This is a genomic window from uncultured Aquimarina sp., from assembly GCF_947495315.1.
Classification (GTDB): domain Bacteria; phylum Bacteroidota; class Bacteroidia; order Flavobacteriales; family Flavobacteriaceae; genus Aquimarina.
Genome location: NZ_CANLYD010000002.1, coordinates 1 through 57,671, shown reverse-complemented (window position 1 = coordinate 57,671; position 57,671 = coordinate 1). Strand labels below are relative to the sequence as shown.

The window sequence follows — 57,671 nt, the reverse complement described above, 5'->3', positions numbered from 1 at the left end:
GGTGTTTACGATGCCTGAGTTTTTAGAAAAAAGATTTGATAGTAGATCACGTTGGTTTTTATCTATTTTTTCTTTAGTAGGATATGTAATCACCAAGGTATCGGTAACTATATATGCAGGAGGAATAGTAGTTTCAGAATTACTAGGTATACCTTTCTGGTATGGAGCTATTGGGATTGTTGTTTTTACAGGAGCATATACAATAGTTGGAGGTATGAAAGCTGTAATTTATACAGAAACCTTGCAAACTGTAGTATTGATCGCCGGGTCGTTAATTATTACTTATCTTGGATTACAAGAAGTAGGTGGTTGGGAAAACCTAAGGACTACAGTAGGCTCTGATCATTTTAATATGTGGCGTCCTATGTCTGATCCAGATTTTCCTTGGACTGGTTTGCTGTTTGGAGGAACTATTGTAGGTATCTGGTATTGGTGTACAGATCAATATATTGTTCAAAGAACTTTAGCTGCAAATAATATAAAAATAGGTAGACGTGGAGCCATTTTTGGTGCATATCTTAAGATATTGCCAATTTTTATCTTTTTGATTCCTGGAATTATTGCTTTTGCTTTAGCAAAACAAGGTGTTTTAACATATGATAAAGCTGATGAGGTATTCCCTGTTTTGGTAAAAACCCTTTTGCCGACAGGATTAAAAGGCTTAGTTGCCGGAGGGTTGATGGCGGCGTTAATGAGTTCATTGGCGTCTGTATTTAATTCGTGCTCTACCATATTTACAATAGATATTTATAAAAAATTAAAGCCCGCAACTCCAGAGAAAAAGTTGTTAAATATCGGAAGAGTAGCGACATCATTAGTAGTTGTTCTAGGAATTATATGGATTCCTATTATGAACAAAATAGGAGGAGGTGTCTTATATCAATATCTGCAAAGCGTACAGTCTTATATAGCACCACCTATTACAGCAGTATTTATACTAGGAATAATTTGGAAAAGAGTAAATTCTAAAGCTGCGATTGTTACATTATTTTCGGGTCTTTTGATAGCTGCTTTAAGAATTACAGCAGAAATTTTAAAGGATGATTTATCAGGTTTTGCCCATGAGTTTGCAACTATCAATTTTGCACATATGGCAATATTTATGTTTGTGTTTTCCATGATTGTTTGTGTAACAACCAGTTTGGTTACTACAGCGCCGGATTATGCAACGATCAAAGGCCTTGCGTTCGGAACATTGTCATCAGAGCAAAAAGAAGAAACTAAAAATAGTTATACCCCGATTGATATTGTTTTATCCGTATTATTGGTGATTGTGGTAGTATCTATATTAACCTATTTCACCGGTTGATACCAAACTTGTATAAATCGTGTTTCTTAAACTTGAGGGATATTAAAAATCAACGAAATATGATAAAACATGCTATATTTATTCTTAAGTACTGGAATATCAATCTATGAATATTAAAAATACTATAGCATTTTTATTGTGTTTTTACTGTTGTCTGAATTTCATTTGGGCACAAGAAAAATCTAATGATTTTGATTTTGTAAATATAGAAGATGCTATTTCTAGAATAGCTGTGCCAGTAATAATCCAGGATCACGATGGTTTTATTTGGATCGGAACTAATGGAGCAGGTTTACACAGATACGATGGAATTGAGTATAAATCGTATAAACATACATTAAAGGATACTACTTCTTTAAGAAGTAGCTCTATTTACTGCTCATTTATTGATAAAAAGAACAGGCTTTGGGTTGGTACAGAAAATGGATTAGACCTTTATGATCGAGAACTGGATCAATTTAAGAGAATTGATATCATTTCTCAACTAAAAAATTTTTATCAATCAGATATTGCGGTTAATAGTATTATCGAGGATGGCACTGGCGATATTTTTATCGGCACATACGAAAGAGGCTTGCTTAAATTAGATTCAGAAACCTACACTATAGAGGAGGTTACCAATGTCGATACTGATGGTAAGCAAAGTTCGATAGATATCCATGATCTTAAAATAAATTCTGAAGGAAGAATATATGCAGCAACCAACTATGGATTGAAAATATACGATCACAAAACAAATACATTGGGTCTTGCGGTTTTTGCAACAGAAAAAGGTATGCAATCCGTGCGTACGCCAATTATATCTTTATTGATCGATAAAAATAATAGTTTGTGGTTAGGCAGTACATCCAATGGAATATATAAAATTGACAAAGAAGTCGATAACAGCTTCAGTATTCAAAACCTTCAATTTACTAATAAGAGAATATTTTCAATGATTTCTAATGCAGATGGATCTATACTCTGTGGCACTGAAAACGATGGATTGTTTCATATTAAAGCGAATGGCGAGCTAATAAAAAATTATCTTTTTGATAAAAACAATAAAAATAGTATTCGATCAAATTCCATATGGTCTCTGTTTATGGATAATAATGAAAGGATATGGATAGGGTATTATAATAAAGGTATTGCAGTTTATGATAAGTTGTATGATAAGTTTAAAAATATAGAAAGTCTGGCCAGTAACCCCAATTCTTTGGAAGCAGGTTCTGTTACTGGAATTGTCCAAGATAAGTCAGGTTTATTATGGATTAGTACCGACGGAGGAGGAATAGATATTTATGATCCAAACAGTCAGAAATTTATCCATGTTAACAAAAAGAATAATAAGGATTTTTCAAATCTTACGGCATACGATATTCAAACAATTTTTATAGACAGAAAGGAAAATATTTGGGCCGGAAGCTGGAATGGAGGTGTTTTTTTGCTAAAAAAAGGAACAAAAAGATTCATTAATTATACGATAGAAAATACCAGTGGTGCATTAGCTTCTAATAGCATATTAAGTTTTGCAGAAGACGCTGAAGGCACCATTTGGATAGGAACTTTTTTTAGTGGAATCATATCATATAATCCATCAAAAGAGAAGTTTACCCACCATAAGTCCGAAGAATTTTCTAAATATGGAATCCCCACCAGCGATGTCAGAAAGGTGTTAATAGATTCTGATAATAACCTGTGGATAGGTACTGCCAGTGGATTATATAAAATAAGCAAAAATGATGCTAATCATTTCTCTGTTATATTATTAAGAGAGAAAATGAACAGTAAATATCAGAACGAATCCGATACAAATCATATACTTTCGATCTATGAAGGGGCTGATAGATCTATCTGGATTGGTACAAGAGGCGCTGGTTTATGTAGGCATAATCCAGATACGTATAGCTTTGTTTGGTACAATGAACTATATGAATTGGAAGACGAAAATGTCTCTGCAATTATTGAAGATGAATATCATAATATTTGGACAAGTGGTAATGCTGGAATTCATAAATTGAATCTTGAAAAAGGAACAATCAAGGACTATAAGGTTAATGATGGTTTGTTATCCAATGATTTTAATTTTAATGCTGCATTTCGAGATAGAAAGGGAAATATTTATTTCGGAAACTACGAAGGGATAGATTATTTTAATCCAAAAAATATACAAACAAATAATAGTTCGACAAGTTTATACCTTACGGATTTTAAAATATTTAATAAAAAGGTATATCCGAACCAGGAAGGATCCCCTCTAAGTAAAGTAATCTCAGAGACTGATAGTATTTCCTTAAGTAATAAACAATCAGTTTTTACAATCGAATATACAGGTATTAATTATACACGTCCAGAGAAAAATCAATATGCTTATTATTTAGAGGGATTAGAAGATTCATGGAATTATGTTGGCAATACAAGAAGTGCAACATATACTAATCTGGATCCGGGAAATTATACTTTTAAATTAAAAGTTGCGAACAATGATGGTAAATGGAATGAAACTCCACTGCATTTAAGTATTAAGATTTTACCACCCTGGTGGAAAACAAACTGGGCATTATCAACATATGTTTTATTGTTTTTACTTGGTATATATCTTTTAAATAAAGTAACAAAAAATAGAATTAGAGAGAAGCAACTAATACGATATGAAAGAGAAAAAAGAATTAAAGAAGAAGAGCTTCATAATAAAAAACTACAATTTTTCACCAACATATCTCACGAGTTCCGAACTCCTTTAACGCTGATAATTAATCCTCTCGAAGATATACTCAAAAATGAAGAGTTAAACTTACCAAAGGAGGTGAATGAAAAACATCTAATCATTCATAAAAATACTGATCGACTATCTAGATTAATAAATGAGTTGATGGATTATAGAAAGCTTGAGCTTAATAAATTGAGTATTAAAGCAAGACAACTCGATATCATCACCTTTGTACGAGATGTAGTAAGTCATTTTGTTATGGAAGCGTCTCATAAAAAAATAGATCTGACCATAAGCCATGAAATTCCTGAACTAAAAGTATGGGTAGATATTGGTATGCTAGAGAAAATTATCTTCAATTTATTATCCAATGCATTTAAGGTTACGCCAGAAGGAGGACATATCACCGTTTCAATAAAAAAGACTGGACAAACGCTTACAGAAAAAACTAGTGAAGGTGTTTTATCTCACTCATTCGAAATTAGTGTGTCTGATACTGGACCCGGTCTTAAAAAAGAACAACTGGATAAGATATTTGAGCGATTTTATCAAGTAGATAACCTAAACAAATGGTATTATGGCGGTACCGGAATTGGTTTGGAGGTTGTTAGAAGTTTTGTAGAGTTACATAAAGGAAAGGTAGAAGTTGATAGTGTTGTTAATGAAGGAACAACATTTTCGGTAATATTACCTTTAGGCAAAAAACATTTCAGCGAAAGCGAAATTGTGTTAAGTGATGAAGACTCGGATGTTCTGCTTAAAACTAAATTTATAGGGAATGTCCATAATCAAAGCCTAGAAAATCAAATAGAAGAGGAACAAAAAACAAACAGGCTATTAATTGTTGAAGATAATACCGAGTTACGAAACTATTTGAAAAGAGAATTAAGTAATAGTTACAAAGTTTTTGATGCCAAAAATGGTAATGAAGGTCTTGAAATAGCCAAAAAAGAAGTACCAGATATAATTATTACTGATGTAATTATGCCGGAAATGGATGGTTTTGAATTCTGTTCAATGATTAAAAAAGATATAAAGACAAGTCATATCCCTATTTTAATGCTTACCGCAAAAACAATGGCCGATGATCGATTAAAAGGAATTGAATCTGGTGCAGATGTGTATTTAAATAAACCCTTTGATATGAGGGTGTTGAAGTCCTATTTAACACAAATGCTAACGATAAGACAAATACTTTTTAATAAATATTTTAGTGATATTAGTGATGCCGATATCAATCAGAACAACACATCACTGGATAAAGAATTTATTCAAAAAGTATTGAATCATATCTATGAGAATTTAAGTGATCCGGATTTAAGCGTAGAATCTTTATCTTCAGAGCTTCATCTGAGTAGAAGTCAATTTTACAGGAAGATAAAAACGCTTACAGGACAAACGGCCAATCAATTTTTAAGGAACATCAGATTGCAAAAGGCGAAACAAATTTTAGAAAGCGGTTCTACTAATATTAGTGAAGTCTGCTATAAGGTAGGGTTTTCTTCTCCCTCCTATTTTACAAAGTGTTTCAAAACACAGTTTGGAATATTACCCACAGAGGTGACTATTAATGAATCTTAATAGTATTCATAAACGAATCGTCAAAATAAGTATTTATTATAGTAGCATTATTGACTTTTTACGCCTGAATTCAATTGTCTAATTACGAGCTTATTAATAATTCATGCTTCTACCCTATCCGAATGCTATTTTAAGTGTAATTGAAGGATTGTTTATGGCATAATGTATTTTCTCAATTCCCTGTAATTTAAGAGATATTCAATTTTATACAATATTCATTGTAGAAGTATTAGTAAAAAGGATGATAAAATATATTCTTCATAATTAGATCGCATACTAGTCAAATTTAGCTATAAATATTGTTGCCTCGACTGTCTAAAATGTTGTAAAACCCTCGTAAAAGGGGCGAATGCAACAAATGTTTTATCATATGCTCTATCTGTGGCATTGTTTTTTTAATCCTGTATATAAATTGTTAAAAAATTGTGAATTAGTCAAAGGACATGAATAAGAAGTACTCTAAAATTAAAATTTTGGGAGAGATATTTTTAATAGTATTGGTGCTCGGATTATTTGTTTTCATCCTTGATCTAATATCATGAAAAGAACCAGCTTTAACTAACAATAATGATAAGGAAAGAATCTAAAAAAACATTAAAAAAACTTTTCAGGGTTAACAGTTTAATTGTCGTTTCAATTATTCTTCAATTGAATATTGGATGTGTAACAAAAAAAGAGACAGAATACAAGTTTAAGAATCCCGAACTACCTATTAGTGAAAGAGTAAGTGATCTAATAGGTCATATGACTCTTTCTGAGAAGGTTTCGCAGATGCGGTATGATGCACCGGCAATAGAACGTTTAGGAGTGCCTGAGTATAACTGGTGGAATGAATGCCTACATGGTGTTGCAAGAGCTGGAGAGGCTACAGTATTTCCGCAGGCAATTGGAATGGGTGCTACTTGGAACGCACCATTATTATTTGATGTTGGTACAGTAATTTCTGATGAAGCAAGAGCAAAGCATCATCGTTTTGTCAAAGAAAATAAAAGAGGAATATACCAAGGACTTACTTTTTGGACTCCTAACATCAATATCTTCAGAGATCCAAGATGGGGAAGAGGTCAAGAAACCTACGGAGAAGACCCATACCTCACCGGAAGAATGGGTGTTAATTTTATAAAAGGATTACAAGGTGATGATCCAAAATACCTTAAAGTGGTTGCTACAGCTAAGCATTTTGCAGTGCATAGCGGACCGGAAAAATCAAGACACGAAGACAATTATCATACATCGGATAGAGATTTAAAAGAAACATATCTACCTGCTTTTGAGGCCGCAATTAAAGAAGCTAATGTGCAATCTGTAATGTGTGCATATAATAGATATAGAGATGAAGCTTGTTGTGGGAGTAATTTATTATTAAATAATATACTTCGAAAAGAGTGGGGGTTTGATGGTTATGTGGTTTCGGATTGTTGGGCAATTAACGATTTCTGGGAACCAAATAAGCATGAATTAGTCGAGACCCCTGCTGAGGCTTCAGCTTTGGCAGTAAGTAGAGGTACGGATTTAAATTGTGGAGATGTTTTTGATCCAAACCTAAGTGATGCTGTTCTTAAAGGATTAGTTGATGAAGATAAAGTAGATCAGGCACTGTCAAGACTTATGGAAGCTCGATTTAAACTTGGTATGTTTGACCCGGAAGAGATAGTATCCTGGTCTAAAATATCGTATGATGTCGTATGTAGCGATAAGCATTATAAGTTGTCTGAGAAAACAGCCAGAGAATCGATGGTGTTGTTAAAGAATGAGGATAAATTACTGCCTTTAAAAAAAGACATCAAATCTATTGCGGTAATAGGTCCTAACGCAAATGCTAAACAAGCGCTATTGGGGAATTATCATGGAACTCCTCTAAATAATATCACACCTCTAAAAGCGATCAAAGAAAAATTACCAAATACAAAAGTACATTATGCTAGAGGAAGTCATATTGCAAAAGGGTGGCCCTTATTACAACCAATACCTGCTTCTGCATTGCGAAATGGAGATAATGTTGGATTAAAAGGAGAATATTTCGACAATAAAGAGTGGAAAGGTAAACCAAAAGTAACCAGAAATGATAGTATAATAGATTTTATATGGGTTTCTAAAATACCATTTGAGAATGCAGCTTCAGATAGTTTTTCTGTTAGATGGACAGGAGAAATTGTTCCAGAAGAAAGTGGAGAGTATCGTATTGGATTAAGAGCTAGTAGTGCTGGTAAACTTTATATAAATGATTCTCTAAGAGTAGATTTTAAGGATGATCATGAGCCAAAAATGAAGTATCTGGACATGAGGTTAGAAGCCGGTAAATCATATGATATTAAGATAAAATATTATAATTATCATACAGATCCACAAGCTCAATTACTGTGGTCTAAATTAGATGAAGATCTTTTATCTCCTGCAATAGAAGCTGCTAAAAATTCTGAAGTTGTGGTGCTTTGTTTGGGATTATCTCCTGATATAGAAGGAGAAGAAATGCCAGTTGTTTTAGATGGTTTCGATAAAGGCGATAGATCAAAAATCTCTTTACCACAATCTCAGGTTACTTTATTAAAAGAAATACAAGCTCTAGGCAAGCCAACAGTGTTAGTATTGATGAATGGAAGTGCACTTGCCATTAATTGGGCAGATGATAATGTTTCTGCTATTCTTGAAGCGTGGTACCCTGGAGAATTTGGAGGAAGAGCTATTGCTGACGTCCTTTTTGGAGATTATAATCCAGCAGGTAGATTACCCGTTACCTTTTACAAATCTGTTGAAGACCTTCCGGATTTCAAATCTTATGATATGACGAATCGAACGTATAAATATTTTAAGGGAGATCCTCTATATGAATTTGGACATGGATTGTCATACACCACTTTTTCATATTCAAAATTAGAAACACCGGATGCCATAAAAGCTGATGAAAATATTCCTGTAACAGTTCAAATTACTAACACTGGAGATAGTAAAGGAGATGAGGTTGTTCAGCTTTACCTATCCCACGATAAAAAACAATATACAGATGGACCTAAACACTCTTTAATAGGGTTTAAAAGAATCAACTTAGAAGTCGGAGAAACAAAAAAAGTAAGTTTTACAGTTACTCCAAAACAATATGATGTCATTAATTCAGCAGGAGAGAAGGAAAAGATATCAGGAGCAGTTCAAATTTATGTGGGTGGAAAACAACCCAATCAAAATGATACTGCAACTACAAAGAATTTAACCAAAAAAATCACACTTAACTAAAAATGAAACTAAAAAATGAAGCTTTAATTAATTGGCATCTAAATAGTTGTAAGGGACAAGGAATACTAATTAAAGGAAAACAAAAGTGGCTATCAAGCACTTTTTAACTAAACTACATAAAAACAATGTCATATGATAAAACTTAAACTCGCAATTATTGCATTTATTTTAATTGGGACACAGCATGTTTTTTCGCAAGAAGATAGTATAAGCGGAACAGTTACAGATCAGGATAAGTTGCCTCTGCCAGGCGTAACGGTATTGGTAAAAGGCACTACCAATGGAGCTTTAACCGATTTTGATGGGAACTATGAACTAACAGGGTTATCCAAAGGGGATATTTTGGTATTTTCTTACGTCGGAATGCAAACTATAGAAAAAATTGTTATTGAATCCGGAAAAATTGATGTCGTAATGATTCCAGAGCCAACAGATTTAGAACAAGTTGTGGTTATTGGATACGGACAAAGTAGAAAAAAAGATCTTACATCCGCTATATCAACAATTAGTGCAGATGTTTTAGAAAAACAAGTCGTTACTAATATTGATCAGGGAATTCAGGGTTTAGTATCTGGTGTTACCGTGACACGAAGCTCCGGACGACCAGGAGGAGCAGTATCCGTAAGAATACGTGGTACTACCTCTGTTACAGGATCTAATGAACCTTTATATATTATTGATGGAGTAAACGTTCAGAATTCAGAAAGTGATTCCTTTAATTTTTCACGTTTCGGAGGAACTGGTGGGCAAACCGCAATAAGTCCTCTTTCTGCATTGAATCCAAATGATATCGAATCGATAACAGTTTTAAAAGATGCTTCTGCGGCAGCGATATATGGAGCACAATCCTCTAATGGTGTAGTTCTCATTACTACAAAAAGAGGAAAAGCTGGTAAAGCTAAGATAAGTTATGAGACATATGGAGGGATTCAAACTGTACCAAAATTATTGGACATGATGAATCTTAGGGAATTTGCAGCGTATTCAAATGAGGTTAGACAAAGCCCATCAACTAATTTACCTCCAGCTCCACAGTTTGAAAACCCAGGTATTTTGGGAGAAGGAACGGATTGGCAAAAAGCAATTTTTAGAGCTGCTCCGATAACCAATCATCAATTATCAATTTCTGGAGGAAAAGAAAGAACAAAATTCTACGCCTCGGCAAATTATTTTGATCAAGATGGTATTATAATTAATTCTGGTTTAAGGAGGTTTGGTTTACGATTAAATCTAGATTATCAATATAACGATAGGATTAAATTTGGACATAACATTAACTTGAGTAGTTCATTAGAACAAATAGGATTAAACGATTCTCGAAATGGAACTATTACATCAGCTTTAAGACAAACACCCGATGTACCTGTTAGAAATCCAGATGGGACGTTTGGTTCTCCAGAAAATGGTTTAGGTAATACAGGAGCACTCAATCCAGTAGCTGCTTCAGAAATAAGAAATAGTACGCTGGAACGTTTTAAAGTAAATGGAAATATCTATTTAGATTTAAAATTAGCAAATAATCTTAAGTTTAGATCTGATTTAGGATATGATTATAATACTGCCAAAACAGAAAGTTTTTTCCCAACTTTTGATTTTGGATCACTTTCGAATGGCTTGAATTCAGCTTTTAAAAGCGCGAATGAGGGGTTGTATTATCTGTTTAAAAATTATTTAACCTATACTCCTCAGATAGGAAATCACGGGTTGGATATTTTATTAGGAACGGAAGCCCAAAAAGTACAATTTCAGGGATTATCGGGACAGCGATCTGATTTTCCAAGTAATGATATTCCTGGTTTAAATACCGGTGATGCAGAAACATCGCTATCAGAATCTTTCGAGGGAGCTCAATCGCTTCTCTCATATTTCGGTAGAATTAATTATAATTATAACTCTAAATATTTTCTTTCAGCATCGCTTAGATATGACGGATCTTCAAAATTTGGTCCCAATAATCGATGGGGATTGTTTCCATCAGTATCAGCTGCATGGGTAGTTAGCGATGAACCTTTTATGGAAGGAATCGCTAGTGCTTGGAGTTATTTTAAGATCCGAGCAGGATATGGTACCAGTGGAAACCAGGATATTAATAATTTCCTTTATTTAAGTTTTCTTAGAAATCAAAATACAGCGCTTGGTAGTGGGTTTAGTTTAGCCAATTTCGCTAATGCGGATGTAGCTTGGGAATCATTAATTTCTCCTAATCTGGGAGTTGAACTTGGTTTTGTCGATAACAAAATTAGACTGGATGTTGATGTCTATAGAAAAACATCCAAAGATTTTCTTGCCACAAGACCCGTTCCAGGCTTTTTAGGAAGTTTAAACACATTGTCTTTTATCGGGGTCAATGCTCCTGTAGAAAACTTTGGTGAAATGATCAACGACGGTATTGATGTTACGTTAAACACTAAAAATGTTACTAATGAAAAGTTTAGTTGGGATACTAATATTGTATTTAGTTTATATCGTAACGAAATCACGGAACTATCTGGTGAAAATGATGCTATTATAGGTACACTAAGAGATGAGGAAATTATTGCAGATTTGACAAGATCAGAAGTTGGTCAACCGATTGGAATGTTCTATGGTTTTGTAACAGATGATTTATTTAGAACTCAAGAAGAATTAGATAATGGCGTAATCCCTGCAGAGAGTACCCGTAATGAAGCTACTGGTACCTGGATTGGTGATGTGCGTTTTAAAGACCTTAATGGAGACGGAACCATAGATGATAATGATAGAACTTTTATTGGGAATCCACATCCGGATTTTACCTATAGTATAACTAACAATTTCCGATATGGAATGTTTGATTTATCTGTCTTCCTTCAAGGATCTTACGGTAATGACATTTACAACTATACTAGAACGTATATTGAAGGTGTAAATCGTTTTAATGCAAATCAAGCAGCTACAGTGATCGATCGATTCAGTGCTTCGAATACAGATGGAAGTTTGCCAAGATATTCTGACGGAGATAAGAATGGAAACAATAGAGTGTCTGATAGATTTATAGAAGATGGTTCTTATCTAAGAATTCAGAGTGTTACTTTCGGATGTACCTTACCTAAAGATACGTTTGGTAAAACCAAAATTTTTGATCAAATTAGAGTATATACCACTATTCAAAATTTATACACCTTTACGGATTATTCAGGTTACGATCCAGAGGTAGGATCATTAAATCAAAGTGCTCTTTTTAAAGGTATAGACTTTGGTAGATATCCCGTTCCAAGAACAATGACTCTTGGACTAAATGTACAGTTTTAAAAAAATGAAAAAGAAAATAATATGTTCAGTATGAAAAATAGTAAGAATTTTTTTAAGTATTTCATTGTATTGACCTTTCTAACCTCTTGTGGTGATGATTTTTTAGAAATTGATGTTGTAGATTCTATTACAGAAGATAATTTTTATCAAACAGATGATCAACTATTAGCTGGAGCAAACTCCTTATATGGGCAATCCTTTTTTACAACGAATGATAAGTTTATGTATTCCTTGGATATGTTGGCAGGTAACTCTATAGGCTTCGAAGGAGATGCTCCTTGGAGATTATTCTCCGTAGGAGTTAATAATGGTACGCTTTTAGAAGGATGGGAAGGTTTTTATAAAGGAATTGCAGACGCAAATCAACTATTAAAAGTTGTGGCAGGAGAATTGAACCCTGAGATTTCTGAAGAGGTTAAAAATCAAGTAGAAGGTGAAGCACGATTTATCCGCGCTTTTTCATATTTCTATTTGGTACGATTATGGGGAGAAATTCCAGTTGTTGATGAAATCACTTCGGACACTTCTACTTTATATCCTCTTAATACGGTTTCTAGTATCTATGCTTTTATAGAAAATGATTTACAAAAGGCAGCAGACTTATTGCCTCTAGGTTCTTCTGGTGGAATAAGAGTAGGAAAAACGGCAGCTTGGTCGTATCTGGCAGAAATGTATTTAACCCGCAAGGATTATGCAAAATCTAGGGAGTATGCAGAATTGGTTATTAATAGTGGATTACACAATTTACAGCCTAATTATCAAGATCAATTTATAGATCCATCAGCAAGTGTAAACAGTGAAGGTATTTATAGATGGGTTTGGACTTCCATTAATGGATTATGGGGGATACAGAATACGAACCAAGCCTATCTTATTGCAAGTGATGATGTCATTGGTAATGATGGTTCTTTCGGTTCTGTATCACCAAGTATCGATTTATTTCTAGCCTTTGACAAGATAACAGAACCTGGTGAAGAAGATCTACGAAGAAAATGGATCATTTGCGAACCAGGAAGAACGTATTCTGAATTATTAACTACCCAGGGAGGGTGGACGTTTCCTGAAAATGGAGATGAATCTTCAACAAAGTTACGATACAGAAAATATGTGGTAGGATCCTTAAATGAGCATCCAAATGTATTCTTTATGAGAACAGAAATGAGTACGCAACTAATGCGATACGCAGATGTACTTATGATCTATGCAGAAGCTATTATGGGTGATGCAGATTCTACTGGAGATGTTCAGGCGCTGGATGCATTTAATCAAATTCGAAGAAGAGCGGGACTTTCGGAAAAAGCACTGTTAACCAGAGAAGCACTTATGGATGAAAGAAGAATTGAATTTGCTTTTGAAGCAGGTAAGTTTTGGCTTGATTTGGTAAGAATGGACAGAGGTATGGCAACGTCTATTATAAGAAGTCAGGATAGAGGAACGGTAAATACCTTGGTTCCGTTGGATGTTTCTTCGTTTTTTGTAGATAATGCAGGTGATAGTGGCTTTACATTGCCAATTCCATCAGCAGAGTTATCGTTCATAGATACGACAAGTCCAGCAGTAGATTATGTAATTAATAATTAAGAAAATGAAAAACAAATTAATAAATACGAATAAGGGATTGTTTACCTTATCTTCTATAATGATCTTGTTCTTAGGATTGTTTTCTTGTGAAGACAGCGAAAATGATGGAGGAGAATTTGGTGCTCCAGAAATTGCAACTATCCTATCTCTTGGTGATGAACCTACAATCAATTCGGGTTTTCCTGATGAATTGGTCAGAGTAGAAGGATCAGGTCTAAGTGATATGAAAGAAATCGTTTTTGATGGAACGGTAAATACCTTTTTCAACTCGGCATTGAATTCTAATGTAGCACTGTTCTTTAATGTTCCCTTTGATGTAGACCAAGGAAGTCGTTTTGGAACCCAAACAGTAAAGTTTACTAATCTTTATGGTGAAACAGTATCTTCTCAGTTTGAGATAAAACAACCTGAACCTACATTAACGGTTCAGGATACTTTTTCTCCACCAAAGGGAGAGGGCGGTTTAGAAATTAGAGTGTTTGGTAACTGGTTTTTTAACGTACAGGACGTGCTGATTGATGGAGAATCAGTAGGGGATTTTATCGTGGTTTCTCCTCAAGAACTTATTTTTACTTTTCCTGAAGGTAAAACCGAAACAACAGAGTTTACCGTGGTTACTTCTGCAGGAATGGTTTCTAAGGATTTACCAATTGTAGGCGGTATTGTAGAGATTTTAATAACTGATTTTGAAGGTAATGGAATACCAAGTATTAACGATGATTATGCTGCGGATTGGTTTAGTTATGGAGACAATATGTTTAGAATTGCCAATGGGATAGGTGCAGATGGAAGTACTGGAGCAGAAATTATTTGGGATGATACAGGTACAGATGGTTTTACAGGAAGTTCTCATCAAACTATTGCTTCTGTGACAACATCTACAGATGCAGAAAATGCCTTTCTAATCATTGATATTAATGGAGATGGTTTTCCAGGCACGGTAATGGAATTTGTTTTGGAAGATGACCGAAGTAACTGGTTGATTAAAGCTCCATTAGAAGGAACCGGATGGCAAACATTAAGATTAAAAATGTCAGATTTTGGTTTCAGTTTTGATCCAGGTAATCAAAGTAATGGAGATGTAAACCCATCAACTATCGTAGCTGTTAAGATGCAAATCAGCCACGAAGGAGGCGCTGGAGTAGTACCTTCAGGATATAAATATGATAATATTAAGTTCGAAGTTTTAGAATTAGAGTAACGAATATCAAAACAAAAAAAGTCCCCAGTTTCTTTTCTTTTAAAAAAAGAGAAGCCATGTCAAGGAGGAACTGATTCAAGTTAAGATTTGATGAGATCCTCCTTGTCATATTAAAATTAAAAAAAATAGTAAGATGAAATTAGGAAAAATAAGTAATTCGACATTTTATGTGATGGTATGTCTTACCATACTGTCATTTATGTCATGCTCAAGTGATGATGACAATAACGGTTCGTCTGGAGCAATAGCTCCAGTAGCTCAAGAAGCAAGTGATATTTCTTTAACAAGTTTTAGGGCAAATTGGAATAATGTATTTAGAGCGAGTGAATATGTGTTAGATGTTTCTGCTGATAGTGGTTTTAGTTCTTTTGTAGATGGTTTTGATAATCTGTCTATAAATCAACTGTCTCAATCAGTTACTGGATTAAATTCAAATACTACATATTATTATAGAGTGAGAGCTGTTGTAGGCGGTGTTGTCTCAGGAAATTCAAATACCATTTCGGTAGAAACAAATACCCAATTCCCTGATGATGTTACTCTAAAAAGTGCCACAGAAAACAACTTTTTTGTTGGTGTAGCTGTTTCTGAAGCTAGAACTAATATATCCTCTTATGATGAAATATATACAAGAGAGTTTAGTAGCATCACAGCAGAAAATGATATGAAAATGGCTTCTATATTTACGGGTATTGATAATACAGGTGCAATTATATATGATTGGAGTAAAGTAGATGCATTAGTTGATTATGCAGAAGCAAATAATATAAATGTACATGGACATACACTAATCTGGCATAGAAGTCTACCACAAGTATTAGAAAATTTTAGTGGTACTGATCAGGAGTTTGAAGATTTAATAGAACAATATATCACAGATGTATTTACAAGATATCAAGGTAAAATCAATTCGTGGGATGTTGTAAATGAAGCGATTGATGATGATCCCGGTGTGCAATGGAGAGATACTGTTTTCTTACAGAGAATGGGTGAAGATTATGTCGAAAAATGTTTTGCTTTTGCCAGAGCTGCAGATCCAAATGTTAAGTTATTTTACAATGATTATAACATGACATTCGATGGCACAAAAAGAGGGAAAGTACTGGCAATGGTAGACGACTTGTTAGCAAGTGATCTTATAGATGGTGTAGGGTATCAAATGCATATAGATTACAATTTTCCAAGCACCCAACAAATACAAGATGCTACGGATGAATTAGTTGCGAAAGATGTATTAATACATTTTGCAGAGTTAGATGTAAAGGTAAATGCTGCGAATGATTTAACCGAACTTACTGAGGAAAGAGCAATGGCTCAATCTCAAAGAGTACAAGAAGTAGTAGAAATCTTTAATGCAATTCCTCAGAATAAGAAATATGCAATAACACTTTGGGGATTAAAAGATGATGATACTTGGCTTATTCCAGAAAATAACGGTCGACCAGAGTGGCCTCTTTTGTTTGATGCTTCTTTTAATAAAAAACAAGCGTATCAAGGGTTTTTAGAAGGATTATAATAAACTTATTCCCATAAACAATCGTCATAATAATCCCTGTAAATATAATTTTTACAGGGATTTTATTTTATGGAGAAGATGGGACTCGAACCCACGACCTCTTGATTATTGGAAATATCAAAAAACTAACCTACAACAAAGATCTCTAATTTGTGTACTCTTAAGAAGTTCGTTATTAAAGAACTACTTAAAACAGATTAAAAATCAGACATCTTAAACTGATTTCTAGAGGCAGAAAATTACGATACATTCATTTCTGTTGTTAATTAATAAAAATTTCTACTTGAGATAGGTTGATATCAATTTAACAAGATAGTACAGGATACAAACATTAGTGTTTTAAAATAACTTAGAGACTTCTTAAAGATTACTTAAGTTGTATAAAGTTTTTGGTCTTTTAGAGCACCATGTGAAAACTAATCATACGTGTAGTCTTAAAAGGAAGTATAATTGATAAACTAATAATTATTATGGAGGTATCGAAAATTTTAGTCCGGTTATTTTATATTTCTTTTATTTTGGTTTTAATAAGTTGTGGAACGGATGATCCTGAACAAATGGCACCCATCGATCCAGAAATAAGTGTTGAAACACAAAAAATAATTCTGAATGCTGAAGATTATAAGCATCAATTTATTGGAGGTGGAGTTTCTATAGGCCTATTTTTAGGACATCATTATAGCATGAGCGAAGCTTCACAGGATGAGGCAATACGGCTTATGGTAAAGGATTGTAATATGAAGTACCTTCAAGACTATATCCAAATTTACCCTAGTGATGATCCTTCTTATTTTGATCGAAGAGCGAATTATATAAAGGCTGCCAAAATTTACCGTCCCGAAATTGAGTTTTCACTTGTTGGAAATAAATTTCCTGATGATTTAATGAAAGAGCTTGTCGTTGGAGGAGAAACATTACAAGTTTTAGACACTGACGATCCTGATATTTATGATCGTTTAGCGCAATGGTTTTTTCGATTGTTTAAAGGGTTTAGTGATCGTGGAGTGTCTGTAGAAATATTGAACGTTGTTAATGAACCTGATCTAGATCGCACATTCCGTAAGTACCATTATGGACTGAATGGAAATACTAAGGAGGCAGTAGCACGTATTTTTAAATATGCAGTTCCAAAATTTAAAGAGATGTTAAATGATCCGAGTATAAACACAACAAATATGCAAGTGCCTTTAATCATGGGGCCTAGTACTATATCACCCGTTGGGTGTTTGGACTATATGAGATTCTTTAAAGATCAACATCCTGATGTATGGGATCAGATAGATATAATTGCCACACATCAATATGAGAATGGTGCTGTTCCATCGTTGTTTACCAACATTATGGCTGAGGCAGATGGTAAAATCTTATACCAGTCAGAAACACACGCTCTAAAGGGTGATGCTTTGGGGTCACTTTCTGTTGATAGACCACTTGAAGCGGCGCTATCCTTATCTAATCTTTTTGGTACTGCCGTTAGAAATGGTGTAAGCTCTTGGTTCTATTTTGAAAATAATTATCCAAACGAATTTCATCCGGGTGGGTTAATACAGGTTGCTTGGGCCGCTCCTCAACCTAAACCTTATAAACATTTTTATGCTTTCAAGCAGTTAACTTCTGCTCAACCAGACTCTTCCCATGTCATAAGCTCCACAACCAATTATAATTCAAACTCAGAGGTTACAGCCTTTAGAAAAATGGGGCAGGATACACTTTTTATGCATTATTCAAACTATACAACAGAAGCAAAAGAAATCACGGTTATTGCGAATAACAATAGCCAGGAAACTCTAAAGATTAATGGCTATTGGATTACCACTACAGATGAGAATAATAATGAAGTTGTACTCGATTATGAAGAATACCAATCAGCTTTAGATTCAATAAGCTTTTCTGCGGGGAGGTATTCAATAAATACAGTTAAAATTTCGATTGTAAATGAATGAGATTTAATGTGTCGAAATTTATTTTTTGGTTTTTATTAAGGACCAATTTTATTAGAGATTGTATTAAATGTAATTGTTTTACTTATTTATTCATAATTTCAATAAGTGCATCACGTGTTTTCTGAAGCTCTATAATTTGTTTTTCGATAATAACTAGTTTTATCTGAAAGGCGGCACTCTTGTTAATGCAACCGTCTGTACTTGCATCTTTTTGGTCTAGCAATTCCTTACATTCTTTTAAGGTGAATGAAAAGCGTTGTAGATATTTGATGATTTGAATACGCTTTACATTTTCCTCGCCGTAATCCTTATAATTATTCCATTCAAAGGGCCTGGTAACATTTGTCAGCATACCCTTTCCTTCATAGAACCGAATGGTGTCTCTTGATACACTTGTACGCTTTGCTAAATCACCTATTTTCATTTTTCTTGCTTTTCATTTGACCATTGACTATAGTCCATGGTTTATCTTTGTCAAAAATAATTAATTTATATGATTAAGATGCAAACAACGATTAAAGAAACAAAACGAACTTGGTTAAGATTCATATGGATAATTCCCTTATTAGTAATGTTAGCTACAAGCGTAATGAAAATTATTAAGGCTGCCCCTCTAGTTACAAATTTTGAAAAACTAAACGCCGCCGAATGGATGTTACCTTTCGGGATTGTACAGTTGATAAGTACTATTTTATTTGTTGTACCCAAAACTAGACGTATAGGCTTTTTCCTATTGTGTAGTTATCTAGGAGGTATAATTGCTACTCGGGCACTAAATGATATTAATCATGTCGGGATTGCACTACTAATTTTACTTTGGATAGGAATGTATTTTGAAGATAAAAAACTATTCAATTTTGGGAAATAGATAGTTATCAGTTAAAATTAGTTTATAGCAGAAAGGTAAAACTTATTTTCAATTTAAAATGAAAAAACTGAATTATGAGGTTCTTGGTTTTTTATAAGTAATAATTTTACTTAATTTTTATTTATTCAAATCTAGAGTTTTTAACATATTAATAGTTACGACTGTTCTAAACCCTATATGTTCTGAAGACGAGTATATACTATTACCCATTCTTGAGGAGTTTCTATAACTGGCACAATACGATTTGTTACATAAAAAAGATCCACCTTTAATCACTTTTTCAATTGAAAAAGAGTTATTCAAATTATAGGATTCTTCCGCTCCTTTAGGATTAAGAGTTATACCATTTTCTAATAATTCCCGATAATAATGAACATGATACCAATCTTGAGTCCACTCCCATACATTTCCGGCCATATCATATAGGCCTAGTGAGTTAGGTGGAAAAGATTTAACTGGCGATATTCCTATAAAACCATCTTCTACTGTGTTTGTATTTGGGAAAACACCATTCCAGGTATTAGCCTTTTCCGACAATGAATCATCTGAATCGCCCCAGTTATATATGGTTTCAAGCTTTTCTCCTCTAGAAGCTAATTCCCATTCAGCTTCAGTAGGAAGTCGTCGATTAGCCCATTTGCAATAAGCTAATGCATCCTCATATGCCACATGTACTACGGGATAGTCATCTTTTCCTTCGATTGTACTTTTGGATCCTTTAGGGTGTTTCCAGTTGGCTCCTATCTTCCATTCCCACCATTGGCTGTAATCATAAATGTTAGATTTGCCTGAAGATATTTTTCTAAATATCAAAGAACCTGGATCTAAGAGGGAATCTGCTGGTCTTTGTGTCTCTGGAGGTAGTTCTTTTTTCATCACTTCCCAATCAATTTTCCTTTCAGCTAATGTAATATACCCGGTTTCTTGGACGAATTTTTTAAACTGAGCATTGGTAACTTCAGTAATATCTATGAAAAATCCATCTACGGCTACCGGATGAGAAGGTTTCTCGTGATGCATAGCTAGAGTATCATCAGGTGTTGCCCCTTGTATAAATTGTTTACCCGGAATCCAGATCATTCCTTTTGGGATGTTGATGTCATTGGGTAATAAAGTAATAAGCTCAATCTCTGGATTTTGTGTTTTTACTACAGAATGACTTTTTCTATCTTTTTTACATCCAACACTAAGAAATATAATGGATGTGAAAAATATTAAAAACCGGGTTTTCGTCATTATGAAATCTTAAAATTATTTTAGTATATCTGGCAGTTCAAATCGTTTGGTTATTTCAATATCGTCTACAGGTTTCAAGATATAACTATATTCATAATTTTTAGCCGGAACTCTAAACTCTTGATGGGGAAGCGCGTTTTTTGACCAACTATCATCACCACCCACTCCCATTTGTAAATGATCAATATTAAGTGTGATGAAATCTCTTTTTTTAAGATCATAGGTATGTAAAGCATTATCGATATCTTCTGTTGTATATGGCCAGGCACTTACACTAAGGTTTGAATCAGTGCCCGCAACATATAAGCCTTTTCCATCATTATTGGATAGTGTAAACCATCTTACTTCTGTTTTATTACTACTCTCCTGAGGCCTGATATATGTTTGATAATCATTCAAAACAGATTCTCTATATAATCCTATGGCAGCTCCCTGACTTCTATCATTATAGTTTTCATGAGGTCCTTTTCCTAACCATTGAAATGTATCAAACTCATCAGAAATCTTAACTTGCATTCCAAATTTAGGCATCATAGGTAATTCCGAATTTTTAACCGTAAACGTATTCTGAACGGATATAGTCCCGTCTCCATAAATGGTATACTGTAGATCTATTTTGGCTTTATCATCTGCAAGAGAATAACTGGAAAGTGCGTGATATTTTTTATCATTTATTTTATCAATTTTAAAGGATAACAGTTTTTTATTTTCAGGTACTTCTTTCCAAACGGCCAAAGTTTTTGGTGTTCTACCTCCTCCTCTATCATTATCAGTAGTTGGTCGCCAAAAGTTAGGGGTTAAGCTTCCGGTAATTATAGGAGTGTTTTTATAATCGTATGAGATTAATTCTCCGGTTTTTTTATTAAATCCAACAGAAAACTCCTTGGATGATAAGATCACGTTATTACCGTTTTGTACTACTGTTATATCTGAAACAAATTTATAATTATAAGGCGGCAATTTTTCAAAATAAGGGAGTTTAAATTGTTCCCAAGCTACTTCGTGGCCTATAGAAGCCCAAGACATTTTATTCTTTAGTTTAAAAGAAACTCTTAGAAAATATTCTGCGCCTGATTTTAGTTTTGGTTTAGTAATAGGTACTGTTATTTCTTGATTTTTTTTAGGAGCAATATTTAGATTGGTAAGATTACCTTGCTGTATTGTTTTTCCGTCTTCTTGTACTTCCCAGTTTAATTCAAATTCGCTTAGATTGATGAAGTTGTGTCTATTTTCAATTTTAATTTTCCCTTTTGCGAGATCAATGGCTTTTATTTCTATAGGTTGAAACACCTTTTTTACTTCCCACAAGGCTGGTTGTGGACTTCGGTCAGGATTGACAATCCCGTTAAGGCAAAAATTCTTGTCATTATGTTTTGTATCTCCCATATCGCCACCATAAGCATAATAGGAGGTTCCATTGTCCGTTTTTTGTAACAGCCCTTGGTCTACCCAGTCCCAAATATATCCTCCGATCATTCGTTTATTTGCTCTTATTGCATCCCAGAATTTAAATAAATTACCGGTTGAGTTTCCCATAGAATGAGCGTATTCGCACCAAATAACAGCTCTATGATCATCATCCAGATTTGCCATTTTAACCATTGGTTTTATAGGCATATACATGCGACTCATCATATCTACATAAGTAGGATCTTTTAGAAACTCTTTCCCTTCATGATTTAAGGTTTGAGCCCCTTCATAATGTACATATCGGGTTTCGTCATAATTTTTTATCCATCCCGACATCGCTTGGTGATTGGGACCGGAACCAGATTCATTACCTAACGACCAAAAAATAATTGAAGGATGATTTTTGTCTCTTTCTACCATTCTGGTAGCACGTTCCAGATGAGCAGGACCCCATTCTGAGCGATTACTTAAATACCCACCAATTTGATGAGTCTCTAGATTTGCTTCATCCATCACATAAATTCCGTATCGATCGCATAGTTCATACCAACGGGGATCATTTGGATAGTGTGAAGTACGGACAGCATTGATATTAAATCGTTTCATAGTCTTAATATCTTTAAGCATCAGAGCTTCATCTATAACTTTACCTTTAATCGGATCATGGTCGTGACGATTTACGCCATACATAAGCGTAGAAACTCCATTGATAAATAGTTCACCATCTTTGATCTCTACTTCTCTAAAACCTATTTTTGTACTTCGATATTCTGTAATAACACCTTTTTCATTTTTTAGGTAAAAAACCAGTGTATAGAGATTAGGTTTCTCAGCGCTCCATTTTTCGGGATTTTCTATAGAGGCTTCAAGGATTGCAAATTTCGGTTTTCCCCTTTGATTGTAATATTCATGTACAATTCCTTTTAAATCTTTAGATAATTTTTTCTTCAAAATGGCATTTCCTTCTGCGTCAAATAATTGGGCCTCTAGTTTCCATCCATCAATTTTTTGATTATTATATATTCTAATTTTAGGACGGATTTGTAATTGAGCATTTTGATATTGATCGTCCAAATCTGTTTTGATAAAAAAGTCATATAGTTGAACTTTTGGAGATGCTGTAATAAATACATCTCTATGGATACCACTTAATCTCCAGTGATCCTGATCTTCTAAATAAACTCCATCACTCCATCGATACACTTGCACCGCTAAATCATTTTCTCCTTCTGTCAGGTAAGGAGTAATATCAAATTCTGAGGGAAGCATGCTATCTTGTCCATACCCTAATTTTTTGCCATTGATCCAAACATAGAAGGCAGAACTTACTCCACCAAATTGTAAAGTAATTTGCATATTTTGCCAAGTATCAGGAACCTTGAAGGTAGTTCTATAACTTCCAGTAGGGTTATCATCTTCAGGAGTGTAAGGTGGTTTAACGGGGTCAAAAGGATATCGTATATTACTATATATAGCGGTTCCATATCCATGTAGTTCCCAATTAGCAGGAACTGGTATGGTGTTCCAATCAGTATCATCATACTCTTTAGTATGAAAATCTAAGGGTGCTTTCTCTGGGACAGGAGCCCAAGAAAACTTCCAGTTTCCATTTAGTGACTTATATCTTTTAGATGCCTTGCGATCTGTAATAAGTGCTAGCTTTTCACTTTCATAGGATACCGAGGTGGCTCTGGAAGGTAAACGATTGAAGGATATAACTGATGGATCTTCAATAACCTTAAGATCAGGTTGTTGTTGAGGTATTTGTGTGTGACATTGAAGTCCAATAACTAAAGTTAAAAATAATAAGATTCGCATGTTGAATTCAGAATTTATATGATTATTGAAAATATATAAAAACCCGTCTATGCCTGTCCTGTGGTATCCTGTTGATATAAAGTGAATTGCAAATTATAGCGATACTTGTTTTTTTAGATGTTATTGAAAAAAGCAAAAACCCCAAAAATCGAGGTTTTGTTTGTAAGACAGAATCTTATTTAATAATTATTTTTTAACTATTCTTCCATCTCCCCATTTTTTATAAGTAGGATTATTTACATAAACTCGCAATCCTTTTTCTTCGAATAGTTTTCGTTCTTCCTCTGATTTAAGCCTGAAGGTAATCTTTCGTTTTCCATTTTTGGTAGTATGATTAATCTCGTTCGCCTTGTATGTGGAAATTTTATCATATGTTTCGGGATGGCGTATTCCTATAAATGCCTTTGAGGGTTCAAAGTTTTGACCTACGATCCAGATGCAGTTTTTGTCTTCGCATCCTGATCCTGCATTGTAAATAAAGGGAGACATATATTCTTTAAATTCAGAAGGATAATCCATAGTGAAATGTTTAATATCCGAATCATATGCAACTGGCCATTGCATTATATATCTTACTTTGAGATTATTAACTGTTATACTCTGCATTATCTCAGTGTAAACTTCTTGCGTATTATATGGGCACTCCTGAATAACAATGGTTTTATCTTCCTCACCGTTGTCTGCCAGTTCTTGTTTGATGTTTTCAATTTTTGTTGCAAAATTTTGGTAAATATCAAATGCATACTCATCAGGTAGTTTTCCTGTGGTTGCCAGGTTTTTAATTAGATTATCTAGTCTACCTGGTGCATGAGCAAAAGAAAAACCAAAAGACTTTAATTCAGGATGAACATATCTGAAGTTGTTCCACAGTTTTTTGACATATTTTTCGGTTTGCCCTTTTGTAATACCTCCCATTTCTACTCCTAGGTCATATACACGTTGGGGTGATTCACCCAAGGTGCTCTCCATAGTTTTTATAGTGTTATTAATGAAGTTCCAGTTTTCTTGATATTGTACTTCGTTCCAGGTTTCATCCCAAGATTTAGGGCTTGCAATTCCTTGAGCTGCAAATCGCAGTATGATTTCATTATAGCCGATGGACTTTACTTGATTTAAAACATTAATAAAATTACTTTCGTGTTGTTCAGTTAGTTTATACTTGTTGCTTGGTATAACATGTCCGTAGGTATCTGTTGTGATAGAAGGATTAAAATGATTGTACCAGATGATTAAGGCAATCTTTCGTTGTCCGTTTTGATACATAGTAGTAAGCTGGTCATTAACTTTATTGGGGTAAAGATGATAGTCTCCTATTACTAATTTTAATGCACCTTCCTTAAACCAATCGTCATTATTGTCTAAGTACCCCTGAACGTCGTACATGGGATAGTTTGAGCCACCTACTTCCAATACTATACTTTTGACATTGTTGTATGTATTTGATTTGTTTAATAAATTTTGTTCAACATCATTAGTGTTTTCCTTAATTTCTATATTGTTATCTTCAATGTCACAGCTATTGATCGCTAGGGATAAAATCAATAGTAAAAGCGATTTCATTGGCTTTAAAATTCTCATATTTTAACAGTTTTAATTTTTAATATGTACCTACAGATTAATTTATGGATACTTTCTTCAGTTTTCGTTCTGATCTGTAAAATGAATATATCTAAATGGGAGATCAAATGTATTTATTAAGACTAAATAAAAATTTAAAGTAAAAAAAGCACTACCCATATGGGAACACATAGTGTAGTGCTTTATTAAAGTAACTACTTTTTTATAAACATAGCTTCGTATTGTAGGTTACCAGTAACTTTTAAGATATAAAGACCGCTATCTAAATCTTTTATATCTAAATATATCTTGTTTTGATTTTTATCATTTTTTACTAGTTTTTTAATTAATTTACCCTCCATACTATAGATTGCGAATGTACTATTAGATATATCCGATATGTTGTGTTCTATATGAAGGATGTTTGTAGCCGGATTGGGGTACATTTTTATTAATAATCCTTCTTGAATATCCTCTTGTAAAGCTGAAGCAGTTTGCTCCACATTGCCCCGACGGTTAAGCATTTCTTTTACAGCCATTAATTCTTCAGACATCGGAATGTTCATATCTGCTACCGATTCGTTTCTAGAAGATATAATTTCCTGTGCAGTATAGATTTTTTTTGAAGTTTTAGGTAGAGATGATGACGCTCTGGTTACTTCATTTTTATATTGAGTATTGGCATCCTGACAAGAGCTTATGAAGCTACGTACTTTAGAACCAGTTCTAAAGATAGTTCCGGGTTTAAATACTATTTTATTGGTAGCGTGTATAATTGCCTTACCTGTTGAAGTCACAATAAACTTACTAGTATCATTACCTGCTGTTAGATTTCTTGAATTTATGAACAGCGGAATGTCGGATTGATCAACGGCAAAAGTTGCTTTTAATTCTGTAAAATCAACATCAGAATTACAGATAAAGTCTGCGTTTACTTTAAATTTTCTAGTATACTGATTAGACGAAACTTCTTCAATTTCATTAATCCTATCTTCTGAGTCTACAACGGCTCTGAGTTCGTAAATGCCTGGAGTGCCTGGAACGAAATTACCTATTAAAAACGATTGATCGCCTATATTGATATTTCGGTTTACGCCTTGGATTTTTATGAAACCACTTGATCCGGGCTCTTTTACAAAAATATCCAAATCCACATTAGACGCATTTACATTACCTAGATTCGTTGCGGCAATTCTAAATTCTATTCCTTCATTTAATTCATATTCTACAGGGTTATTAATATCAACTGCGGCATTATCATTGTCAAAAGTAAAAGAAGCTATTTGCAATTCTGGCAGATTATAATCGGGTGTGCCTCCGTAAATAAATTGATCATTTGTAGCACCGGTTAGTGAATTACCAATTCTTCCATTATTATCAGAAGATACAGTTGTGATAATACTACTCTGGGTATTGCCACCAAGTGCTTCAATATCAATTTGTTCTACTTCGATTCCTCCTCTTAGCTGCAATCTTCCGGTAATGACACTTCCATTTACTGATATATTAATTGTTTTTTCTGCGAGAACCTGATTGGCCAAACTATTAAAATAGTTTTGATCAAAAGTAGTTTCTAAGGAAATTCCGGTAGTGGCTGTAGACAAATTGGAGGTATTGATTAAACTGCTAAACTGAGTTTTGGTTGCACTAGGAGCTTGCTTATACCAATGCGCTGCAATGATCGATGGCAGGATAGCTAATAGTTTTCTATAATCGGACGTAGCTCCGGAATTTATTCTATCCCTAACAGTAGCCCCAGCGATATTAACTTCTGTAAAAAAGGCTCCTTGAAAAGCAACCCATCTATTTTGCAAATATGTTCTATCTGTTGCATTGGTAATATCATTAAAAATATTTGGAATATTCTCAACGGTCATAATCAGATCGTAGTCAGAATTATTTATAAATGCCTTTGAGTCACTATCTCCACCACTCAATGTTCTGGGAACTATAGTTCCTTTGACATTTACTTTTGGAATGATCTTACTCCCATATCGATTGACCAATGTGTTGAGATTAGTAGCATCATATGTTTTAAGAGCATCTATCCATTTTTCATAAATACCGGTTCTTGTACCATAAATGCCAGTTCCTAAAAGATATTCTGCCACATCTTTTTTCATATCGGCATCAGCTTCAAAAAAGATAGGTGCCATTTTAGTCTTTTTAAAATTGGTGTCGGCTACCGCCTGGCCTCCACTACCTATGATATCTAAACTTACAAATTGACGATCATTGGGTATTGCTAAGGCTTGTAAAAACACTTCTTTAGCTAATTTCGAATCAGTATTTAAACTACTTGCAGGTGAACTGGTATCGGTAAACTGATCTCCTTTTAGGATCAACCGAACAGTTTTAGTAGCACTTTCGATATCGATTGCTGCTACTTTTACATTTCTAAAATCAATACCACTAGGGTCACCTCTGTTTAATAAATCACTTAATAATGTATTGGAGCTAAAAGAAAATTCAACATCCGAATTTATATTACCACTAGCATCAAAAAAGGGTTCTATACTGGAAATTGTTTCATTAATATTGAAATTATTTGAAAAAACAACGTCTCCTGAATTAGCAACCGTGTAGACGATACCATCCGTGAAATTATCTATTCCGGGTTGAAAATTTACCACTTTATCACCTTTCTTGATGGTAGTGCCGGAGTTGGTCTGATATTTAGAAAAACCTTTGGTTTGATTACCTACACCTTCCGGAGTAAATAACCCTGTCAACCCTGTCAACCCTGCATCCTTTTCCCAAGCGGATAGCTGTTCACCTTCTAAGGTGACCCAGGTGGCAAATGTACCGGAGGATAAGGGTACGTCTTCTGCCAATACTGGTTTTACACCTAAATTTTCAAAACTACTAACTGACTCTCTCAAATTTGAGAACGAACGAACTTTTAGATCGGTTTGAGCGGTTTTAAGAGCATCTATATTGCCATCTAATACACCACTACGTATTGTTTGGTCTTCTATAATTTCTTGTAAAACGGAGATGTCAAAGGGGACTTCAACTCCCGAAACAGGAACTTTAATTTCTCCACCACCGCCAAAGATTTTACCTATCCTCCCCAACTCTTCATTAAATCTTCTAATTATAAAGTTAGAAGTGGCATTTGTTGCCTTAGAAGTGGCAAGTTGAGTATTAATAAAGCCCAAAGCTTTGGTTCTGGATTGATAAGCCTGAGCTTGTTCTAAGATAGATTTATAACTCTGTAGATTTGCTTTGGTAAAATTAAAATTATCTACGGTAAAGGAATTGGTGGTCTGATTTCTAAATTGATCTATGGGTAATTGTCCATCAAGACCAGGGTTTCTAAATAACGTAATTTTTGGATTAGCGGGCCGATTCGCTACTTGATTACCCACTATTGGGTTTACAGGCGTTGCTTTTGACTTCAGTTCATTGATTAGGCCTAATTGAATACTGTTTAAGGTGTTTACCACCTTAACTTTATCAGCGTTACTTAAGACATTGGGGTCAATTCCTGCTCCTTTGCCATTAAGGTCTAATTTTACCAAATTAGTTTTTGGTAGTCCGATGACATCCTGGCTCAAACTAGTATGTACAATTCCCAGAATGAATAAGAATGTTATTATATATGTTTTTTGAATGTGCATAGCTTTAGTTTTTAATTAGTTTCTGAGAGTATGTCCCGTATTCCGTAAAGACTTTTACTATATATATTCCCTTAGTCAAAAAACTTACATTAATATGTTTAGAAGGATTGGTTTTGTTGTTTAAATTTTCTGTAGCAACCAATTTTCCTAAAGCATTGTATATCTGAACTTTTTGTATTTTGTCTGAAGAAGTTATAACAAACTGATCTGATACCGGATTTGGGAATATCAGTATCTGATCATCTTTTCGAAGATTAAGATCACCTACTAATCCTAAATCAGTTCTTGATCCTGACAGAGCCTTTATTGTACCACTAATTTCATTAGGTATAGTATTGGCTCTATTCGGAGGGCAAGATGTGTTTGGATCAATAATGGCCTTAAATGTGCACCCTTCTCTTGCTTTATATCCAGGTTTCATAGTGATTTTACCTTCTCTTGCTTTCACGATCAACGTTCCACCCGATAGCACGTTTCTTGTAACTTTATTAATGCTTTGCGCATCGATATTTACAGTTTGACCACTATCTATTGCATTTCCCGTAACGTTTACATTATAAGATAAGCAAGGGTTTATAAAAACAGAAAACTGTATCAGATTTCCAAAATCCGGAGCTAGTTCAGGAATGGTAGGCGGCCTTATTGTAATGTTCAAATCGTGGGAGTTAAACCTAATAGCTGTATTCACTGCTATAAAGAATGTATGATTACCACTTAAGGAAGTGTCAAAAGGTCCATCTGTAAATCGAAACCCTCTGATGTTTTCATTTGGTTGTCCCAGATTAGTCGAGGCAGGAAAATCGAAAGTAGGATAGCTACCCTGTATTTCTGGTAGATTTGCAATCAGATTGGCGGTATTTAATGTACCGCTATTGGCAAAAATACCAAGGGCCTCATCTTCATAGATTCTGTAGTTTCCGACTGGTGTATTGTTTCCGGGTACTTCTGTGAAGTTAAAGACACTGTACTCAATATATACTTCATCTCCTTCAGTAATATCAGAATTTGTTATCTGACTAATAGGAAATAATTGACCATTTATCTTTAATTGTACATCAGAAATTTGGAATTCTGTTGATTGTCCTACCATAAAATTGAAGGACATAACAAAAAGAAGATATATAATATGTGAGCTTAATTTCTGCATCATATTCATTATTTAGTTTCTAAGGCATTCAACCTAGACTCTAATGTTTTTATGATATCTTCAAGTTGTTTTCTCTTTTTATGTTCTTCTAAAAGATATAATGTAAGCTCTTCTATTTTTTGTAATAGTTTACTATCCATCTGACCTAGACTTACTCCATTTTTTGCTACTTGTTTGGCAGAAGGAATATCTTTAAGGTGTCCGTTTTCCTTGATATGATTTTCTACTTCTTCTAGTGTAGGAAGGTTATAATCTTCTTCAAAAACGAAATCAGCCCAACCTGTTTCCACGACAACTTCTTTGGCGCGTACTTTTCCATTTACGGCTAATTTATAAGAACCGGGAGCGTTAGTTCCTATTCCTACACTTCCTCCTTTTCTAATGGTAATACCGTGGGAATCGGAATTATATTTTAGACTAAAATATCTGCTGCTTTCTGTAGCATTTGGTACATTGAAAATGTCTAATCGAGAATAGTTGTCACCATTATCTGAATCGAAAATAATACCATTTCTACCAGAAGGAGTAGAGAAGGCAATATCTAATGCACCACTCCTAAAATGTGCTTTACCTCTAACATCTAATTCAATTGTTGGAGACGCAGTATTAATTCCCACTCTTCCCGTATTGGTAAACGTCATTACATCTTTTCTGTTTTGCCATTTACTGGTATAACTATTTAGAGATAATGTATTCGTTTCCTGTCTCATCATAAAAATACTTCCTGCGCCTCCATTTTTAGCATCGAATAATATATATGGTGAATTTGCTCCTCCTGGATTAGAATTGAGTTGTAAAGTGAGACCATTTTGCCCAGAACTTCCGGTAACTACACTTTGAGCTTGAATAGTTGAGAAAGCGACTAACATTATTAGTGCACTAAGTGTTAAAATCGATTTGTGTTTCTTGAGTTTCATAAGTTGATTTTTGGTTATGTGAATTATATTATGAGGCTCAAATATTTATTTAAAAGAGGAGATGGGGAAATAAAAGTGCTGATTGACAAGTGTTTGAGGTTAACGGTTTCTTTGTGGGATGAATGGTAAGAAGGTTGTTGTTTACCACAAAAGAGTGTGAGTTACTTAAAGAATAAAAATGGTACAGACCTAAAAAAAATCATTGGGATCTATATTTTAGTTGAAGAAAAAAGTAGTCTCAAATAGAAATAGTTGAAGCTTTTCTATGTATAAATTCTTTCATATGCTTCTAAAATGGTATTTCTTTTGCTTCGGGAAACAGGAATACTAAAATTTTCAGTGAATATTTTAGTGCCATTTGCATTCCCTTTTATTTTAATATCCTGTTTCAGGTTTATAATATAGGATTTATGACTTCTTATAATATAGTCACAAGCTAATTGTTCTTCGATGCTTTTTAAAGTAAGTCTAATTACTTTTCGTGTTACAGTATTATCTTTTAAGAAATAGAATTCTGAATAATTATCAGAAGATTTTATAAATAAAAGCTCCTTAGCAATAAAACTAACTTTTTCTTTGGATTGTTGTGCTTCAATATGAATGATATCCTTATTTTCTTTAAGAAGGGTTTTTTTCGAAGGTTCTAAAACAGGTAAAGTAGAAAGGAATTTTTGTTTATTCGTTATTAAGACTATTGGAATGAAAATAACATTTTGAAATATAAATGTGATTAGAAAGATCTTAAAACTATCCTTACGTGCAGGAACATCATCATTATAGATAAAATAATAGATAAAACAGTGTGCGATCGATATAATCAAAGATGTCAAACCGTATATAATAACTTGATTAAGAGTATTTCTTTTAACAAAACTGAATGTTAGATATTTTGGCAGTATAAGAATGAAAAATGAATAAAGTATTAAACTTACCAAGAAATGAGCTGTTAGTTGAATTAAAAGTACAACATCAGGGATATGTATCATTTTTAAGACAGAAGCAACCCATAAAATCACCGAGATTCCTGTAGAAATTCCAAAAATGATCAGAACATTTTTTTTCATGTGTAATCTTGTTTCGTTTTTACAAGATAGTTTTTAGGATTTACTTTTATAAACAAACCTAATAAAAACAATTTCAAATAGGAAGATACCCATGGATACTAATAGAATTTTATAAACACGATCCTGAATTTTAGTAATTTGAAATTTATCAGATAATGAGATTGTTCTATCTGTTATAATAGGATCCCTATTGATAACATCAGTAAGTTCTATCTCATTAGTTTTGCTTAACAAACGACTTTGTAATTCAAGATATAAGGTATTTAATTTGTAAATATCTTCTGTTGAGTACATCGTTTTTTCTGATTTGTAGACTTCTATCAAATGCTCACTCGATTTTAAAGCAGTTTCATTAAGGTTATTTGCCAAAGACAGATCTAAACTTTTTTGGGAATAATATGCGGCCGAATCTGTAAGTTTGTTTTTAAAGTGTATTTGCCCTAGTAATAAGTACGTCTGAGCTCTGGACCGATGGTCATCTATTCCTCTATCAAGTCTTGCAAGTGACTTATGGCAATATGTATGGGCCTTTGATAATTTATTCTGCTTAAGATAGATTCTTCCATAACCTTGAAGCCCCGCAACGATACCAATTTTGTCATTCATCTTTTCAAAAATATCGTATGCAGCAGTATTATAATACAAAGCCTCACTATGTTTATTAAGTTCACAATAAGCCTCTCCCAGATTGAAATATAAAATGGGGATACCCCGATCAGTGGTGTCCTTTTTATTTTTCTTTTCTAATAACTCCAGATAAATGTTTTTTGCCTTATTATGATTACCCATACTTTGATGCAGGATTCCTTTTAGTCCCATAATATGTCTTAAGGTTCTCTCAGAATTAGCCTTCGCAGCAATTTTTTCAGCCATAGAATAGTGCATTAAAGCAGCATTTACCTCTTGCAAATTACCATACACAATTCCCATACTTAAATGTACGCCACATAAATTTTCTTCAATATCTCTAATCTCATTTTCATCTTTGGTTTCGATCAGTAACGAATGGGATAGTTTTAATGCTTCTATATAATTAGAAAGTGCCTTCATATTTTTACCTTCAGAACTTAAGGTCATCCCTATGCTGGTAAGAATTTTTACTTTACCCTTAGTATATCCTATACTATCACTAAGAGTTAATGCTTCTTTGAGAAAAAGCTTAACTGTATCTTGATTAGAGTATCGGTATTTGTAGTATAATTTGTTTAAAGAATCTATTCGACATTCTATAGCTTCGATTGTGATGTTTTTTGATATTCTGTTCTGCGCATAAGAAACGTTAACATTTAGAAAACTTATGAGAATAAGGAAAAGGAATTTCAATTTCGAGTCTAAATAAAGAGGGAAGTAGTTTCTTGGCATAATTAGGTTTTATATCATTAGAGATTCTGGGTTTGACCTTTTAGTAGATGCATACTCGAGTATCTAAAAAAAGCCATGCTTTAATCAACAGTTTAACAAAATAAGAGCTGCTGAATCTTTGAGTTATCTCAAAATTAGAGAATACTTTTCAAAATTAAGATCTCTAAAAAGATATTTTACTTTTGAAGCATCTTGCTAAAAACCAGATATAAAATACCACAGCATAACCAGGCTGGTAAAGTAACAAAAGATAAAAATACATCGTACTGCTTTGATATAAAGTAAAATACACCAAAGCTTACTCCCCACGCTAGTAAAACTGAAACATTAAAGTTTATCTTTTTTGCTTCGGCATAGAAAGGAATAATTCCAATTCTTTTCCCATAGAAATGCTCAAAAACAATGATTGCTCCCATAGGTGCCAATATAAAACCATATAATGCTACGAATCCTAACAATTTCATAGCAAATGCAGGAAAAATTCCCGCTAATGTTGCAATAGATCCTGCAATAATAGTTACCCAAAATGTAGAGACTTTTGGTATTATGGCCTGAAATGCTAATCCTGCTCGATAAATAGTTGGATTGGCAGTTGTCCATCCCGCTAATATTACGGCTATAATTCCGAATAAACCTATAGCGTTATTGGCTAAAGGTCCTGGAGCTACAGGTGGAGCTTCTCCATTACTCAAAAATGCTTGAGCTTCTGGTGATTTAAGATATACAGCATATAATAAGGCAGCTGCTATCCAAGCCATATAATGACCCACATACATTCCTGCCGCAGTAGTCCATCCTGATGATGAGGATTTTGCAAACCGAAATACCGAAAGATCAGACATTCCGATATGCATCGCTGCATTACAAAACCAAGACCATATCACTACATGCCAAAACGTAAATTTTACTTGTCCGGGAAATGGCTCTGAACCTTCTCCCCAAATGCTCCAAAAATCATTAAAACTTTTTACTCCCAGTTGATTCAGTGCTACAATACCACAAGCTAAAAAAGCTAGTACAATAATAGGAGACATCCAATTGGCAGCCTTGGAAACCGTATCATATCCTCTGGCAGCAATAATAGAAATAATAGCTCCTATAACAATGACAATTACAACCCAGATAATCCCGTTGGGCATTGTATCGGTTAATTTAGGCATTTCTATATCAAACGGAACTCCAACAGCTGTTGCTGATACTGTGATCATAGCTCCAGCAAGGAAACAAAATAAGATTCCATTAGCTAGGTTGTATGTAGTGACCAAATTCTTACCGCATATTTTTTCTAAATGATAATAAAGTGTAAGCCTATTCTTGACTGCAATTTCGGCAGTAAGGAACCGCCAACTCAATACTGCTAATAGGTTACCAATTAGTAAACCAACAATCAAATCAAAGGCACTAACACCTGCAGTTAGAAATAGTGGTCCAATCATAAATTCTGTTCCGGCAGCATGTTCTCCGGCATACATGCCCAGAAAACTTTTCCAGCCTTTCCAACTACGTTTCGGGACAGGCTCTCTTTCGAATTCGCCTCCTGCAATTTCTTCTATTTCTTCTTCAATGTTGAACTGACTCATACTATTTTTAGTATTTTAGAGTTAATCAAATGATTTGGAAAATCTTGTACTCGTTCACAACAAATTTGTTCCATAATTTGTTGTAATTGTGTTTTAAGTAAGCTTATTGTATGATTTCCACCTTCTTGTCCTAAAGCCGAAACTCCATACATAAAGGATCTACCCATAAAAGTGAATTTAGCTCCTGTCGCCATTGCTCTTGCTATATCAGGACCAGATCTCAGTCCACTATCCATCATTACTGTGATTTTATCTCCATATTTTTCTGCAATACTTCGTAATGGTTTTATGGTTGATTGTCCTGCGTCTAGTTGTCTACCACCGTGATTAGAAACTATAATTCCGTCTAGACCTAGTTTAATAGCTCTTTCAGTATCAGCCTCACTGGCAACACCTTTTAAAACGATTTTACCTTTCCACATATCTCTGATAGGAGCTATTTTTTCTTCATTCAATCTTCCACTAAAGGTGATATCCATAAACTGTCCAAGAGCGCTCAGATTCAAATTTTTAGGCATATATGGTTTTAGTGTTTCAAAATTAGGTTGCCCCTGAATCAAAGTTTGTAATGCCCAGTTTGGTCTGCCTAAAATTTGCAAAATATTCCGGATCGACATTTTAGGAGGCATAGCCAAACCGTTTCTAATATCTCTGGGGCGAAATCCAAAAGATGGAACATCACATAATAAGACGAGGACCGGACATTCAGCTGACGAAGCTCTATTAATAATATCATCACGTAATCTATTTTCAGTGGGATGATATAATTGAAACCAAGCTTTACCTTCAGTAATTTCACTAATTCGCTCAATACTACTAGTCGTAACTGTGCTTAAAACAAACGGGATGTTATGTTCAAAAGCAGCTTTGGCTAATATCTCGGGTGAGTTTGGCCACATCAATCCCTGCAGACCAACAGGAGCAATGCCAAAGGGTGCGTCATACGTTTCTCCAAATAGCTCGGTCTTCATGTCAGAGCCGGTATGTTTACTTAGGTAATCAGGTCTTAGTTCTACCTCCTGAATATCGGTACGATTTCTACGAATATTTACATCTTCGTTACAACCTCCATCCAAATACTCAAAAGCAAATTTTGGGATTCGCTTTTTAGCTTTTTTTCTAAGGTCATCTACCGATGGGTATTGTGTGTTGTATGGCCATTTCATATAGTTGTGAGTCTATTCTTGTATTTGTAAAACCGGAGGTTGTAATTTTTGCATTTGATAATTATCTTTTAAAAACCTGGAATCTAGTTTTTGATCTGAAATTACCATAGCCGCACCTAGAGCAGATCCCAAAGGTGATTTGGTAGTTCGTACTTTATATTCCTTAAAATGTAAAGCAATAAGTTTTATAAAGATTTCATTATCTGTGAATCCTCCATCGATGTAGATTTTTTTGATGTTACTGTGCCCGATAGCCAATTTGGTAGTTTTTACCTGAATAGCAACTAATTCGATCATTAATTGGTGAAAAGCTTCTTCAAAAGAAGAAAACAAGGATAGATTTGTTTCAGAAACGGTATTATCATTATCAATTCGTATCTCTTTAAATCTAAAGTATTTTTTGTTATCATTCTTAAGCTTTCGGTACAAGTGCGGGTCGAATATGATATTTTTATGATGTTCTTTGGGTTTACTAAAATGCTCGCAGAGTTTTTTAACCTGTGCTTTATATTCATTCCCCATAAAGAAACGAGTGGCACGTACTGGTTTTCCATCTACTTTTAGATAGTTTAGACAATTATTCTTAATGTCTTTTTTAGATAATGGATTAGTACTAAATGGATTTAAGGTAATACTCCAGGTTCCTGTTGAAATTAAAACGAATGGTTTTTTTTCCCCCAACAAATATGGAATTAATGCTGAAGAGCTATCGTGAATTCCAATACCGATTTTAATTCTTTTACCATTGTAAATCATATTGAAACTGGTCTGAGTAGGAATAATAAAAGGAAATTTTATATCTATTTCTTGATTGATTACCCATTGATGGTAGGTATTCTTTTTATAATCCCAAAGAGCCGTATGACATCCAATACTGGTAAATTCACTTACCGGAATACCCGTAAACAAAAAAGATATGTATTGCGGAAAGTGAAGTGAATATTTGATTGATGCAAAAAGTGCGGGTTGTGTATGTTTTAACCAGTATAATTGCATCCCTGAGTTGAGCATTTCTGCTGATGGAGAGGCGGTTTCTGTAGCAATAATCAATGGGTCACCATGATCTTGATAAAATTCTTCAGTAATTTTTTTTGGTAGTGGTTTTAGGTAGTTATATAAGGGGGCTATAACATTACCTTTTTTGTCCAGATGTACAAAACTTGCACCATAGGTGGAAAAATTGATAGCTCTGATATCAAATTCATTCGCAGAGAGAATTCGGTTAAACAAATCCTTTAGCCATTTTTGTAATGCAGGTAAATTTTCTGTAGGAAACCCATCTTCGTCTTGGATTTCGTCAAATTTGGTATATTCTTTATATACCTCCTTATAATTTCTATCAAAGAGAAAAAACTTCTTATTGGTTTTACCTATATCAAATACTGCTGTTACTTTTTTCATTTCTTATAAACCTGAAGCAATTGAATTTTTACCTCGTTCTTTGATCAATGTTTCTCTAACGTTCAAAGACCTGTAAGCTAGTAAAGGATCGATTGCAGCATTCATTTGTATTCTGGATTCTCTAATTAGTGATCGAACATCCATACGATAAGCTTCCTGCAAAATTTCCTGGCATGCTACTATATCCTGAGCTTCTTGAGCTTCTCTTAATGCTTTTTGATCTACCAAAAGTGCTTGAGCATATGCTATTAAAATGGCTTCAAGAGACTGAATCAAATCTTCTAATGGATCTTTTATATTATGACTAGCATCAATCATCCAAGCTAAATCTGGATTTTGAGGATTACTTGTCATTCCGTATACCAATTCATTGAATATTAAAAACAGAGCATAAGGTTTTATGGCACCAACGGTAAGATCATCATCTCCATATTTACTATCATTAAAATGAAACCCCCCTAATTTACCTTTTAGCATTAGAGTAGCTACAATTTGTTCGATATTAGTATTGGGTAAATGATGACCTAGATCTACAAGGGTATATGCTTTTTCACCACATTCATTAGCTAACATATATGAAGTTCCCCAATCTTGGATTACTGTACTATAAAAATTAGGTTCATAAGGCTTATATTCGATAAACAACTTCCAATCTTCTGGAAGTGACTTGTAGATAGTTTTAAGACTATCTTGAGTATGCTGTAAGGTTTTCTGAAAATTGTTTTGCCCAGGAAAGCTGGAACCATCCGCTAACCATACTGTTAAACTTTTGGAACCTAATTTTTCTCCGATGTTAATAACATCAATATTATGCTGAATAGCTTGATCTCTGGATGCTTTATTTATATTAGACAAAGAACCAAATTTATAACTATTCTTTGCATTAGGTTGATCCTGAAAGGTATTAGAGTTTACAGCATCAAAAATTATATTATGAGAAGTAGCCTTTTCTTTGATAGCTTGATAATCCTCAGGAATATCCCAAGGAATGTGCAAAGAAACTGCTCCGGCACTGTTGGTTAGCGCATGAAGAATACCAATATCATCTAATTTTTGCTCTAAACTGTTGGGTTCACCTCCAAATGAAAATCTTCCGAATCGAGTTCCTCCTGCACCTAATGCCCAACTTGGTATAGCAACTTGAAAGTCTTTTAATTTTTCGATGATATCCTGACCATCTATTCCCTTGTTTTGGAGTTGATTGGCTAAAAAATCAAGCTGAATTAGATGTTTCGTTTCTACTCTTTTATTAAGATCAATTATTTTTTGTTTATCTATCTTCATATTTATATTATCGTACAAAGGCATTTGGCATTCCGCCATCCACATTAATGGTATTTCCTGTGCTTTTATCCAAAATTGCTACTAAAGAAAATACTGCGTTGGCAATATCTTCCGGCAATATGATTTCATTTAGTAGATTTCGTTTTGCATAGTGTTTTGGCAACTCTTCTACAGATATTCCATGAGCCTTTGCTCTCCCCTCTGCCCATTTTCCTTCCCAGATTTTGCTGCCTACAATAACACCATCTGGGTTTACCGTATTTACCCTGATTTTTTTTTGGCCTAATTCCGCTGCCAGAAGCCTGGTCATGTGTTGCTGTGCAGCTTTTGCAGTTCCATATCCTACATTGTTTGGGCCTGATACGAGTCCATTTTTACTGGCAATATTAATTATATTGCCACCGAACCCTTGTTTATTCATGATTTCAACTCCTTTTTGTACCATCATGAATTGTCCTTTTACCAAAACATTTTGTAATAAATCCCAATCCGAAATAGTGGTTTCTTCTAAAGGTTTAGATATTGCTAATCCAGCAGAGTGAATGATCATATCTATTCCACCAAATTCTATACAGGCTTTCTTATAAGCTTCCGCTATAGAATCCGGGTTAGTAACGTCGCAAACTGTAGTAACGACCTCATCTTTTTTATATGTCTTTTGTGTTACATCTAAGGTTTCCTGATGTAAATCTGTAATTAATACATTAGCACCTTCGGCCACTAACTTATCCGCAATAGCTTTGCCAATACCACCTGCGGCTCCAGTAATAATTGCTATTTTTCTGGATAAAGGTTTTTCTTTTGGCATTCGTTGTAATTTAGCTTCTTCTAATAGCCAATATTCTATATTAAAAGCTTCTTGTCTAGATAGAGCAGTGTATTCTGAAATAGCTTCAGCTCCTCGCATTACATTGATTGCATTGACATAAAATTCACTGGCTACCCGGGCGGTTTGTTTGTTTTTGGCAAAAGTAAACATACCAACTCCTGGATAAATAATTACAACAGGATTAGGATCTCTCATAGGGGGACTATCTGAGTGTTTACAGGTAGAGTAATATTCGGTATAATCAGAACGATATGATTCAAAAGCGGGTTGTAATCTATCTAAAACCTTTTGCGTATCTAATAAATTCTCTTCGGGCTCCAGATCAAGAATCAAAGGTTTGATTTTGGTTCTTAAAAAATGATCTGGACAAGATGTTCCCATAGGTGCTAATTTCTTCAGATCGTTACTATTAATGTATGTTAAAACCCTATCCTCGTCAGTAAAATGTCCGATCATGCTATGTTCGCTTGAACATAGACCTCTTAATAATGGAGCTAACATAGAAGCTTGTTCTAAGCGTTTGTTAGGGATGAGGCTTTTATTTTTTTGTCCTCCAAAAACGTTCCCATTTTTAGTTATTTTGTTTTCTATATAAGTTGAAGCCATCTCTATGACTTCCAAACTATTGCTATAGCACTCATAAGATGTGTTACCCCATGTAAATAAGCCGTGACTTCCTAAAACAATACCTCTTATACCGGGATTTTCTTCTAAACATTTTTCTAATTGTAGTCCCAAATCAAAACCTGGTCTTTGCCAGGGTACCCAACCCATGGTATCACCCCAGATTTCCTTAGTGATCTTTTCTCCATCTTTTGCTGCTGCAATGGCAATTAGAGCATCAGGATGTAAATGGTCAATATGTTTAAAAGGTAATAATCCATGTAATGGAGTATCTATCGAAGGTGCTTTACTATTCAAATCATAAATACAATGATTAAACAAGCCAACCATTTCGTCTTCCTGTTTGATTCCTTTATAGACTTTTTTTAAATTTCGAAGCCGTTCTGTATATAATCCAGCTATTCCTGATCTGGTAAGTGTACCAATATCTCCACCAGATCCTTTGATCCACATCACTTCTACATTTTCATTAGTTAACGGGTCTTTTTCAGTAGTTTTACAACTTGTATTACCGCCTCCATAATTTGTGATTCTAAGATCGGCTCCTAATATATTAGATCGATATAGAAAAAGCGCTACCTCATCACCTTCTAATTTTGTTGCCTTTCGATCATCCCATAGATAATCAACGTGGTTAAATGCTTTATTCGTTATTCCCATATTGACATGGTTTTTAGCTTAATTTTCTTTAACATCTTATCACGAAAATAAATTTAGTAAGGTCAATCTCCATCCTGTAGTATGCTGTTTTATTAAAAATCTAATTTTCAGAATATTTTGAAAATTTATACAAAAAATCACAATAAGATCAATATTTATAGTTCTATTTTGGTTATTTTTCAAGAAATTAAACAACTTTAACATACCCAATAGTCAAGTTAGAAATGGAATTTTCAGTTAGTATACAAATAGATCATGACTCCAGAAAACCTAAATACAAGCAGATTGTAGACTCTATAATTGCTGATATTTCTAAAGGAAATCTAAAAATGGGCCAAAAAATTCCTTCGATCAATGAAATTAGTGAAGAATGTTATTTATCTAGGGATACGGTAGAAAAAGCGTATAATCAATTAAAAGAAAGAAAAATTATAGTATCCGTAAAAGGAAAAGGTTTCTATGTGGCCAAAACTGATTTAATTAATAAGGTGAATATTTTATTTCTAGTTAATAAATTGAGTTCCTATAAAATGAGTATTTATAATGCTTTTTTGAATGCTATTGGTACAAATGCCCATTTGGATTTACATATTTATCACTGCGACGAAACACTTTTTTTAAGCCTTATTGATAAACACTTAGGGCATTATGATTATTATGCGATAATGCCTCATTTTAAAAATGATACGTTACAGCACATCAGTTTTACTGATAGAGTTGAACAGGCTATAAATAAAATACCTAAGGATAAATTGGTAATCATGGACAACAAACTAAACTTTGTAAAAGAAGATATTGTCCAAGTATACCAGGATTTTGAAAATGATATTTTTGAAGCGCTAGCAGATGGTATAGAAAGATTAAGACACTATCAAAAACTGATTCTGGTATATCCGGAAAAATCAGTGTATCCTTATCCAAGAAGAATCTTACACGGTTTCAGGAGATTTTGTGCAACACATTCTTTTGATTTTGAAATATTGAATGAAATATATGATAGTATGGAATTGCAAAAAGGAGATACATATATTACAATTACTGAAACCGATTTAGTAGATTTGGTAAAACAAGTAAGAGAAAGTTCTTTGATTCTTGGAAAAGAAATAGGTATTATTTCTTATAATGACACCCCTCTTAAAGAATTACTTGGTATCACTGTTATTGGAACAGACTTCAAAAAAATGGGAGAGACTACAGCCCAAATGATTTTAGAAAATCGCAAGGAACAGATTAGGAATAACTTCAGATTTATTGATAGGAAATCTATTTAATTTTTGGTGTTAAATTTCAATTGAATTGGTGTTCGGATCTCTTAATGATGAGCATTAGTATACTACTTTTTTTCTAAAGAACAGAAACAACTTCTTCCTAAAAAGCTTATTTCAAACCTATACAAACAGTTTAATATAGAATTAAAAACAAGCAGCATAGTACAGGATGGGTTTTTTTTAATCCTAAATTAATATTGTTGTAAACATTATGAAATAGTTAAATTTTTAATGATTCAATTTTGATGTACTTAAAAAAATAGTTATTTCTTAAAACTACCTCAATTTTTAAACTAAAAGGAACAAGTATGGAAAAACTTAGACAAAGGGAAATAAGAAGGTATTATTTGATATTGTTTTCATTCGGTATTTTTATTAGTATAAGCAACTCAATTAATGCATCTGAATTATCTAAAACGATAACCGGAACGGTTACTGCGAGTGATGGAGTTCCTTTACCGGGCGTAAATGTGTTGGTTAAAAATACACGAATAGGCTCTCTAACTGATTTTGATGGTAATTACTCTATAGATGCACCGGATGATGCCAGAGTACTAATATTCTCTTATGTAGGGTTTAAGACAAAAGAAGTTTTAATTAATAATAGGAGTGTTGTTAATGTAACTTTAGTAGAAGAAGTAAATGCATTAGAACAAATTGTAGTAATCGGATATGGAAATAAACGAAAAGCAGACTTAACGGGTGCTGTCTCTACAATACAAGCTGATAATATTGCAGAATTACCAATAATATCATTCGAGCAATCTTTATCAGGCCAGGTGTCTGGAGTTCAATTAAGACAAAATGGAGCACCAGGTGGTGGCCCAGAAGTTTTGGTTAGAGGAGTTGCATCTACAGGAGGAAATAACGCACCACTATATGTTTTAGACGGTGTTCCTTTAGGGAATGTAAATAACCAAAGGGATAATTTTATTTTAAGTGCTATTGATCCTAATTCAATAGAATCAATTAGTATTTTGAAAGACGCGTCTTCAAAAGCAATTTATGGTTCCAGAGGTTCTAACGGAGTTGTTATCATTACAACTAAAAAAGGTAAAAGAGGAAAACCAACAATAACATTTGGTACTTCAACAGGGTTCCAAACGATACCTGATTTCGAAAAACCAGATGTTTTAAATGCTGAAGAGTTAAGGCAGTTTAGAATAGAGTGGTATGAAGATCGATTATTTGGTATTGGAGCTTTAGGCCCAAGAGAAATTAGAGAAAGAGATAGATTGATCGCTTTAGGGGATCAGGGTGAAGGTACAGATTGGTTTGATGAAATAACCAGAAGTGCCCCACTATCAGACTATAGCATTGGTATTAATGGTGGATCCGACAACGTGCGTTATAACATTTCTACAAATTATACGAATCAGGATGGGACATTAATAAATACCAATTTTAAACGATATAGTTTAAGAGCAAATATTGATATCGATGTAACAGAAAGACTTAAGTTTGGTGTAAATTTAGCTCCAACACAAACAATAGCTACTGGTGGTAGAACAGACGCAGGTAGTAATAATTTTAATATTTTTGCTGCCGTGCCTCTATCTAGATGGACAGATCCTTCCGCTCCAGTTTTTAATGATGACGGCACATTAACTAATGTAGCAAGAGGAGACCTTATCGATTTTTATAATGTAAACCCTGTATATTTATTAACCGGAAGAATCGATGAGAGAAGAACCAATCAACTTTTAGCCTCATCTTATGTAGAATTGGAGTTACTAAAAGGCTTAAAGGCAAAAACCACAGGATCAATACAATATATAGATCGTAGAAACAGAACATTCGAACCTTCAGATTTTCCCGGCAATGGAGCTTTAACGCCTAATTTATTAGGAACCAGACAAGCAAGAGCAGGTATTGGAGAGTTTACTAATTTTAACTGGGTTTGGGAAAATACACTTACTTATTTTACTACCATAGCCGAAGATCATAGCATTAATGCATTGGTAGGATTTACTATGGAAGACCGAAGAACTGACAATACTATTATTAATGCAGTCAATATCATTGATGAATCAATTACCATACCTGATTCTAATAATACTGATCCTGAAAATCCAGATAATTTTACAGGAAGAGGAGAAGCTACAGAGAATAAATTAGTCTCTTTGATTGGAAGATTAGATTATTCATTCAAAGATCGATACTATATTACGGGCACTATTCGTAGAGATGGTTCGTCTCGCTTTGGAGCAGATGGTCGCTATGGTAATTTTCCTTCAGTAGCAGCTGCTTGGAGAGTTTCTAACGAACCATTTTTTGAAGGGATTAAAGACATAGTTTCAGAACTTAAGTTCGAAGGTGGTTATGGTATTAGTGGTAGTAATGCAAATATTGGTAATTTTCAAGCTCAAGGGCAAATTACATCTGGACCGGATTATGTTTTTGATGGCACCCTTGCACCTGGAAGCGCAGTTTCGGTATTACCGAACACTTTGTTAACGTGGGAAGAGTCAAAAGAAACCAATTTAGGTCTAGATATTGGGTTTTTAAAAGATAGAATATACCTTAGTGCCGATTACTATAATATTGAAACCGAAGGGTTTTTAGCAGGACTACCGCTACCCTCGACTTCCGGTTTTGGATCAATACTCACCAACTTAGGAAGCATTGAAAACAAAGGAATTGAAATTGAATTAAGTTTTAAAAATATTCTTAACAGTAATGATTTTCGATGGAATGCTAATATAAACTTTACTCAGAATAGAAGTGAAGTATTGGAACTAGCAGCAGAATCTGGATTTATTAGAAGAGGAGCCATTGCAAGGACTTTTACAGAAACCCGAGTTGGGGAAGAAGTAGGACTGTATAGAGGATTCAATGTAACAGGTTTATTTACTCAGGCAGAAATAGATGATCCTAATGTTCCCAAATACCCGGGAGCACTAGAAGGATCTCTTAAGTATGAAGATGGTAACGGTGACGGAGTACTAGGTGATGAAGAAGATTTTGTAATTATTGGTAACCCTAATGCTGACTTTAATTATGGGATGACTCACAATTTTAGTTACAAGAACATTGACTTAAGTATGATTTTCGTAGGTTCTGTTGGGCAACAAATATTTAACGGAGCTAATCAGTACAATGGAAATCAGGACGGTGTTTTTAATGTAGACAGAAGACAATTAGAACGTTGGAGACCAGGACAAGATCCAGCTAGTGCAACAATTCCAGGTACAGCAAGCAATAATAGTCGTGCCAGATTTCGTTTACCAAATTCACTTTCCGTTGATGACGCTGATTATCTATGGATACGAAATATAACACTAGGGTACACTTTAAAAGGAGATGTTATAGGTAATGTTTTCAAGAGAGCGCGAATATATACTAGTGTACAGAACCCAATTTTATTTACTGAATACGAAAATGGAAATCCAGAAATTAATCGTTCTGGGGATACCGCTTTGGTAAGAAATGTAAATTATGGAGCATATCCGATTTCAAGAACATTTACATTAGGCGTTAACGTTACATTTTAAAAATAAAAGATATGAAAATTAGAGTATTATATTTTATAAGTTTATTAATCTTATGGGGGTGTGACGATTTTCTGGACGAAACTCCTGAGACATTTCAAACTCCACAAGGGTTTTTCGAAAATGAAGATCAACTTAATGAAGCTATAGCAGGAATTTATAACACTAATCGAGGATTGATGAATGGAGCGCATTGGCGTTTTGGAGAAAATAGATCGGATAATAGTTCTTTTCAGTTCAATCCATCCGATAGAGGTGGTTTAGATAATGAGGAAGTAGATTTATTCTTGATGTTATCCGCCAATCCCAATCTGGCTTCTTATTGGAATACTGCATATTCAGGAATTTCAAGATGTAATTTCGCGTTGGATAATCTAGATAATGTGGATTTTATAAATGAAGATAATCGAGATATCAGACGTGGGGAAATATTGTTTTTACGTAGCTGGTTTTATTTTAATTTAGCTCAATTATACGGAGATGTTCCTTACGTAACTTCAGCAGGCACTTCACCTGAAGAGATTTTTTCAGACCAATTTTTGGAAAGAATTCCTGCTAATCAAGTTTATGACAATATCAAAATCGATATACAACAAGCCATTAATATACTGCCTAACCAAGGTGAAACAGAAACTGGTAGAGCTACCAAAGGAGCAGCATTGATGTTAAAGGCAAAAATACACATGGTACTTCAGGAATTTATTGAAGCTCGTCCGTTGTTAGAACAGATGCAGGGATCAGGATATTCTTTACAATCAAATTACGCTGATGTCTTCTCTCCTGATAATAAAAATAATAGTGAGTCTGTTTTTGAGATTCAATACTCATTCGCTTTGGGACAAGCATCTAATTTCGTTTCCAGATTTGTACCCTTTAATAGTGGTAATGATATTTTAGGCGATAGTGGTCCAGCTGGCTCGCGTGCAGGGCAAAATCAACCCACACAGAATTTGATTCGTTTGTATGATCCACAAGATGCACGCTTTATTCATAATATTTCTTTCTATGATGACGGTGTTACAGTCGAACCTTGGATGAGTAAATATAATTATGGTTTTGAAGATAACGGTTTACAGGATGTCAACTTTCCTATGTTTCGCTATGCAGATGCTTTACTAATGCTAGCAGAATGCTATAACGAAGTAGGTGGAGGTGATCCTGTAGCAATACTAGAACAAATTAGAACAAGAGCATTATCCGATCCAAGTTTAAGCGCTGCTGAGTTATCAGATTTAAGTCAGACTATTGCGAATGAAAGAAGAAGAGAACTAGCTTTTGAAAACCACAGATGGTTTGATTTAGTAAGAACAGGTAAAGCAGTAGAAGTAATGATTGCTCATGGAGAAGAACAAAAAGATGAAAAGGTTACCGTACCTGCAGAAGCTTATATCAATATCAGAACATTATTAGGAATTCCACTTGGACAAGTAGAAGAGTTCGGTTTCGAACAAACATCAGGATGGGAATAAATAATATAAGTAGTCTTTAATTTTAGTAGTAATTGTTTTTATTAATTATTCAGTGTACGTTAGATCTATTCATAAATTTAGAGTTTGAGTTAGTCAATTTGCATACCCCATAAACCACAAGCATATTGATATTAGGATAGATCTAACTGCATTGAATATAAATCAATAATTAAGAATCATATTAAAATGAATAGAATGTCATTTTTTCTATTCATTTTGATGGTTAATATAGATTACGAAGAGAGAGCTGTAGAATGACTTTTTTGAAAACATTACTACACTTTTTTAATAGCCTATTTTATTTAATGTTTTTAAAAAATGTTAGTATAATTTATCATCTTATGAAATGGTTTTTCTTATTATTTATTTTATTATCCATTTCTTGCAAAGAAACTAATCTTTCAAAGTCAGAAACTTTTAGAGAACATCTAAAAGAAAACTGGCAAGCAAGCTGGATAACTACCCAAAGTTCATTACCCACTAAAAATGCCTGGGTAGCTTTTAGAAAATTATTTGAACTAAAGAAGGATTCTTCTTCCGTAAAGTTACATTTAGCAGTAGATAGCAAATATTGGCTCTGGATTAATGGAGAATTAGTGATTTTTGAGGGAGGTTTGAAAAGAGGACCAACACCTAATGACACGTACTATGATGAGGTTGATATAAGTGAGGCTTTAAAAAATGGTAAAAATACAATAGCAATACTTGTTTGGTATTTTGGTAAAGAAGGAATGACTCATAAATCTAGTGGAAAAGCTGGATTGATTGCAGAAATATATCAAAATGATCAGCAGATTTTACAAAGTGATAATTCCTGGAAAGTTATTCCACATCCAGCGTATATTTCTAAAAGTGAAGATCCACAACCTAATTGGAGGCTTCCGGAATCCAATATTGTATTTGATGCACAGAAAGAATTGACAGATTGGATTCAACCTGATTTTAATGATAGTGATTGGCTAGCAGCTAAAGTAATTTGTGATGGAATATGTCCACCTTGGAATCAATTAGTAAAACGACCAATTCCGTTTTGGAAAGATTTTGGTTTAAAAGCGTATGAGAATCAAATGAGTTTTCCTTTTGTTAACAAAGGAGATACTATAAAGTGCAAGCTCTCTTACAATGCCCAAGTCACACCCTTTTTAAAGATAAAAGCTAAAGCTGGAGAAAAAATTACCATGTTTACCGATCATTATAAAGGAGGCTCAGCTTATAATATGCGAGCGGAGTATATTACTAAAGAAGGAGAACAAACTTATGAATCCTTTGGATGGATTAATGGAGAGGAGATGTATTATATCATTCCTGACGGTGTTGAAATTTTAGAATTGAAATATCGTGAATCGGGTTATGATACGGAATTTAGTGGGATTTTTAGCTGTAATGATACTTTTTATAATCGTTTATGGGAAAAAGCGAAACGCACATTATATGTTACCATGCGTGATAATTACATGGATTGTCCAGATCGGGAGCGGGCGCAATGGTGGGGCGATGTGGTATTAGAGAGTGGTGAGGCTTTTTATGCTCTGGATCGTAAGGCTGATGCACTTACCAAAAAAGGAATGTTGGAACTGATGAACTGGCAATGCTCGGATAGTACTATATTTTCTCCAGTTCCAGCTGGTAACTGGGATAAAGAACTTCCTGGTCAAATGCTTGCCAGTGTTGGATACTATGGTTTTTGGAATTATTATTTACATACAGGAGACTTGGAAACTATCAAAAAGGTATATGAGCCCGTAAAACATTATTTATCTCTATGGAAGCTTAAAAAAAATAACACCATTGCCATAAGAAAAGGGGGTTGGACTTGGGGTGATTGGGGACAAAATAAAGATGTTCCACTATTAATGAATACCCAATATTATTTGGCGCTGAAAGGATATAAAAATATGTCTGAAGTTCTAGGTAACACAAAAGAAGTGGATTCTGTCACGCAATTGATGAAGAATTTCAAAATTGCTTTTAATACCGAATTTTGGAAAAAAGATCATTACCGTTCTCAGGATTACCTTGGAAAAACAGATGATCGTTCTCAAGGCTTGGCCGTGGTGTCAGGTATAGCAGATCCAGATAAATACGAAGCTATTTATAAAATTTTACAAACCGAAAAACACGCAAGTCCATATATGGAAAAGTATATTCTGGAAGCTCTTTATATCATGGGTTACGAAGATTTTGCTTTGCAACGTATGAAAGAACGCTTCGGTAATATGGTAAACCACCCTGAGATTACGACCCTTTGGGAAGGTTGGGGTATTGGTGCAGAAGGTTTTGGTGGAGGAACTACAAATCACGCCTGGAGTGGCGGTGGATTAACTTTATTATCGCAGTATGCTGCAGGGATAGCTCCGACGTCACCGGGATATAAAACTTTTCAGATAAAACCTCAACCAGGATTCTTAAAAAATATAAAAGCAACGGTTCCTAGTATAAAGGGTGATATTAAAGTTGAATTAAAAAACGAAGAAACTTATTCCTTGAATGTAACCATTCCTAAAGAAACTAAGGCTACGATTTATATTCCTTCTGCGTACAAAGAAATAAGGGTAAATAATGCTAAAATGATTCATACAAAGGAGGAAGGTTATAACGTCTTCGAAATTTCCGCTGGCGTTTATGAAATAAAAGCTAATTAATACTGAATTTTATGATTAAGGTAGGGTTGTTTGGAATTGGGTTAGATACCTACTGGGATCAATTTGTGGGTTTACAAGATCGTCTTTTAGGCTATCAAAAAATAATTGCTAAAAAAATCGAAGATTTCAAGGTAGAAGTTGTTAATCAAGGAATGGTCGACAACCCTTTCAAAGCTAATGAAGCTGCGGTGAGGTTTAACAAAGAAAATGTAGATTGTATCTTTCTTTTTATCTCTACCTATGCGCTTTCTCATAATGTTCTGCCAGTTGCTCAAAAAACTAAAGTTCCCTTAATTGTACTCAATCTTCAACCTGTAAAAGCTATAGATTATCAAAAATTCAATGCGATTGGGGATAGAGGTAAAATGACAGGAGAATGGTTAGCACATTGCCAAAGTTGTGTTGCTCCAGAGATTGCAAGCGTTTTTAACCGTGCTAATATTAAATTTCACTTGATCTCAGGATATTTAACAGAAGCATATGTTTGGAATGAGATAGAAGAATTTATCAAAGCGTTGGAGGTTGTTAGAATCATGAATAACAATCGCGTAGGCATTTTAGGTCATTATTATAACGGAATGCTAGATGTGTATAGTGACCTTACACAACAAGCAGCTACTTTTGGAAATCATTTTGAAATTATCGAATTCGGAACCCTTAAAAACATAAGAGATGATGTATCTGAAAATGAAACTTTGTATAAGCTAAAGGAGTTTAAGGAAATATTTGAAGTTTCTTCTGAATGTGATAGTAAAGAATTAAAAAGAGCTGCCAAAACATCAGTAGCTCTTGATAAATTGGTCGAAAAATTTAAGCTAGGTTCACTAGCGTATTATTATGAAGGAGATGGTGATCCTATATATGAAAATATAGTTACCTCACTAATCCCAGGATTTACTTTGCTTACCGGAAAAAATGTACCAGTAGCTGGCGAATGTGAAATAAAAAATGTTCAGGCCATGAAAATAATGGATGTTTTAGGAAGTGGAGGTTCCTTTTCAGAATTTTATGCCTTAGATTTTGAAGAAGAAGTAATTTTATTAGGCCACGATGGACCTGCACACTTCTCAATTGCTGAGGGTAAAGTTGGGTTAGTTCCTTTACCAGTGTATCACGGAAAACCCGGAAAAGGATTATCCATTCAAATGAAGGTGGCTAATGGTCCCGTAACATTATTGTCTGTATGTCAGAATGGTAAGGGACAAGCCTATTTACTGACTGCAGAAGGAGAATCTGTAGCTGGCCCTACACTTCAAATCGGAAATACCAATTCTCGTTATAAATTTCCAATTTCGGTAAGAGAATTTATAAATACTTGGTCTCTAGCTGGTCCCTCGCATCATTGTGCTATTGGAATGGGTCATAAAGCCTCGGTTATCAAAAAAATAGCAGACCTATTAAATATAGAGTATATCAAAATTTGTTAGTGTAACAAAAATCATTAATAGTATATGAATTCATTCTTAGGAATACTTTTTCATGCGATTGGAGGTTTTGCCGCTGGTTCATTCTATCTGCCAATAAAGAAAATTAAAAAATGGTCGTGGGAAAGTGGCTGGTTAGTCAATGGTTTTTTTGCTTGGTTGATCATTCCTTGGTTAGTTTCAGTACTCACCGTACCAGAAACTATAACAATTTTATCCAAAACTGAATTTTCAACATTGTTTTGGACCTATTTTTTTGGAGTACTCTGGGGAATCGGTGGATTAACTTTTGGAATGACGATGCGATATTTGGGAATGTCTCTGGGAATGGCACTGGCTTTGGGTCTTACTGCAGCTTTTGGCACCTTGATACCACCCATTTATGAAGGAAAATTTAGTAGTTTGTTACAAACCACTTCTGGTCAGGTAGTTTTGTTAGGAATTGGAGTTTGTTTAATCGGGATCGTGATCTGTGGAAGAGCAGGTATTTTTAAGGACAAAGAACTTTCTGATGAAGAAAAACAAAAAGGGGTAAAAGAGTTTAATCTTAAAAAAGGAATCATTGTTGCTATATTTGCAGGTGTCTTAAGTGCTTGTTTTGCTTTTGGGATAGTTGCCGGAAGCTCAATCTCTGAATTAGCAGTTCAACACAATGCCCCAATATTGTGGCAAAACGGCCCTGTTTTTATTGTGATACTTGCTGGAGGATTTACTTCTAATTTGATTTGGTGTAGCTATCTGAATATTAAAAAGAAGAGTTACAAAGATTATAGTAGTAAGGCGACCCCCTTGAAGATAAATTATCTTTTTGCGGCTATCGCCGGTACGACTTGGTATTGTCAATTTATGTTTTATGGGATGGGAACCACGCAAATGAGTGAACACGATTTTGCAAGTTGGACATTGCACATGGCTTTTATCATCATTTTCAGTACCATGTGGGGACTGATTACTAAAGAATGGCAAGGCGTAAGCAAAAAAGTTACCTGGACACTAACACTTGGCTTACTAATACTTATTGCTTCCACTGTTATTATTGGTATCGGAAATCAACTGGTCTAAAACAAGGTTTAAGATTCTATTATTTTTTTAACTCTACAGTCCATCGATCTGTCCATTTCATGGGTTTTATAGTTCCATCTTCATTAAACTCTAAAGGGGCACTCCAATATTGATAATCGTGTCCTTTAATATTGTCAGACGCAGAACCCCATAGATCTCCTATCCAAATATACTTTTCTCCTTTAGTCGTATTAAGCTTCATTACATAAGATTGCTGGGCAGGAATTATTGGTTTCTGACGGATATTTGATCTGGTTATAAAAAAACTACCCCTCGAATTGTTGGGAGTTCCTTCGTTAAACGTTTCAATTTCATTTATATACACGTTAGCGTCACTTTCAACAGGAACTATTTTAATTCGATCAGATATACTGGTCGTGAATTCAATTATAATTTTTTCCTTTAAAGTTGATTTTTTAATCATTTGATTTTTAATATTGATTTTTTTCCAAGTATGGTTATTCCATTCGAAAATTTCAAATTTTTGAGAAACAATATCAGGATGCACTTTTGGATTATTTACATCGCCACAATTCTCAGGACGATTTCCTGTAAAAAGATGTAGAGCCAGTTTGTTGATCTTCAATTTTTCATCAAAAAGAATTTCAACAGAATCATATTCATCCTTCTTTTTTGAAAGAGTTTCGTATAGAGTACCCCTCGTAATTCCATCATAAAGTATAGGAGAGTACCTTCCTGGATATCTATTAATATTGGTAGTAAGCGAATATCCTTTTAAAGGGTTATCAGAAATATAAACCCTGGCTCCGGAGCCGTAGTTGCAAAAACAACAAGTATAATCTGTAAGCAGGTAGTATTTTCCTTCGTTTTTAAACATGGTTCCCGCTTCCATATTTTTGGCAATGACACCTCCATTTTTCAAAGTAGAAGACAAATAATCATCACTCAGTTTTTCTACAGATACTTGATGATTTTGAATGGTGTTATAACTAATATAACCGGTTCCATCATCATCTACAAAAAGGCCAAAATCTCCTAAACCAATTTTAGAGTTGTACATCTTCACATTATCATTTACAATTTTAAAAGGCCCTTGCGGAGTATCACTTATTGCCGCTCCAAACTGTCCATCCCAAAGTTTTGGATACCAATTATACCAAAGGACATACTTTTTTATTTTTTTATTATAAATAACATGTGGTCTGTAATAGACTCCTTCAGGTTGCGTGTCAAGTAATTTACCTTCATATTTCCAATTGGTTAAATCCTTAGAACTATAGCATCGATAATGATTTTGAGTAGTAAATCCATTAGTGGTTCCATAAGAAGTGCCATACCAATAAAAGGTGTCCCCAAATTGGATCACCCTGCCATCATGAGCATCTACAATTTGGCCTTTTTCGTCTAGCTTGGATTTCGTGTTGTCTATAGTAATAGTTTGTGCAAATGAAATTGAAACTATAAATAGAAAGGTGATAAGTTTATATGTGATGATGTTTTTCATATGCGTATAATATAATATGACAAAGTTGGTGTTTTTTGTAAATAATAGTATCCTGTACTTTACTGCTAATTTTAATACAGGTAAGTACATGATGATGATGAACTTAATAATGAATAAATTTATTCTCTACAGCTCATTAAAGAGAATATCATGGTAATATCAGTAAATAACTATAAGAAAATCTTATGTTTTTGTTTAGGACTAATCTGTATTTGGTCCTGTAAGAATGATAACAATAAGACTAATGATTCAAAACAAAATGTAAATACAAATATAATCATGATTGTAGCAGATGATCTGGGTTGGTATGACCTTTCTTGTTATGGAAATGATTTTATCGAAACTCAAAACCTAGATAGATTAGCAAAAGAAGGTATAAGATTTACAGATGCTTATGCAGCTGCACCTCTTTGTAGCCCTTCTCGTGCAAGTTTGATTACAGGTTTGCATCCAATTAGAGTAAATATTACAGAGCACATACACGGGAATCATCCACCAGGACCTAATCAAAAATTAAAAACACCTCCGGTGGCACAGCAACTAAGGCCACAGTATAAAACGATTGCTGAAGCATTGAAGATAAAGGATTACAACACAGCATTTATCGGTAAATGGCATTTAGGAGGTGGAAAATTTACTCCTGACAATAGAGGGTTTGATGTTAATATAGCAGGAGCTTGGAACGGTCTCCCAAAAAGTTTTTTTTATCCTTTTTTTAATAAAGGCGAAAAACCAGAGTTGCAAAATTCTTCAAAAGAAGGAGATTACCTTACAGATGTTTTGACTACAAAAGCAATAGAATATCTTGAACAACAGAAAGACTCGTCCTTCTTTTTGAGTCTTAATTATTATTCTCCGCATGTTCCTATCGAGGCAAAACCTAATTTGGTCGAAAAATATAGAAATAAGCGAGGTAATGATACATCAGAAGCCACTATGCCCAACATACATTATGCAGCTATGGTAGAATCTATAGATCAAAATGTTGGTAGAATTTTAAATAAGTTAAAAGAGCTTAATTTAGAAGAAAACACTTTGGTACTATTTACTTCAGATAATGGAGGTTTATCGGTACGTGAAGTTCCAGCTTTTGCAAAACATACACCTCCTACAGATAATGGAAAACTTAGAGAAGGCAAAGGATATGTTTATGAAGGAGGTATCAGAGAGCCATTAATTATAAGATGGCCTAGAATGATACAACCAGGACAGGAAAACAATGTACCTGTAATCGCTCAGGATTTTTTTAATACGTTTATGGAAATAACCAATAGCAAAGAAAGAACTCAGGATGGACAAAGCTTGCTTCCATTATTTAAAAACGAGGAGGTTTTAAAGAGAGGTCTATTATGGCATCTACCACATTATAGTCCACAACATGGAAAACCCTCTACAGCTTATCGAGAAGGTGATTGGAAACTTATTCATTTCTATGAAGATGATAATTATGAGCTATATAACCTTAAAGAAGACCTTTCAGAAGAAAACAATCTAGTAGAAAGTCAAATGGAGATATTTCATACCTTAAAAGTTAATATGAATAAAATGCTTATCAATATGAATGCAAAGTTACCTAAACCAAATCCTAATTATATTGAAAAATAACTCAAACCGTCTAAAAATAAAAAAATGAAGGGTTGTAAAACATTTATCTTTTGCTTTTTAATAATTGGCACTGTTTTAGGGCAGAACAGGGATTATATTACGAAATTTAATATTTCCTATTACCCTGAACCTGTTACTAAATCGGATACTTATCTCAGTGAGAAATGTGTTTTAGATTTATACTATCCTACACAGATGAAAAATTTTCCAACAATTATTTGGCTTCATGGAGGCGGATTGTCAGGAGGGGATAAATATATTCCAGAAAGATTAACCAATCAAGGTTTTTCAATAGTATCCGTAAACTACAGATTACATCCTAAAGTAAAGAAACCAAAGTATATAGAAGACGCTGCTGCTGCCGTAGCCTGGGTTTTTAAAAATATAAAGAGCTATGGCGGAGATTCTAATAAGATTTTTGTCTCTGGACACTCGGCAGGAGGATATCTGGCCAGTATGATAGGAATAGATAAAAAATGGATGAAGGCACACGAAATAGATGCAAACAGGATTGCAGGAATTATACCTTTTAGCGGTCATGCAATCACTCATTTTACTATTAGAAAAGAAAAAGGAATCTCCGGTAAACATCCCGTAATAGATGAATTTGCACCGCTATATCATGTTCGGGAAGATGCTCCATCCTTTCTTCTAATTACAGGAGACAGAGAATTAGAGCTTTTAGGTAGATATGAGGAGAATGCTTATTTCCAAAGGATGATGAAAGTTGCAGGACATAGAGATATTGAGTTATATGAGTTAAAGGGTTATGGTCACGATATGAGGGAACCTGGATATCCTTTATTGATTGAATTCATAAAGTCAACACTAAAAACAAAATGATAAAATTTGGATTTAGGATTTTTCAATCGTTTTATAATCTGACTTTCACTACTTGTAAAGACGATTTAAAAGAATTATTAAAATATTCTTAGGGTAATGTCGAAGCACTATTTTTACTATGTATAATGAAATTACAAACCAGATCAGGCTTATACTTTGGTAACTTTGAAAAAGAAATTGAGGGTAACCCCATAAGGTTATTCGTTCTAACGAATAGTAATGGTGTAGAAGCATGTCTAACTAATTTTGGTGCACGATTAGTTTCATTATTGATTCCAGATAAGAAAGGTGTTTATGATGATGTTGTTTTAGGTCATGCTACTCTTGAGGAATATATAAATCCAGAAAAGCAATATTACTTTGGTGCAACAATTGGCAGATATGCAAATAGAATTGCAAACGGAAGTTTTATTTTGAATAACGAAAAATATGAATTACCGATAAATGATCAAAAAAATCATCTACACGGAGGTTTACACGGATTTCATAATAAAGCGTGGAGGATTTTTTTCGTTTCAAGTAACGAGATAGAATTCTCTTATTTATCAAAAGATTTAGAGGAAGGATATCCCGGAAATGTGCAGGTCAATGTTAATTATCGACTTACTGATAATAACGATTTAATTATTAGCTATAAGGCTAATACTGATAAAACAACTATTATTAATCTTACCAATCACTCCTATTTTAATCTTCAAGGAGAAGGAAATAGTACAATAAATGATCATAGGTTAATTATTAATGCAGATCGTTTTACACTAATAAATAAAGATACAATTCCTATAGGGAAGGTTGTATCGGTTAAAGAAACACCATTCAATTTTTTAAAGCTTAAACCAATTGGGCAGGATATAGATGAAAAGAATGAGCAATTAGCAATTGCAAAAGGATACGATCACAATTTTGTACTAAATGATTACTTAGATGGTGAAGAGCTGTTATTGGCTGCGGACGTGGCAGAACCAGTAACAGGAAGATGCTTTAAACTATATACCAATGAACCTGGAATACAGTTTTATAGTGGTAATTTTTTGGATGGGAAAACGACGGGAAAGAATCAAACACCACATAATTATAGGAGTGGATTTTGTTTAGAGCCTCAGCATTTTCCAGATTCACCAAACAATCCGATGTTTCCAAGCGTAATTTTAAAACCTAATGATCACTATTTTTCAAAATGCATTTATTCATTTGGAGTTTCTTTATAATAATTTTTGAAGGATTCAAACCGGAAACTTCGTGAGTCGTAAATCAAAGTTTTTGTGCAATTTTTGTGCAAATAAAAAGAGCTACAATAAGTTTTTAGTGTAACTCTTTGATAATCAAGTGGAGAAGATGGGATTCGAACCCACGACCTCTTGACTGCCAGTCAAGCGCTCTAGCCAGCTGAGCTACATCCCCATATTTCCTGCGGTGATGTAGCGAAGCGCCTGTCCGCCGCAGCGTAGCGAAGGAGGAAGCTACATCCCCATATTTCCTGCGGTGATGTAGCGAAGCGCCTGTCCGCCGCAGCGTAGCGAAGGAGGAAGCTACAT

At 34.1% G+C, this 57,671-nt stretch carries 33 protein-coding genes and 1 tRNA gene (1 of these 34 running past the window's edge); 18 read left to right on the top strand and 16 right to left on the bottom strand.

The features are described from left to right. From Q0910_RS03740 to Q0910_RS03705, 8 genes are all read left to right on the top strand, one after another. Positions 1-1,309 carry the 3' portion of a sodium:solute symporter gene (locus Q0910_RS03740; RefSeq protein ID WP_299212757.1) on the top strand. Its footprint begins 308 nt before the window's first position, so 1,309 of the gene's 1,617 nt are visible here — the last part of the coding sequence; its start codon lies off the left edge, out of view; its stop codon occupies positions 1,307-1,309. A 106-nt stretch (positions 1,310-1,415) separates the two neighbouring features. After that, entirely contained in the window at positions 1,416-5,582 is a 4,167-nt protein-coding gene (locus Q0910_RS03735; RefSeq protein ID WP_299212755.1) for a hybrid sensor histidine kinase/response regulator transcription factor, read from the top strand. A gap of 567 nt (positions 5,583-6,149) precedes the next feature. Beyond that, positions 6,150-8,810 (top strand): glycoside hydrolase family 3 protein, encoded by a 2,661-nt coding sequence (locus tag Q0910_RS03730; RefSeq protein ID WP_299212753.1) that lies wholly within the window; start codon positions 6,150-6,152, stop codon positions 8,808-8,810. Positions 8,811-8,942: 132 nt separating this feature from the next. Next, positions 8,943-12,080, top strand: coding sequence for a TonB-dependent receptor (locus Q0910_RS03725; protein ID WP_299212751.1), 3,138 nt, complete (start codon positions 8,943-8,945; stop codon positions 12,078-12,080). A 30-nt stretch (positions 12,081-12,110) separates the two neighbouring features. Continuing rightward, complete coding sequence (locus Q0910_RS03720) at positions 12,111-13,661, top strand: RagB/SusD family nutrient uptake outer membrane protein (RefSeq protein WP_299212749.1); 1,551 nt, start codon at positions 12,111-12,113, stop codon at positions 13,659-13,661. A 4-nt stretch (positions 13,662-13,665) separates the two neighbouring features. Continuing rightward, the gene (locus Q0910_RS03715) at positions 13,666-14,862 is read left to right on the top strand and encodes a hypothetical protein (protein ID WP_299212747.1); all 1,197 of its coding nucleotides are present in this window, start codon (positions 13,666-13,668) and stop codon (positions 14,860-14,862) included. Positions 14,863-14,995: 133 nt separating this feature from the next. Beyond that, positions 14,996-16,378, top strand: a complete 1,383-nt coding sequence (locus Q0910_RS03710; protein ID WP_299212745.1) for an endo-1,4-beta-xylanase — start codon at positions 14,996-14,998, stop codon at positions 16,376-16,378. A gap of 470 nt (positions 16,379-16,848) precedes the next feature. Next, entirely contained in the window at positions 16,849-18,321 is a 1,473-nt protein-coding gene (locus tag Q0910_RS03705) for a hypothetical protein (protein WP_299212743.1), read from the top strand. A gap of 82 nt (positions 18,322-18,403) precedes the next feature. Here the strand turns inward: Q0910_RS03705 and Q0910_RS03700 are convergent, their stop codons facing one another. Further along, positions 18,404-18,745: a MerR family transcriptional regulator gene (locus Q0910_RS03700; protein ID WP_299212741.1), complete on the bottom strand. Its 342-nt coding sequence runs from the start codon at positions 18,743-18,745 to the stop codon at positions 18,404-18,406. A gap of 69 nt (positions 18,746-18,814) precedes the next feature. On the opposite strand from Q0910_RS03700, the gene Q0910_RS03695 reads away from it, so the two are divergent. After that, positions 18,815-19,189 (top strand): hypothetical protein, encoded by a 375-nt coding sequence (locus tag Q0910_RS03695; protein WP_299212739.1) that lies wholly within the window; start codon positions 18,815-18,817, stop codon positions 19,187-19,189. 117 nt (positions 19,190-19,306) lie between these two features. Here Q0910_RS03695 and Q0910_RS03690 read toward each other — a convergent pair whose 3' ends face one another. The 13 genes from Q0910_RS03690 to Q0910_RS03630 all read right to left on the bottom strand — a co-directional run bounded on the left by Q0910_RS03690 (position 19,307) and on the right by Q0910_RS03630 (position 40,867). After that, positions 19,307-20,425, bottom strand: a complete 1,119-nt coding sequence (locus Q0910_RS03690; protein WP_299212737.1) for a formylglycine-generating enzyme family protein — start codon at positions 20,423-20,425, stop codon at positions 19,307-19,309. A gap of 15 nt (positions 20,426-20,440) precedes the next feature. After that, positions 20,441-23,653 (bottom strand): glycoside hydrolase family 2 TIM barrel-domain containing protein, encoded by a 3,213-nt coding sequence (locus tag Q0910_RS03685; RefSeq protein ID WP_299212735.1) that lies wholly within the window; start codon positions 23,651-23,653, stop codon positions 20,441-20,443. 186 nt (positions 23,654-23,839) lie between these two features. Further along, positions 23,840-25,231 carry a hypothetical protein gene (locus Q0910_RS03680; RefSeq protein ID WP_299212733.1) on the bottom strand — a complete coding sequence of 464 codons (1,392 nt, stop codon included), beginning with the start codon at positions 25,229-25,231 and terminating at the stop codon, positions 23,840-23,842. A gap of 194 nt (positions 25,232-25,425) precedes the next feature. Continuing rightward, positions 25,426-28,833, bottom strand: a complete 3,408-nt coding sequence (locus tag Q0910_RS03675; protein ID WP_299212731.1) for a T9SS type A sorting domain-containing protein — start codon at positions 28,831-28,833, stop codon at positions 25,426-25,428. 4 nt (positions 28,834-28,837) lie between these two features. Further along, positions 28,838-29,980, bottom strand: a complete 1,143-nt coding sequence (locus tag Q0910_RS03670; RefSeq protein WP_299212729.1) for a T9SS type A sorting domain-containing protein — start codon at positions 29,978-29,980, stop codon at positions 28,838-28,840. An 8-nt stretch (positions 29,981-29,988) separates the two neighbouring features. Next, positions 29,989-30,897, bottom strand: coding sequence for a hypothetical protein (locus Q0910_RS03665; protein WP_299212727.1), 909 nt, complete (start codon positions 30,895-30,897; stop codon positions 29,989-29,991). A 263-nt stretch (positions 30,898-31,160) separates the two neighbouring features. Next, positions 31,161-31,961 carry a LytTR family DNA-binding domain-containing protein gene (locus Q0910_RS03660; RefSeq protein WP_299212725.1) on the bottom strand — a complete coding sequence of 267 codons (801 nt, stop codon included), beginning with the start codon at positions 31,959-31,961 and terminating at the stop codon, positions 31,161-31,163. A gap of 33 nt (positions 31,962-31,994) precedes the next feature. Further along, positions 31,995-33,323: a tetratricopeptide repeat protein gene (locus tag Q0910_RS03655; RefSeq protein WP_299212723.1), complete on the bottom strand. Its 1,329-nt coding sequence runs from the start codon at positions 33,321-33,323 to the stop codon at positions 31,995-31,997. Positions 33,324-33,499: 176 nt separating this feature from the next. Further along, positions 33,500-34,903 (bottom strand): hypothetical protein, encoded by a 1,404-nt coding sequence (locus Q0910_RS03650; protein WP_299212721.1) that lies wholly within the window; start codon positions 34,901-34,903, stop codon positions 33,500-33,502. Beyond that, positions 34,900-36,069 (bottom strand): alpha-hydroxy acid oxidase, encoded by a 1,170-nt coding sequence (locus Q0910_RS03645; protein ID WP_299212719.1) that lies wholly within the window; start codon positions 36,067-36,069, stop codon positions 34,900-34,902. Before Q0910_RS03645 ends, Q0910_RS03650 begins: the two co-directional genes overlap by 4 nt. A gap of 12 nt (positions 36,070-36,081) precedes the next feature. Further along, on the bottom strand, positions 36,082-37,470 hold the full coding sequence (locus tag Q0910_RS03640; protein ID WP_299212717.1) for an FGGY family carbohydrate kinase: 1,389 nt from the start codon (positions 37,468-37,470) through the stop codon (positions 36,082-36,084). A 3-nt stretch (positions 37,471-37,473) separates the two neighbouring features. Then, the gene (locus Q0910_RS03635) at positions 37,474-38,754 is read right to left on the bottom strand and encodes a sugar isomerase (RefSeq protein WP_299212715.1); all 1,281 of its coding nucleotides are present in this window, start codon (positions 38,752-38,754) and stop codon (positions 37,474-37,476) included. A 7-nt stretch (positions 38,755-38,761) separates the two neighbouring features. Then, positions 38,762-40,867: a bifunctional aldolase/short-chain dehydrogenase gene (locus Q0910_RS03630; protein ID WP_299212713.1), complete on the bottom strand. Its 2,106-nt coding sequence runs from the start codon at positions 40,865-40,867 to the stop codon at positions 38,762-38,764. A gap of 224 nt (positions 40,868-41,091) precedes the next feature. Between Q0910_RS03630 and Q0910_RS03625 the strand changes: the two genes are divergently transcribed. The 6 genes from Q0910_RS03625 (at position 41,092) to rhaT (ending at position 52,223) form a co-directional block, all read left to right on the top strand. Then, on the top strand, positions 41,092-42,138 hold the full coding sequence (locus Q0910_RS03625; RefSeq protein WP_299212711.1) for a GntR family transcriptional regulator: 1,047 nt from the start codon (positions 41,092-41,094) through the stop codon (positions 42,136-42,138). 305 nt (positions 42,139-42,443) lie between these two features. Beyond that, on the top strand, positions 42,444-45,629 hold the full coding sequence (locus Q0910_RS03620) for a TonB-dependent receptor (RefSeq protein ID WP_299212708.1): 3,186 nt from the start codon (positions 42,444-42,446) through the stop codon (positions 45,627-45,629). Positions 45,630-45,640: 11 nt separating this feature from the next. Beyond that, a complete protein-coding gene (locus Q0910_RS03615) occupies positions 45,641-47,095 on the top strand; it encodes a RagB/SusD family nutrient uptake outer membrane protein (RefSeq protein WP_299212706.1) in 1,455 nt (484 codons plus the stop codon). 341 nt (positions 47,096-47,436) lie between these two features. Then, complete coding sequence (locus Q0910_RS03610; RefSeq protein ID WP_299212704.1) at positions 47,437-49,737, top strand: alpha-L-rhamnosidase C-terminal domain-containing protein; 2,301 nt, start codon at positions 47,437-47,439, stop codon at positions 49,735-49,737. An 11-nt stretch (positions 49,738-49,748) separates the two neighbouring features. After that, entirely contained in the window at positions 49,749-51,164 is a 1,416-nt protein-coding gene (locus Q0910_RS03605; protein ID WP_299212702.1) for an L-fucose/L-arabinose isomerase family protein, read from the top strand. A gap of 24 nt (positions 51,165-51,188) precedes the next feature. After that, positions 51,189-52,223 carry an L-rhamnose/proton symporter RhaT gene (gene rhaT / locus Q0910_RS03600; RefSeq protein WP_299212701.1) on the top strand — a complete coding sequence of 345 codons (1,035 nt, stop codon included), beginning with the start codon at positions 51,189-51,191 and terminating at the stop codon, positions 52,221-52,223. A gap of 19 nt (positions 52,224-52,242) precedes the next feature. Here rhaT and Q0910_RS03595 read toward each other — a convergent pair whose 3' ends face one another. Continuing rightward, positions 52,243-53,688, bottom strand: coding sequence for a family 43 glycosylhydrolase (locus Q0910_RS03595; protein WP_299212699.1), 1,446 nt, complete (start codon positions 53,686-53,688; stop codon positions 52,243-52,245). Positions 53,689-53,838: 150 nt separating this feature from the next. On the opposite strand from Q0910_RS03595, the gene Q0910_RS03590 reads away from it, so the two are divergent. The 3 genes from Q0910_RS03590 (at position 53,839) to Q0910_RS03580 (ending at position 57,344) form a co-directional block, all read left to right on the top strand. Beyond that, complete coding sequence (locus Q0910_RS03590; protein WP_299212697.1) at positions 53,839-55,293, top strand: sulfatase; 1,455 nt, start codon at positions 53,839-53,841, stop codon at positions 55,291-55,293. A gap of 24 nt (positions 55,294-55,317) precedes the next feature. After that, the gene (locus Q0910_RS03585) at positions 55,318-56,136 is read left to right on the top strand and encodes an alpha/beta hydrolase (protein ID WP_299212695.1); all 819 of its coding nucleotides are present in this window, start codon (positions 55,318-55,320) and stop codon (positions 56,134-56,136) included. Between the two features lie 125 nt (positions 56,137-56,261). Continuing rightward, the gene (locus Q0910_RS03580) at positions 56,262-57,344 is read left to right on the top strand and encodes an aldose epimerase family protein (protein ID WP_299212693.1); all 1,083 of its coding nucleotides are present in this window, start codon (positions 56,262-56,264) and stop codon (positions 57,342-57,344) included. Between the two features lie 119 nt (positions 57,345-57,463). Here the strand turns inward: Q0910_RS03580 and Q0910_RS03575 are convergent. Beyond that, a tRNA-Ala gene (locus tag Q0910_RS03575) sits at positions 57,464-57,537 on the bottom strand. Positions 57,538-57,671: the final 134 nt, after the last annotated feature.

What these genes read in the sequence shown, in the direction of transcription:
- Q0910_RS03590 (WP_299212697.1), top strand. Translation starts at nt 53,839, where the DNA reads ATGGTAATATCAGTAAATAACTATAAGAAAATCTTATGTTTTTGTTTA.
- Q0910_RS03630 (WP_299212713.1), bottom strand. Translation starts at nt 40,867, where the DNA reads ATGGGAATAACGAATAAAGCATTTAACCACGTTGATTATCTATGGGAT.
- Q0910_RS03720 (WP_299212749.1), top strand. Translation starts at nt 12,111, where the DNA reads ATGAAAAATAGTAAGAATTTTTTTAAGTATTTCATTGTATTGACCTTT.
- rhaT (WP_299212701.1), top strand. Translation starts at nt 51,189, where the DNA reads ATGAATTCATTCTTAGGAATACTTTTTCATGCGATTGGAGGTTTTGCC.
- Q0910_RS03725 (WP_299212751.1), top strand. Translation starts at nt 8,943, where the DNA reads ATGATAAAACTTAAACTCGCAATTATTGCATTTATTTTAATTGGGACA.
- Q0910_RS03635 (WP_299212715.1), bottom strand. Translation starts at nt 38,754, where the DNA reads ATGAAGATAGATAAACAAAAAATAATTGATCTTAATAAAAGAGTAGAA.
- Q0910_RS03705 (WP_299212743.1), top strand. Translation starts at nt 16,849, where the DNA reads ATGGAGGTATCGAAAATTTTAGTCCGGTTATTTTATATTTCTTTTATT.
- Q0910_RS03715 (WP_299212747.1), top strand. Translation starts at nt 13,666, where the DNA reads ATGAAAAACAAATTAATAAATACGAATAAGGGATTGTTTACCTTATCT.
- Q0910_RS03605 (WP_299212702.1), top strand. Translation starts at nt 49,749, where the DNA reads ATGATTAAGGTAGGGTTGTTTGGAATTGGGTTAGATACCTACTGGGAT.
- Q0910_RS03670 (WP_299212729.1), bottom strand. Translation starts at nt 29,980, where the DNA reads ATGCAGAAATTAAGCTCACATATTATATATCTTCTTTTTGTTATGTCC.
- Q0910_RS03730 (WP_299212753.1), top strand. Translation starts at nt 6,150, where the DNA reads ATGATAAGGAAAGAATCTAAAAAAACATTAAAAAAACTTTTCAGGGTT.
- Q0910_RS03695 (WP_299212739.1), top strand. Translation starts at nt 18,815, where the DNA reads ATGATTAAGATGCAAACAACGATTAAAGAAACAAAACGAACTTGGTTA.
- Q0910_RS03680 (WP_299212733.1), bottom strand. Translation starts at nt 25,231, where the DNA reads ATGAGAATTTTAAAGCCAATGAAATCGCTTTTACTATTGATTTTATCC.
- Q0910_RS03690 (WP_299212737.1), bottom strand. Translation starts at nt 20,425, where the DNA reads ATGACGAAAACCCGGTTTTTAATATTTTTCACATCCATTATATTTCTT.
- Q0910_RS03585 (WP_299212695.1), top strand. Translation starts at nt 55,318, where the DNA reads ATGAAGGGTTGTAAAACATTTATCTTTTGCTTTTTAATAATTGGCACT.
- Q0910_RS03710 (WP_299212745.1), top strand. Translation starts at nt 14,996, where the DNA reads ATGAAATTAGGAAAAATAAGTAATTCGACATTTTATGTGATGGTATGT.
- Q0910_RS03645 (WP_299212719.1), bottom strand. Translation starts at nt 36,069, where the DNA reads ATGAAATGGCCATACAACACACAATACCCATCGGTAGATGACCTTAGA.
- Q0910_RS03625 (WP_299212711.1), top strand. Translation starts at nt 41,092, where the DNA reads ATGGAATTTTCAGTTAGTATACAAATAGATCATGACTCCAGAAAACCT.
- Q0910_RS03595 (WP_299212699.1), bottom strand. Translation starts at nt 53,688, where the DNA reads ATGAAAAACATCATCACATATAAACTTATCACCTTTCTATTTATAGTT.
- Q0910_RS03660 (WP_299212725.1), bottom strand. Translation starts at nt 31,961, where the DNA reads ATGAAAAAAAATGTTCTGATCATTTTTGGAATTTCTACAGGAATCTCG.
- Q0910_RS03610 (WP_299212704.1), top strand. Translation starts at nt 47,437, where the DNA reads ATGAAATGGTTTTTCTTATTATTTATTTTATTATCCATTTCTTGCAAA.
- Q0910_RS03700 (WP_299212741.1), bottom strand. Translation starts at nt 18,745, where the DNA reads ATGAAAATAGGTGATTTAGCAAAGCGTACAAGTGTATCAAGAGACACC.
- Q0910_RS03580 (WP_299212693.1), top strand. Translation starts at nt 56,262, where the DNA reads ATGAAATTACAAACCAGATCAGGCTTATACTTTGGTAACTTTGAAAAA.
- Q0910_RS03735 (WP_299212755.1), top strand. Translation starts at nt 1,416, where the DNA reads ATGAATATTAAAAATACTATAGCATTTTTATTGTGTTTTTACTGTTGT.
- Q0910_RS03615 (WP_299212706.1), top strand. Translation starts at nt 45,641, where the DNA reads ATGAAAATTAGAGTATTATATTTTATAAGTTTATTAATCTTATGGGGG.
- Q0910_RS03650 (WP_299212721.1), bottom strand. Translation starts at nt 34,903, where the DNA reads ATGAGTCAGTTCAACATTGAAGAAGAAATAGAAGAAATTGCAGGAGGC.
- Q0910_RS03685 (WP_299212735.1), bottom strand. Translation starts at nt 23,653, where the DNA reads ATGCGAATCTTATTATTTTTAACTTTAGTTATTGGACTTCAATGTCAC.
- Q0910_RS03640 (WP_299212717.1), bottom strand. Translation starts at nt 37,470, where the DNA reads ATGAAAAAAGTAACAGCAGTATTTGATATAGGTAAAACCAATAAGAAG.
- Q0910_RS03665 (WP_299212727.1), bottom strand. Translation starts at nt 30,897, where the DNA reads ATGAAACTCAAGAAACACAAATCGATTTTAACACTTAGTGCACTAATA.
- Q0910_RS03655 (WP_299212723.1), bottom strand. Translation starts at nt 33,323, where the DNA reads ATGCCAAGAAACTACTTCCCTCTTTATTTAGACTCGAAATTGAAATTC.
- Q0910_RS03620 (WP_299212708.1), top strand. Translation starts at nt 42,444, where the DNA reads ATGGAAAAACTTAGACAAAGGGAAATAAGAAGGTATTATTTGATATTG.
- Q0910_RS03675 (WP_299212731.1), bottom strand. Translation starts at nt 28,833, where the DNA reads ATGCACATTCAAAAAACATATATAATAACATTCTTATTCATTCTGGGA.